At 59.1% G+C, this 57671-nt stretch carries 46 protein-coding genes, 3 tRNA genes and 1 rRNA gene (1 of these 50 running past the window's edge); 14 read left to right on the top strand and 36 right to left on the bottom strand.

The window, feature by feature from the left end; all coding sequences use genetic code 11:
• The 7 genes from astA to HNQ50_RS00215 form a co-directional block, all read right to left on the bottom strand.
• Window positions 1-455: the 5' portion of an arginine N-succinyltransferase gene (gene astA, locus HNQ50_RS00245; RefSeq protein WP_184096368.1), read on the bottom strand. Its footprint begins 577 nt before the window's first position; only the first 455 of its 1032 coding nucleotides appear in the window; the start codon lies at window positions 453-455; its stop codon lies beyond the left edge, outside the window.
• Window positions 456-796: 341 nt separating this feature from the next.
• Window positions 797-1780, bottom strand: coding sequence for a GlxA family transcriptional regulator (locus tag HNQ50_RS00240; protein ID WP_184096366.1), 984 nt, complete (start codon window positions 1778-1780; stop codon window positions 797-799).
• A gap of 15 nt (window positions 1781-1795) precedes the next feature.
• Complete coding sequence (locus tag HNQ50_RS00235; RefSeq protein WP_184096364.1) at window positions 1796-2557, bottom strand: ABC transporter ATP-binding protein; 762 nt, start codon at window positions 2555-2557, stop codon at window positions 1796-1798.
• Between the two features lie 68 nt (window positions 2558-2625).
• A complete protein-coding gene (locus tag HNQ50_RS00230; RefSeq protein ID WP_308419112.1) occupies window positions 2626-3345 on the bottom strand; it encodes an ABC transporter permease in 720 nt (239 codons plus the stop codon).
• Window positions 3342-4028, bottom strand: a complete 687-nt coding sequence (locus HNQ50_RS00225) for an ABC transporter permease (protein ID WP_184096362.1) — start codon at window positions 4026-4028, stop codon at window positions 3342-3344. The genes HNQ50_RS00230 and HNQ50_RS00225 overlap by 4 nt, the downstream gene beginning before the upstream one ends.
• Window positions 4029-4160: 132 nt before the next feature.
• Window positions 4161-5402 (bottom strand): NAD(P)/FAD-dependent oxidoreductase, encoded by a 1242-nt coding sequence (locus HNQ50_RS00220; protein ID WP_184096360.1) that lies wholly within the window; start codon window positions 5400-5402, stop codon window positions 4161-4163.
• A 211-nt stretch (window positions 5403-5613) separates the two neighbouring features.
• Entirely contained in the window at window positions 5614-6390 is a 777-nt protein-coding gene (locus HNQ50_RS00215) for an ABC transporter substrate-binding protein (protein WP_184096358.1), read from the bottom strand.
• Window positions 6391-7185: 795 nt separating this feature from the next.
• On the opposite strand from HNQ50_RS00215, the gene HNQ50_RS00210 reads away from it, so the two are divergent.
• The 4 genes from HNQ50_RS00210 (at window position 7186) to HNQ50_RS00195 (ending at window position 14427) form a co-directional block, all read left to right on the top strand.
• On the top strand, window positions 7186-8346 hold the full coding sequence (locus tag HNQ50_RS00210; protein WP_184096356.1) for a succinylglutamate desuccinylase/aspartoacylase family protein: 1161 nt from the start codon (window positions 7186-7188) through the stop codon (window positions 8344-8346).
• A gap of 135 nt (window positions 8347-8481) precedes the next feature.
• Window positions 8482-9438 carry an ornithine cyclodeaminase family protein gene (locus tag HNQ50_RS00205; protein WP_184096354.1) on the top strand — a complete coding sequence of 319 codons (957 nt, stop codon included), beginning with the start codon at window positions 8482-8484 and terminating at the stop codon, window positions 9436-9438.
• 72 nt (window positions 9439-9510) lie between these two features.
• Window positions 9511-10152, top strand: coding sequence for a helix-turn-helix transcriptional regulator (locus HNQ50_RS00200; protein WP_184096352.1), 642 nt, complete (start codon window positions 9511-9513; stop codon window positions 10150-10152).
• Window positions 10153-11373: 1221 nt separating this feature from the next.
• Window positions 11374-14427, top strand: coding sequence for an NAD-glutamate dehydrogenase domain-containing protein (locus HNQ50_RS00195; protein WP_184096349.1), 3054 nt, complete (start codon window positions 11374-11376; stop codon window positions 14425-14427).
• 206 nt (window positions 14428-14633) lie between these two features.
• Here HNQ50_RS00195 and dgoD read toward each other — a convergent pair whose 3' ends face one another.
• The 9 genes from dgoD to HNQ50_RS00150 form a co-directional block, all read right to left on the bottom strand.
• Entirely contained in the window at window positions 14634-15782 is a 1149-nt protein-coding gene (gene dgoD / locus HNQ50_RS00190; protein ID WP_184096347.1) for a galactonate dehydratase, read from the bottom strand.
• Window positions 15779-16396, bottom strand: coding sequence for a 2-dehydro-3-deoxy-6-phosphogalactonate aldolase (locus HNQ50_RS00185; protein ID WP_184096345.1), 618 nt, complete (start codon window positions 16394-16396; stop codon window positions 15779-15781). The genes dgoD and HNQ50_RS00185 overlap by 4 nt, the downstream gene beginning before the upstream one ends.
• Before the next feature lie 8 nt (window positions 16397-16404).
• On the bottom strand, window positions 16405-17175 hold the full coding sequence (locus tag HNQ50_RS00180) for an SDR family oxidoreductase (protein ID WP_184096342.1): 771 nt from the start codon (window positions 17173-17175) through the stop codon (window positions 16405-16407).
• A 596-nt stretch (window positions 17176-17771) separates the two neighbouring features.
• Complete coding sequence (locus tag HNQ50_RS00175; protein WP_184096340.1) at window positions 17772-18662, bottom strand: SMP-30/gluconolactonase/LRE family protein; 891 nt, start codon at window positions 18660-18662, stop codon at window positions 17772-17774.
• Window positions 18663-18678: 16 nt separating this feature from the next.
• Window positions 18679-19446 carry an SDR family NAD(P)-dependent oxidoreductase gene (locus HNQ50_RS00170; protein ID WP_184096338.1) on the bottom strand — a complete coding sequence of 256 codons (768 nt, stop codon included), beginning with the start codon at window positions 19444-19446 and terminating at the stop codon, window positions 18679-18681.
• Window positions 19447-19476: 30 nt separating this feature from the next.
• Window positions 19477-20508: an L-arabinose ABC transporter permease AraH gene (araH, locus tag HNQ50_RS00165; protein WP_221302921.1), complete on the bottom strand. Its 1032-nt coding sequence runs from the start codon at window positions 20506-20508 to the stop codon at window positions 19477-19479.
• A gap of 13 nt (window positions 20509-20521) precedes the next feature.
• Complete coding sequence (gene araG, locus HNQ50_RS00160; RefSeq protein ID WP_246428518.1) at window positions 20522-22039, bottom strand: L-arabinose ABC transporter ATP-binding protein AraG; 1518 nt, start codon at window positions 22037-22039, stop codon at window positions 20522-20524.
• Window positions 22040-22309: 270 nt separating this feature from the next.
• Window positions 22310-23302 (bottom strand): arabinose ABC transporter substrate-binding protein, encoded by a 993-nt coding sequence (locus HNQ50_RS00155; protein WP_184096334.1) that lies wholly within the window; start codon window positions 23300-23302, stop codon window positions 22310-22312.
• A gap of 245 nt (window positions 23303-23547) precedes the next feature.
• The gene (locus HNQ50_RS00150; protein ID WP_184096332.1) at window positions 23548-24546 is read right to left on the bottom strand and encodes a 2-dehydro-3-deoxygalactonokinase; all 999 of its coding nucleotides are present in this window, start codon (window positions 24544-24546) and stop codon (window positions 23548-23550) included.
• A gap of 106 nt (window positions 24547-24652) precedes the next feature.
• Here HNQ50_RS00150 and gcvA point away from each other — a divergent pair, with 106 nt between their 5' ends.
• Window positions 24653-25543, top strand: coding sequence for a transcriptional regulator GcvA (gene gcvA, locus HNQ50_RS00145; RefSeq protein ID WP_184096330.1), 891 nt, complete (start codon window positions 24653-24655; stop codon window positions 25541-25543).
• A gap of 474 nt (window positions 25544-26017) precedes the next feature.
• Here the strand turns inward: gcvA and HNQ50_RS00140 are convergent.
• The 6 genes from HNQ50_RS00140 to HNQ50_RS00115 form a co-directional block, all read right to left on the bottom strand.
• Window positions 26018-26093 (bottom strand) — tRNA-Glu (locus HNQ50_RS00140).
• 33 nt (window positions 26094-26126) lie between these two features.
• Window positions 26127-26203: transfer RNA gene (locus HNQ50_RS00135), tRNA-Arg, on the bottom strand.
• An 81-nt stretch (window positions 26204-26284) separates the two neighbouring features.
• Window positions 26285-26378 (bottom strand) — tRNA-Ser (locus HNQ50_RS00130).
• A gap of 145 nt (window positions 26379-26523) precedes the next feature.
• On the bottom strand, window positions 26524-27750 hold the full coding sequence (locus HNQ50_RS00125; protein ID WP_184096328.1) for an aspartate kinase: 1227 nt from the start codon (window positions 27748-27750) through the stop codon (window positions 26524-26526).
• A gap of 173 nt (window positions 27751-27923) precedes the next feature.
• On the bottom strand, window positions 27924-28994 hold the full coding sequence (gene alr / locus HNQ50_RS00120; protein WP_184096326.1) for an alanine racemase: 1071 nt from the start codon (window positions 28992-28994) through the stop codon (window positions 27924-27926).
• A gap of 107 nt (window positions 28995-29101) precedes the next feature.
• Window positions 29102-29749, bottom strand: a complete 648-nt coding sequence (locus HNQ50_RS00115) for a DedA family protein (RefSeq protein WP_184096323.1) — start codon at window positions 29747-29749, stop codon at window positions 29102-29104.
• 409 nt (window positions 29750-30158) lie between these two features.
• Here HNQ50_RS00115 and lplT point away from each other — a divergent pair, with 409 nt between their 5' ends.
• The 6 genes from lplT (at window position 30159) to HNQ50_RS00085 (ending at window position 36934) form a co-directional block, all read left to right on the top strand.
• Window positions 30159-31451 carry a lysophospholipid transporter LplT gene (gene lplT / locus HNQ50_RS00110; RefSeq protein ID WP_184096321.1) on the top strand — a complete coding sequence of 431 codons (1293 nt, stop codon included), beginning with the start codon at window positions 30159-30161 and terminating at the stop codon, window positions 31449-31451.
• Between the two features lie 363 nt (window positions 31452-31814).
• Window positions 31815-32447, top strand: coding sequence for a TetR/AcrR family transcriptional regulator (locus tag HNQ50_RS00105; protein ID WP_184096319.1), 633 nt, complete (start codon window positions 31815-31817; stop codon window positions 32445-32447).
• Between the two features lie 2 nt (window positions 32448-32449).
• The gene (locus tag HNQ50_RS00100; RefSeq protein WP_184096317.1) at window positions 32450-33409 is read left to right on the top strand and encodes an HlyD family secretion protein; all 960 of its coding nucleotides are present in this window, start codon (window positions 32450-32452) and stop codon (window positions 33407-33409) included.
• The gene (locus tag HNQ50_RS00095; RefSeq protein WP_184096314.1) at window positions 33402-34355 is read left to right on the top strand and encodes an ABC transporter ATP-binding protein; all 954 of its coding nucleotides are present in this window, start codon (window positions 33402-33404) and stop codon (window positions 34353-34355) included. Before HNQ50_RS00100 ends, HNQ50_RS00095 begins: the two co-directional genes overlap by 8 nt.
• Window positions 34352-35494, top strand: a complete 1143-nt coding sequence (locus HNQ50_RS00090; RefSeq protein WP_184096312.1) for an ABC transporter permease — start codon at window positions 34352-34354, stop codon at window positions 35492-35494. Before HNQ50_RS00095 ends, HNQ50_RS00090 begins: the two co-directional genes overlap by 4 nt.
• A gap of 3 nt (window positions 35495-35497) precedes the next feature.
• A complete protein-coding gene (locus HNQ50_RS00085; protein ID WP_184096310.1) occupies window positions 35498-36934 on the top strand; it encodes an efflux transporter outer membrane subunit in 1437 nt (478 codons plus the stop codon).
• Between the two features lie 20 nt (window positions 36935-36954).
• On the opposite strand, the gene HNQ50_RS00080 is transcribed toward HNQ50_RS00085, so the two are convergent.
• The 6 genes from HNQ50_RS00080 to HNQ50_RS00055 all read right to left on the bottom strand — a co-directional run bounded on the left by HNQ50_RS00080 (window position 36955) and on the right by HNQ50_RS00055 (window position 42616).
• Window positions 36955-38703, bottom strand: a complete 1749-nt coding sequence (locus HNQ50_RS00080; protein ID WP_184096308.1) for a response regulator — start codon at window positions 38701-38703, stop codon at window positions 36955-36957.
• A 7-nt stretch (window positions 38704-38710) separates the two neighbouring features.
• On the bottom strand, window positions 38711-39505 hold the full coding sequence (gene motD / locus HNQ50_RS00075; protein ID WP_184096306.1) for a flagellar motor protein MotD: 795 nt from the start codon (window positions 39503-39505) through the stop codon (window positions 38711-38713).
• Between the two features lie 33 nt (window positions 39506-39538).
• On the bottom strand, window positions 39539-40480 hold the full coding sequence (locus HNQ50_RS00070) for a S49 family peptidase (protein WP_184096304.1): 942 nt from the start codon (window positions 40478-40480) through the stop codon (window positions 39539-39541).
• 62 nt (window positions 40481-40542) lie between these two features.
• Window positions 40543-40941 (bottom strand): Rieske (2Fe-2S) protein, encoded by a 399-nt coding sequence (locus HNQ50_RS00065; RefSeq protein ID WP_184096302.1) that lies wholly within the window; start codon window positions 40939-40941, stop codon window positions 40543-40545.
• Window positions 40920-41576, bottom strand: coding sequence for an HAD-IA family hydrolase (locus HNQ50_RS00060; protein ID WP_184096299.1), 657 nt, complete (start codon window positions 41574-41576; stop codon window positions 40920-40922). Before HNQ50_RS00060 ends, HNQ50_RS00065 begins: the two co-directional genes overlap by 22 nt.
• A 44-nt stretch (window positions 41577-41620) precedes the next feature.
• On the bottom strand, window positions 41621-42616 hold the full coding sequence (locus HNQ50_RS00055; protein ID WP_184096297.1) for an RluA family pseudouridine synthase: 996 nt from the start codon (window positions 42614-42616) through the stop codon (window positions 41621-41623).
• A 692-nt stretch (window positions 42617-43308) separates the two neighbouring features.
• Between HNQ50_RS00055 and HNQ50_RS00050 the strand changes: the two genes are divergently transcribed.
• The 3 genes from HNQ50_RS00050 to HNQ50_RS00040 all read left to right on the top strand — a co-directional run bounded on the left by HNQ50_RS00050 (window position 43309) and on the right by HNQ50_RS00040 (window position 48668).
• Entirely contained in the window at window positions 43309-46440 is a 3132-nt protein-coding gene (locus tag HNQ50_RS00050; protein ID WP_184096295.1) for an Rne/Rng family ribonuclease, read from the top strand.
• 487 nt (window positions 46441-46927) lie between these two features.
• Window positions 46928-47683 carry a basic amino acid ABC transporter substrate-binding protein gene (locus HNQ50_RS00045; RefSeq protein ID WP_184096293.1) on the top strand — a complete coding sequence of 252 codons (756 nt, stop codon included), beginning with the start codon at window positions 46928-46930 and terminating at the stop codon, window positions 47681-47683.
• A 181-nt stretch (window positions 47684-47864) separates the two neighbouring features.
• Complete coding sequence (locus tag HNQ50_RS00040) at window positions 47865-48668, top strand: amino acid ABC transporter permease (RefSeq protein WP_184096291.1); 804 nt, start codon at window positions 47865-47867, stop codon at window positions 48666-48668.
• 668 nt (window positions 48669-49336) lie between these two features.
• Here HNQ50_RS00040 and mltG read toward each other — a convergent pair.
• The 8 genes from mltG to rrf form a co-directional block, all read right to left on the bottom strand.
• A complete protein-coding gene (gene mltG / locus HNQ50_RS00035; protein WP_184096289.1) occupies window positions 49337-50413 on the bottom strand; it encodes an endolytic transglycosylase MltG in 1077 nt (358 codons plus the stop codon).
• Window positions 50373-52340 (bottom strand): DNA repair helicase YoaA, encoded by a 1968-nt coding sequence (yoaA, locus tag HNQ50_RS00030; protein WP_184096287.1) that lies wholly within the window; start codon window positions 52338-52340, stop codon window positions 50373-50375. Before yoaA ends, mltG begins: the two co-directional genes overlap by 41 nt.
• 290 nt (window positions 52341-52630) lie before the next feature.
• Window positions 52631-53389 (bottom strand): SDR family NAD(P)-dependent oxidoreductase, encoded by a 759-nt coding sequence (locus HNQ50_RS00025; RefSeq protein WP_184096285.1) that lies wholly within the window; start codon window positions 53387-53389, stop codon window positions 52631-52633.
• A 13-nt stretch (window positions 53390-53402) separates the two neighbouring features.
• Complete coding sequence (gene hpnE, locus HNQ50_RS00020) at window positions 53403-54698, bottom strand: hydroxysqualene dehydroxylase HpnE (RefSeq protein WP_184096283.1); 1296 nt, start codon at window positions 54696-54698, stop codon at window positions 53403-53405.
• 12 nt (window positions 54699-54710) lie between these two features.
• Complete coding sequence (gene hpnD / locus HNQ50_RS00015; protein ID WP_184096281.1) at window positions 54711-55547, bottom strand: presqualene diphosphate synthase HpnD; 837 nt, start codon at window positions 55545-55547, stop codon at window positions 54711-54713.
• Window positions 55548-55646: 99 nt separating this feature from the next.
• Entirely contained in the window at window positions 55647-56294 is a 648-nt protein-coding gene (locus HNQ50_RS00010; RefSeq protein WP_184096279.1) for a DUF4136 domain-containing protein, read from the bottom strand.
• Between the two features lie 42 nt (window positions 56295-56336).
• Complete coding sequence (aroC, locus tag HNQ50_RS00005; RefSeq protein WP_184096277.1) at window positions 56337-57440, bottom strand: chorismate synthase; 1104 nt, start codon at window positions 57438-57440, stop codon at window positions 56337-56339.
• A 140-nt stretch (window positions 57441-57580) separates the two neighbouring features.
• Window positions 57581-57671 (bottom strand): 5S ribosomal RNA (gene rrf / locus HNQ50_RS22580); the annotation flags it as partial.

The following is a 57671-nucleotide window of genomic DNA, read 5'->3' as shown; positions in this document are numbered from 1 at the left end:
TGCTGCGCCACAAACAACAGGCGCGCGCGGGACAACAGCCGGGTGGTGGTGGTGCCGGCCAGTGCCGGATCAATGTAATAACCCGTCAGCCGGCTTTTGCCGGTGAGCTGGTGCGAAATGGTCAGGGCGTGCACCTTGCGGTTGACCTTGAGTTCACGCGAAGCATGGATCAGTGCGTCGTTCCTGAAGGCATAGAATGGCTCGCTGTACCCGGCCGAAGCCACGATGCTGGCCGTGCCATACAGGCGGCCGGTGTCGGTCTCTTCCAGCACAAAGAGGTAGAACTCTTCACCGGGGGTGACGACATCGGCGCGAAAGGAGTCTTGCGATAACGCCAGACGCTTTTCCAGCGCGGCACGGTCCGGTGGCAGGGAGTGAAGCAGCGGACGGGCCGCACGCGCCATCACTTCAAGCTGATCCAGGTCTGAGAGGCGTCCAGGTCTTACCAGAAGCATGGGGGCCATCCATTTGAGAAAACGGCATGCGCACGAATTGCGCACCCTGTCATTCTAGAAATTGCGCGGTGCGGCATCTTGCCGATTCACGACGCAAAGTTGCGTTTTGTGTGTGGACGAGGGAAAAGGCAAACAACGGCGTGCGCTGGATAACCGAGCCCCGCATCCCACTATTTCGTCATTCCTGCGCAGGCAGGAATCCAGTACGCCCACCGCAGGTGGGCTTTGCTGGCAAGAACACAAAGGTCAGCGCCTGCGGCGCACGTATTTACAACTGGATTCCGGCTCAAGGCCGGAATGACGAGCCTGGGTATGCCAGCCGCCCCCTCACACCTCACACCTCACACCTCACGCCCCGCCTGATAGTTGCGCCGGTCTTCCCGTGGTGTCACGCCAAAATGGTCGCGGTACACATTGGAAAAATGCGCCGCCGAGGTAAACCCGCAGGCCAGCCCGATCTGCAACACGGATTTACTGGATCGCTGCAACTGCGCGCGCGCTTTTTCCAGGCGCAACGCCAGGTAATAGCGTGAGGGCATGGCGTCCAGATGCTGCCGGAAAATGCGCTCCAGTTGCCGGCGCGACACCCCGACCAGTTGCGCAATATCATCCGTGGTCAGCGGCTCTTCAATGTTCGATTCCATCAGCCGCAGCGCATCGGCCAGTTTGGGGTGGCGTTCGCCCGGGCCGGTCACAAAGGGGATGCGCTGGCGATCACTGATCGTACGCAGCGGCCCGCTGATCAGGTGCGTTGCCACGCGCTCGGCCAGTTCTGCGCCACAATCCTGGGCCAGCATGGCCAGCAGTGCATCCACCGTGGCCAGGGCGCCGGCACACGTCAGCCGGTTACGGTCCAGTTCAAAGACATTCTGGGTAGGAATGACGCGCTCGAATTGTTCACTGAACGCGCTGAATATCTGCCAGTTAATGCTGGCACGGTAACCATCCAGCAAGCCGGCTTGCGCCAGCCAGCTTGTGCCAGCGCCTATGCCGGCGATGCGCCGGTAATGGTGAGCGGCGCGGGACAAGGCGCTGACCAGCAAGGGAGAACCGCCAAAGGGCTGGAATTCGTCAGCGAGCACCAGCAAGGTGTCGCGCCCCATAGCATCGGTAAACGCGCCATCGACCGGAATATCGACGCCGCTGGTGGTCCGCAACGGCCGACCATCAGGGGTAAAGGTTTGCCACTGGTACAACAGCCGGCCTTCCTGCTCGTTGGCTTCACGCAGCGTGTCGAGCACGCCCGCCAGCGTCAGCAGGGAGCACGGCGCCAGCAGCAGCAGGGCCACCCGCAAGGTGGAAGGTGCGGACGGCACGTTCACCATGACCCCGTTGCCGGTTTACTTCAAACTGCCAGAGAGGAACTGCCGCAGGCGTTCGCTGCGCGGCGCACCAAATACCTGATCCGGTGCACCCTCTTCTTCTGTACGGCCCTGATGCAAGAACATGACGTGGTTGGAGATATTGCGGGCAAAGCCCATCTCATGGGTGACCACAACCATGGTGCGGCCTTCTTCGGCCAGCTTTTGCATGACCTTCAAGACTTCACCGACCAGTTCCGGATCCAGCGCGGAGGTGGGCTCATCAAACAGCAAGACATCCGGGTGCATGGCCAGCGCGCGGGCAATGGCTACGCGTTGTTGCTGCCCGCCGGACATATGCGCCGGGTACTTGGCCTCTACTTGCGGTGCCAGACCTACCTTTTCCAGATAGTGGCGGGCACGTTCTTCCGCCTCGGCGCGCGACAGGCCCAGCACATGCATCGGCGCTTCGATGATGTTCTCAATCACCGTCAGGTGTGACCAGAGGTTGAAGTTCTGGAACACCATGGCCAGCCTGGTGCGAATCTTTTGCAGCTGTTTGGCGTCTTGCACCTTGAGCGCGCCATTTTTGTCCGGCACGGTGAGGACTTCGGTCCCGCCCACAATGATCTTGCCGGCGTTGGGTTGCTCCAGGAAGTTGATACAGCGCAGGAACGTACTTTTACCCGAGCCCGATGAGCCAATAATGCTGATCACATCACCGGCTTTGGCTTGAAGCGACACGCCCTTGAGCACTTCATGATCGCCATAGCGTTTGTAGATATCCTGAACGCTCAACATACGTGTTCTCCGTGCGGGCCGTGGCCCTGGGTATTCTTTGAATTCGTGAAAATGAGAGAAGTCATGGTTTAACGCCCAGCCGGAGCCTGGAAAGCCAGCCATTTACGCTCAGCAATCCGGAACAGGTAAACCAGCACAAACGACACCACCAGATACAGCACCGCGGCAATGCCAAACGCGGTGAACGGCTGATAGGTCGCGGCATTGACGTCCCGCGCCACCTTGAGCAGGTCAGGCACCGTGGCGGCAAAGGCAATACTGGTGGCGTGCAACATCAGGATCACTTCATTGCTGTACATCGGCAGTGCGCGACGCAAGGCCGAGGGCAGAATAATGCGGCGGTACAGGGTGAACCAGGACATGCCAAAGGCGCGGGCGGCTTCGACTTCGCCATACGGAATATTGCGGATCGCGCCGACGAAAATCTCGGTCGTGTACGCACAGGTATTCAGGGCAAAGGCCAGCACGGCGCAGTTGAAACCATTGCAGAAAAACATCCCCAGCAATTCGGTTTTCTGCACAAAGGTAATGCCGTAAATGCCGGAATAAATCAGCAGCAATTGCACATACAGCGGCGTGCCACGGAACACATAGCTGTAGAGACGGACCGGAATCGACAAGGCCTTGTACTGCGAGACCCGAGCGGTAGCCAGCACCAGCGCCATGGCAAAGCCAATCGCCAGCGAGAGCACCAGCAACCATAGCGTCATCGCCAGGCCCGACATCTGCGAGCCATCGTTATACAAATAGGCTTGCCAGTAAGTTTGCAGGGTTTCGATCACCGTCACAGTTGCGCCCCCCGCACGCCCACGGCGTAACGCTTGTTCAGCTTGTTGAGCACCAGATTGGAAAGCGAGGTCAGCACCAGATAAATGGCCCCCAGCCAGAGCATGAAATAGAACATGTTAAAGGTGCCCTTACCGGCATCCGTGGCGGCTTTGACCAGGTCAGACAGTCCGATAATGGACACCAACGCCGTCGCTTTCAGAATCACCTGCCAGTTGTTGGCAAGGCCCGGCAAGGCAAAGCGCATCATCTGCGGAAACAGAATGCGCCGAAACACCTGGCCGCCCGTCATGCCAAAGGCGTGGCCTGCTTCCAGTTGACCGCGCGGCACGGAAATGAACGCCCCACGGAAAGTTTCGGTGAAATACGCGCCGTAGATAAAACCAATCGTCAGCACCCCCGCCAGAAACGGGTTGATGTCGATCTGATCCCAATGCAGCGCATCCGTCACCTGGTTAAGACCAATCTGGATGCTGTAGAAAATCAGCAGCATCAACACCAGATCCGGCACCCCGCGAATCAGCGTGGTATACGCCGTGGCAACGAGGCGCAACGGCGTGGAGCGCGACAGCTTGGCCGACGCGCCGGCCAGGCCAATCACCACGGCCACCAACAAAGAGAGCAGCGCCAGCTGTATGGTTTGCCATACCCCGGTCAGCAGCACGCCACCATATCCATAAAACATTGATTGTCTCCAGTTGGAGCGGTTAACCAAACCGGCCTGGCCGCATTGCGCTGACTGACCAGCCAGGTTGGGTTAACCGCCCCCCTATCCTTTTGCTTTTCTATCTAAATTAACCAATTAACCAACACCCGTTCAGGCAAACCGCGCCGGGCTGTAGGGCTGCGGATTGGTCAACGGGGTCTCACCGGTCATCATCTGCGCCATCAGCCGACCGCATACCGGCCCCAGCGTCAGGCCGTGGTGGTTGTGCCCAAAGGCAAACCACAAGCCTTCGTGCCGTGGTGCCGGGCCCATCACCGGACGCATATCCGGGGTGCATGGGCGGTGGCCCATCCATGGCTGCGGGTCGATTCGCGGGCCAAACTCAACGATTTCACGGGCTTTGCTTTCGGACTGATCCAGTTGTACCGGATTGGGTGCGGCCCCTTTGGCAGCAAGCTCCACCCCGGTGGTCAGACGCAGGCCACCCCGCATCGGCGTCAGCACATAGCCTTCTTCCAGATCCACCACCGGGATCACCAGCGGCGTCGCGCCCATGCGGTAATGCATGTGATAACCACGTTTGCCCAACAGCGGCATGTGGTAACCGTATCGTTCGGTCAGTTCGGTCGACCACGGCCCCAGCGCCACCACCGCACGCATGGCGCTCATGACGCCGCGCTCGGTCTGGACTTGCCAGGACAAGCCTTCGCGCACCAGCGTCAGCGCGTCGCCTTTGACCAGGGTGCCGCCTTCACGCACAAACAAATCAGCATAGCCGGCCACCAGCGCGCCCGGATCACTGACCGTTTTGGGGTCCAGCCAATGCAGCGCACCCACAAACCCGGCGCTCAGTGCGGGTTCCAGCGCACGGAGCTGTTCACCCGTCAGTATCTGCATTTTCAGGCCATGTTGCGCGGCCAGTTGGCTTGCTTTGGCCGCTTCTTGTACAAACAGGGCCGGCGTACGGTAGGCCTCCAGCCAGCCCGCATCGCGCACCAGATGTTGCACGCCGGCGCGTTCGATCAGGGCGTCGTGCTCGGCCACACTGCGTTCAATCAGCGGCAGCAGGTCTGCGGCGGCTTTGGCCAGCCGGTTCGGGCGTGATTCCCGCCAGTAACGCAGCAGCCAGGGCGCCATGGCTGGCAAGGCGGTGGGCTGGTAACGCAAGCTGGACGAATGATTGCGTGCGTACTGCAAGACGGTACGCAAATCCTGCGGAAAACCATAAGGCACCACCGCAGAGCGCTCGATCAGCCCGGCATTGCCAAAGCTGGTTTCCTCACCCGGCCCGCGCCGGTCGACCAGTGCGACATGAAGTCCCCGGTCTTGCAGATGAATGGCCGTGCAGACGCCAACAATACCGGCGCCCAGAACGATGACGTCTGCGTGCATGGATCAACCCGAAAGAAAAATCAGAAACAGTGTCCGGCAAATGGTCTCTTCACGTCAGACCACCTGCCAGACCTGGTGTTGCCGGAACAGGACGAACCGGCAACACCCCAAGCGGGTTTGGAACCGCTAACCCAACCCGGTAAAACGCTACTGCCCGCCAGTACACCTTGTACGGCAAGGACGCATAACGCGGTCGTTGGGTTAGTGGTACTTACTTGGCGATAATGTCGCGCTTGAAGTACTTCATGGACAGCTTGCTGAACGAGCCGTCCTTCTTCAGCGAGTCGATCGCAGCTTGCACCCTGGCACGCTGCGGATCGCCCTTGCGCATGCCCAGACCGGTGCCTTCGCCCAGGGTTTCCGGGTCAGACAGCGGTGCGCCAGCGTAGTCAAAATCCTTGCCGGCCGGCTTGCTCAAAAAACCATCCATGGCGGTTTGCGACTCTTGCACGGCGGCGTCGATGCGGCCGGCGACGAGGTCAGCGTAAACCTGATCCTGGTCCTGGTAAGACGTGACCTTGACACCGGCAGTGGCCCAGTGCTTCTTCAGGTAGTCTTCTTGCGAGGAGCCTTGCAGCACGCCAACGGTCTTGCCTTTCAGGCTGGCAGTGGTCGGCATCAGGCTGGAACCACGCTTGGCCACCATCTGGATCGGCACAATGTAAACGGGGCTGGTGAAATCAATGGCCTGCTTGCGCTTGGCGGTGATGTTCATGGCCGAGTTGATGGCGTCGAACTTGCGGGCTTGCAGCGCCGGGATCAAACCATCAAAGCTGTTTTCCACGTAAACGCATTTGACCTTCATGCGCTCACAGATCATGTTACCAATGTCCACGTCAAAGCCTTGCAGCTTGCCGTCGCCCGATTTGCTTTCAAACGGGGGATAAGTGGCTTCCAGACCCATCTTGAACGTATCCTGGGCGTGCGCGGCACCCATCACACAGACAAGGGCAGAAGCACCCGCGCAAAAAGCCATCTTCCAGTTCATGTTTTCCTCCAGACCACAAGTTGATGCATATCGCTTTGCAAGCACGCCTTCCCTTACCCAAAAGGGCTTTGGCGCGCACACACGCGTTATACGATGCCGGGCTGCATGAATTCTGACAATTCGGGCTTCCACCACTTTTGCGACATTTTTTGCAGTGCAACAGCGGGAAAATTACCGATATCAAAACAATGTCATACCGGTGCTTCGCAAGGTCGTACCCCTTCAACGTGCCGCGCTTGGTGTTTATACGTGTATGCAGTGCGCGACCATTGCGGTGGTTTTTCTGTTTTGTTCTGGTGATGCGGGCTGCTTGTCCTGAAGCTGCCGGTCGCGTTGGCCTGGTCTTTATGGGAGAACCAGGGCCGATGTGCAACCGGTTCCCAGCATGCCCATCCCCCGGCGGTCGATCTTGCGTGTTCACGACAAAAACTGTCGCAACTGAACCGCCGCGTTTTCTTTTTACAGCGGCCCCTGCCCGCACGCCAGGCTGATGCACCGCAGCAAGGCCCGCCCTCTGCAAGCCGCGTGCAGCCTTTGTTTTTGCTTTTTAAAAACAACCCTGTAAGCGCAGAAATTTCACATATGCTGAAAGCGTAGCCTGCCGTTTACCGCGCCAGGTTACGGACGGCACTGCCATTGTAAGAAATATACTTTACATCCATAATGGATTTTAAATCTACAAACGGCATCACCCGTCTGGCTGCAGAGCACCGTGGCCAATACAGGCGAAGTCTTGACATGCAAGACTTCAGGACTGGTGCGCAAGTGGCACTGTAACGGTATTGAGGAATCCTCATGACATACCTGAAACAAGACATTTCGCTGCCTGGCATGGGGCCTGGCATCGCGCCCCGCTTGGTCACGCATACCTTTGGCAACCCGCACTCCGGCAAGAGCGCTTACATCCAGGCTGGCTTGCACGGGGACGAACACCCGGGCCTGCTGGTCATCCAGCATTTGCTGGTGCTGTTGAAATCACTGGATCAGCAAGGTGCCATTGCCGGCTGTGTCACGCTGGTGCCCTATGCCAACCCCATTGGTATGGCGCAACGCGTCTTTGGCCCGATTGTCGGCCGTTTCGATTTTGAAAATGGCGAGAACTTCAACCGCAATTACCCAACGCTCTCTGATGCGGTGCGGGAGCAAGTGGCCAGTGGTAAAGGGGCCGGCATGACCGCGCGGGACTGGAAGGCGTTTTTCCAGGCGCAACTGGACGCCCAGCAACCGCCACGCCACGTCACCGGGGCCATGAAGCTGGAGCTGTCGCGCCTGGCGATGGCCCATGATGTGGTGCTGGACCTGCACTGTGATACGGATGCCATTGCGCATCTGTATGCATCACGCCTGCAAAGTGCGCGTGCCTGCAAACTGGCCAATCAGATTGGCGCACCGGTGGTGCTGGTCGAAGAACCGGAAAGCGGTGGCTATTCTGGCGGCAACTCGTTTGACCAGATGCATGCCAACGCCTGGTCTGCCCTTGTGGAGGCCGGTTTGTTCACGCCAGAAACCGCGGGTTTTGCCGCCACGGTAGAACTGCGCGGCCAGATCGATATCAGCGATGAACTGGCGCAGAACGACGCCGAAGCCATTCTGGATTTTCTGGCACAAGAAGGGGTACTGAGCCAGGAGGCCGCCACCGGCAAGCCGCGCCCGCATGGTGCCGCACAGGTTTACCCGCTGGAAGCCGCATCACATATCCCTTGTCCCTGCTCAGGCGTGGTGGTTTACCTGAAAGAACCCGGCCAGCAGGTGCTCAAGGGCGAAGTGATCGCAGAGATCGTCACCCTGGATGGCGACCAGTTCAACGAGCGCGTGCCCATTGTCAGCGACGTGGACGGCGTACTGGTGGTGCGGCAATTGCATCGCCTTGTCCGCAACGGCCAGCGCGCCGCATTTGTAGCGGGCCACGCCCTGCAACCGGGGCATCGTTCCAGCAAGCTGGCCCTGGATTTCTGATCTTCGCTTCACCTTGAACCGGCCAGTTGCGGACGGCGTCCGCGCCATCCGCAACTGGCCCTTGCAACCCGTTTTATTGTGGTTGCCCCTGTTTGCCAACCACGCTGTCGTCAACGTTTTACCAAAGGTTTTCCCATGATTGCCACGCCTGCCCCCTTGATTGCCGATGCCGCCGCCATCCGTGCACTGTTGCCCCGCCTTGATGTCCGCCACGTGCTGCAAGACACCTTCCACGCCCTGGGCAATGAGCGGGCCGTGCAACCGGCACAATCGCTGACCTTGTTCCCGCAGGACACCGGCGACTTCATCACCTATCAAGGCGTGCTGGCCCATGCAGGTGTGTTTGGCGCCAAACTCTCGCCCTATATTGTCACACCAGGCAAACCCGTCATCACCGCCTGGACCATGCTGATGTCCATGCAAACCGGCCAGCCGCTGTTATTGTGCGATGCCGGCCTGCTGACCACCGAGCGCACGGCCGGCACCACCGCCCTGGCCGTCGACTACCTGGCCGCGCCCTCCGCCAGCCGCCTTGCCATCATCGGCAGCGGGGCCGTGGCACAGGCGCATTTGCGCCACGCCGCCAAACTGCGGAGCTGGAGTCACATCAGCGTGTACTCGCCCAAGCTGGCCGAGCGCCCGGAACAACAAGCCGCATGGCGCGCGCTGGATAGCCGGGTGGAGATTGCCGCCAGTACAGAACAATGCGTGCATGATGCCGATGTGATCATGCTATGTACCTCATCAGGCACACCGGTGCTGGACCCGGCCGATCTGACGCGCCCGGCGCTGATGACCTCCATCAGCACCAACGTCGTGCGCGCGCATGAAATCCCGCCCGCCGCCCTGCCTGGCATGGCCGTGTATTGCGATTACAAACGCACCACGCCAGCCAGTGCCGGTGAAATGGTGGTGGCCGCAGATCGTTATGGCTGGTCTGCCAGCAACGTGGTGGGTGATCTGGCTGACCTGGCCAACCATCGCTGCGCCCTGCCCGACTACAAAAAGCATGCCTTCTTCCGCTCTATTGGCCTGGGGCTGGAAGACATTGCCATTGCGCATGCGCTTTATCAGGTGTTGCAAGCCGGATAGTCATTTTGTCGCCATGTGCCATAGCGTTTATGGCATGTTACGCGGCGATCACCGACCCACGCAGGACCGTGCATGACCCAGAAAAAGAATGCGACCGGCAAAACCTTGTTGCTGGAGCGCTACCGCCACGTGGCAGACGGCATTGCCACGCTGTTTTTCCCGTACGCGGAGGTGGTCATCCATCACCTGGAAGACCAGCGGATCGTGCATTTAGCCAACAATCTTTCCAAACGGCAGATCGGTGACGACTCTGCCCTGGAAGAACTGCGCCATGGCGACGCCGACCGCATCATGGGCCCCTACGAAAAACTCAACTGGGACGGCCGGCGCATGCGCTCGGTCAGTACGGTGCTGTTTGACGATCACCAGAACGCCATTGGCGTGATGTGCATCAATTTCAACATTGCCGTGTTTGACGACATGCAAGCCGCGCTCAGCCTGTTCATCAAGGGCGCAGGCGTCATTGCGCAACCAGCCGCACTGTTCAAGGATGACTGGCAGGAACGCATTAATACCTTCATGCACGGCTGGCTGGCCGAGCGGCAACTGTCGCTCAACACACTGGCGCGCCATCACCGGCAGGCGCTGGTTGAGGCGCTGTATGAAGAAGGCGCTTTCCAGCGCAAAAGTGCGGCGGATTACGTGGCCAATGTGCTGGGGATGGGGCGGGCGACGGTGTACAAGCATGTGAAGAAGTTGAAGGAAGGGGAGTGAGGCTTTGTTGGCAAGAACCACGGAGTAGCCCGGATGGAGCCGGAGGCGGGAATCCGGGGTGGCTGTGCTGGTTCATATTGTTGTGGGGTGTTAGCGCCTGACGGCGCGGGTTTGAAAGGCTTTTGATACCCGGGGTGCCGGGCCCACGTCACTTTCTTTGCTTCGCCACCTCGGCGGCCCCAAAGAAAGTAACCAAAGAAAGGCGACCCCAGCCTGGCGGCCCTCCGGGCTTCCCTCAGTCAGTCGGGAGCCTAAGGTCTCCCTCTCTTCTTCGGCGCTTGGCTTTGACGGGGGAAGAAAGTCAAAAGCAACTTCAACACCAACAGCAACAGCCACAGCCACAGCCACAGCCACAGCCACAGCCACAGCCACAGCCACAGCCAATTCAACGCGCATCCCACAGACTCGTCATTCCGGCCTTGAGCCGGAATCCAGTTCTAAATACTTGCGCCGCAGGCGCTGATACCGGTTTGTAGCCGTGAGGTGAATCCGGAGCGTGCCCGTACCCCCACAGTGACACTTGCTCTTACCAGATGGAAGTTGCAGCGGGGTAGCGACCATAAGCAGCCCGTTGGGCTGCGGACTGGATTCCGGCTCAGGGCCGGAATGACGAAGTGGTGGGCTTGGTGAACCGTTCTTGCGAGCAGACGGTTTGTGGGATTGGAGTTGTTTTTGTTTTGGTTTTGGTTTTGGTTTTGGTTTTGGTTTTGGTTTTGGTTTTTGATGTTGCCGTTGCTTTTGACGTACCTCCCCTCCGGCAGCGCCGAGCATCGCAGCGAAGTCCGGTGTTTCGGCGCAAGGGTGTTTGAGGGCTTTAGCCCGAGTTCCCTGGAGCCAGCCGGACTTTGCGAGAAGCGCAGGGAACCCGAAGGGCGCTGTCGCAGGGGTCGCCTTTCTTTGGTTACTTTCTTTGGCGAAGCAAAGAAAAGTAACGTGCTCCGGCCACCGCCGGTATCAAAACACCCGCGCCGTCAGGCGCTAACACGCAAACAGTGCAAAGGTGGATTGTCGCGGACGCTCCAAATCCACCCTACAGCAAAAACATTGCCACCTCTGCATCCAGGCCTGGATTCCCCCCAAAACCCAGGGAAACCCCCATTACCACCTTCCCGTACACCCCATGCAAACGTCGTAACCACACCAACAACCTGTCGCTTTTGCACAAGCACCGCCCCTTTTGCCCACTGACAATGACCACACCTTTGTCACTGGTCAAAAACCATGCTGCAATCCAGCCTCACGCCAATTACCCATCCGCTTGAAGTCTCGCTGGTCCACACAGACGCCGGTCACGGCATCACCCTTGCGCAACACCCCGCTATCCCCTCCCTGTCCGCTCTGCTGCCCGCCCTGCACAACATGGGCTTGCAGGTAGAGCGTGAAGAACCCCAAGAGCGTGCCGGCCGGCAAACCCGGCGCTCGACGTTGTGGCTGGACGATGCGTGCACCGCTCAGCTTGCCTCCCTGACCGATACCCCACGCCTTGCCGACTTCCTGCGCCGGCTGTTCAGCGGCCAGGCTGAAGACGGCCGCCTGAACGGCCTGGCCGTGGTGGCCGGGCTCAACGCGCACGAGATCATGTTGGTCCGCGCTTATGCCAGTTATCTGCGTCAGGCTGGCTGGCACATGAGCTTGCGCTATATGGCCGATTGCCTGCGTCGCCAGCCGGCCACCGTGCGTGCATGGCTCGGCTATCACCATGCACGGCTGGACCCGTTGATGAGCCGCAACAAGGCAGCGGCAGCCGAACTGGAACGCGTCGCCCATACGCAATTGCAGCGCCAGATCGCGGCACTGCAAGATGCGGATGCGGCTGATCTGCTGGAAAAACTGCGCCAACTGGTTGCCGCCACCATGCGCAGCAGTTATTTCCTGCACAGCACGCACGATGACCTGCCCGCATATCTGGCCATCAAACTGGACACGCAGTTGCTGGATTTCCTGCCCAAGCCACGGCCATTTCGCGAAATCTATGTCTTTTCTGAACGCTTTGAAGGCGTGCATCTGCGCGGTGGCGCGGTATCCCGTGGCGGATTGCGCTGGTCAGACCGGCGCGAGGATTACCGGACCGAGGTGCTGGGTCTGGTCAAAGCCCAACTCGTCAAAAACGCCGTGATTGTCCCCACCGGGGCCAAAGGGGGTTTTGTCTGCAAATTGCTGCCGTTTGAGGCCAGCCGCGAAGCCACCCAGGCCGAAGGCGTGGCGTGTTATCAGTTGTTTATCAATGCCTTGCTGGATTTGACCGACAACCTGGTCGAAGGCGTCATTGTGCCCCCCGCCCAGGTGGTCCGGCATGATGCGGACGACCCGTACCTGGTGGTCGCCGCCGACAAGGGCACCGCCAGTTTTTCTGATCTGGCCAATGCGATCTCGGTCGCGCGTGGTTTCTGGCTGGGTGATGCCTTTGCCTCGGGCGGTTCCAATGGTTACGACCACAAGAAAATGGGGATCACCGCCAAAGGTGCATGGGAAACCGCCCGGCTGCGTTTTACCGAACTGGGCATAGACTGGACGCAAGAGCACTTCACCGCAATCGGCATTGGCGATATGAGCGGTGACGTGTTCGGCAATGGCATGCTGCTGATGCCGCACTTGCAACTGCTTGGTGCGTTTGATCACCGCCACATTTTCATTGATCCCACACCCGATACCGCCGCCGCATTGGCCGAGCGTCAGCGCCTGTTTGCGCTGCCACGCTCATCCTGGGCGGATTACAATCCGGCGCTGATTTCTGCCGGCGGTGGCGTCTATGCGCGTACCGAACGCCAGATCACGGTGTCCGACGTGGTCCGCCAGTGGCTGGGTCTGGACCAGAACACGGTCACGCCCGATGTGCTGATCCGCGCCATGCTGGCTGCGCCTGTCACCGTGCTCTACAACGGCGGCATCGGCACCTATGTCAAAGCCGCGCAAGAAACGCACGAACAAGTGCGTGATCGCGCCAATGACCGCATCCGGCTGGATGCGCCGGCCGTCCGCGCCCGCATGGTGGTGGAAGGCGGCAACCTGGGCATGACGCAAGCCGCACGCGTGGCGCTGGCCACACAAGGTGTGCGGGTCATGACCGATGCGGTGGATAACTCGGCCGGTGTGGATTGTTCTGACCACGAGGTCAATCTGAAAATCCTGTTGCGCCAGGCCGCCCTGCCCGCTGCCGCAACCAGCACGCTGCTGACCGGGATGACCGGTGCGGTAGAACGCGCCGTACTGGCGACCAACCGCGCGCAAGCCCGCCGCATTCTGCGTCACCGTCATCAACCCGGCTTGCTGGCGGACCCATGCGCCTTGTTGCTGCAACTGGAACACGCCACCGGGCTGGATCGTGCGCTGGAACAACTGCCGGCCGACGTTGTGATCCAGCAACGCGAACAAGGCATGCTGTATGAGCCGGAACTGGCCGTACTGCTGGCGCACAGCAAAATGGCGATCAAATCGGCGGTACTGGCTGGCACCCATGCAATCCCAATCCAGCCGTGGCACGCCTATTTGCTGACACGGTATTTTCCGCAACCGGTACGCACACTGAACCTGACCGCACATGCGCTCAAGCACGAGATCATTGCCACACGCCTCGCCAATGAACTGGTCGACCGCGCCGGTATTGGCTTTGCGCATGATCTGGTGCGTCGTCGCGGCTGGCCGCTGCTGCGCGTGACCGAGGCCTTCGCTTTTGCCTGGGCCGCGCTGGATATGGATACATGGTTACAACGCCATGACGCGCTGATCACCACACTGCCCGCCGCAACCCGCCATGCCATCGACACCGCGCTGGAACAGGGACTGGCCGACGCGGTGAACGCGGTGCTGGCCAGCCCGGCAGTGTCGAGTCCGGCCAGTTGGGCCGTGTTTGCCGATCAATTGGGTGAGTTCACCGAAGCCCCCGCCATCACGCCGACCTTGTTACCGGAGGAAATCAACCGCCGCGTACGCCGCTTTGTGCGTTTGTCTGCCGCCACACCGCTGATCGCCCACGGCCATCATGCGGCAACGGTCCTGAGCGCGCTGGAACAGGTATCGCATGCCACCGGCCTGGCGACCATCACCCCCAAACTGGATACTGCCGCACAAACCGTGATTGCCCGGATTGAATTGCTGTTGACCTCGGCGTTACTGGCACAACGTGGCAGCCAGGTTCAGGACGTCGTTTCCAGGCTGGGCTTGACCGAGGCTCTGGCGCTCGTCTCTGGCAGCGCCAGCGCAGAACACCTTGCTGCCGCCGTAGCGCAACTGGATGAAGCGCGCTTTCAGCACGAATTGGGGTTGCACGTGGTCTGATCGGAACTTGTAGAGTGGATTCGGAACCTGCCCCTTGGTGGGTACCCCCACAAAGCCGGTGTGCGCTGTCGCTGCCGGTTGCAGTGGGGTAGTGACAAGCCACCGGTGCGAGGGTGGATTGCTCCGCGAATCCACCCTGCGACTGGACATCAGCCCAATCAAAAACGCCGGCGCAATGCCGGCGTTTTTTCACCCCCAACCAAAGCTCACCATTCCGCCACGCTGCCATCCGCATGGCGCCACAGCGGGTTACGCCAGTCCGGCGCGTTCTTGCTGCGCTCAATAATCAACTCTTCGTTCAGTTCTACGCCGAGCCCCGGTTTGGTGAATGGCTTGATGTGGCCGCTTTCCAGCGCAAAGTCTTCCTTGTTGAGCACGTAGTCCAGCACTTCCCCGCCCTTGTTGTAGTGGATACCCATACTTTGCTCCTGGATAAACGCGTTCCAGGAGACAAAATCCACATGCAGGCAGGAGGCCAGCGCAATCGGGCCCAGCGGGCAATGCGGGGCAAGCGCCACGTCGTAGCTTTCGGCCATGGCGGCAATCTTCATGCATTCGGTAATGCCGCCAGCGTGGGAGAGATCCGGCTGCAAGATCGCCAGGCCACCCGCCGCCAGCACGTTTTTGAATTCGAAGCGGGAGAACATGCGCTCGCCCGCAGCAATGGGGATATGGGTCTGGGCCGCCAGGCGCGGGTAGTGCTCGGCTTGCTCGGCCAGCACCGGCTCCTCAATGAACAACGGGCGGTAAGGTTCCAGTTCCTTGATCAACACCTTGGCCATCGGCGCGGTCACGCGGCCGTGGAAATCCAGGCCAAACTCAATGGTATTGCCAAACGCCTCGCGGATTTCCGCCACTTTGTTCACGGCGGTATCAATGGCCCGGCTGCTGTCGATCACGGCCAGTTCTTCGCAGCCATTCATCTTGAAGGTATCAAACCCCACCGCCACGCGCTCTTTGATATCCCTGATGATATCGGCCGGCCGATCGCCCCCCACCCAGCTATAGGTCTTGACCTTGTCCCGCACCAGGCCACCCAGCAATTGATACACCGGTACACCCAGTGCCTTGCCTTTGATGTCCCACAGCGCCTGATCGATACCGGCAATGGCACTCATCAAAATGCCGCCACCCCGGTAGAAACCGGCGCGGTACATCACCTGCCACAAATCGTTGATGCGCGCCGGGTCTTGCCCGATCAGGTATTCAGACAATTCATGCACGGCCGCTTCGACGGTGCGCGCCTTGCCTTCCAGCACGGGTTCGCCCCAGCCAACAATGCCTTCATCGGTTTCAATTTTCAGGAACATCCAGCGCGGCGGTACACGCCAGGTGCTGATTTTGGTGATTTTCATGCTGTTGCGTCCTTATAGGCCTGCACGAAGGCATGCGCCTGGGTCTGCGTGCGCGAGACCGGCTGGCCCGGTTTGTAAAGATCACTACCCAAGCCAGCGCCGATGCAGCCTGCGGCCAGCCAACTGGCCAGATTGGTCGGTGTTACCCCTCCTACCGCCATGACGGGCGTGGTTTTGGGCAGAACCGCCTTGATGGCCTTGATATAGTCCGGGCCAAAACTGGCGGCCGGGAACACCTTGAGCGCCTGCGCACCCGCAGCCAGCGCGGCAAACGCTTCAGTCGGGGTGGCGACGCCGCAAGCCACATACTGGCCCAGCGCCACGGCGCGGGTGATCACGGCTTGATCTGTATTCGGGGTGACAATCAATTTGCCGCCCAGATCGGCCAGGGTGGCGACATCTTGTGGGTTCAACACCGTGCCGCCGCCAATGAGTGCGCGGTCGCCAAAGGCATTGACCGCATCGCCAATACTGATCTGCCAGTCGGGCGAGTTCAGCGGAATTTCAATGGCGTCGAAACCGGCTTCGATCAGCGCCATGATGTGCTGGTTGGATTCCGCCGGCGTAATGCCGCGCAGGATGGCAATGAGCGGAAGTTTTGTGGGCCAGGTCATGGGTGTGGTCACTCGTGGTAAAGCTGCGAACGGCCGCCATCAATCAGGATGTCGGTGGCATTGATAAAACGCGCTTCATCCGTCGCCAGAAACAGCGCGGTATAGGCGACCTCTTCTGGCTCGCCAATGCGTTTGCAGGGCAATAGATCTGCCTGGCGCTGACGGGCCGCGACCGGGTCGGGCTGGCTGTTGAAATACGTTTGCGCAATGGGGGTCATGATCAGGCCGGGGGAAATCGAATTGACCCGCACGCCTTGCGCCGCGTACTGAATACCCAAGGCGCGCGTCAGGCCAATCAGCCCATGCTTGGCGACCGGATACGGAAACGCGCCGGGAATGATCTTGTGGCCATGAACGGAAGCAATGTTGACAATACTGCCGGCCCCCGCTGCCAGCATGTGTGGCAATACCGCCTGGCAGCAGTGCCAGACCCCTTTCAGGTCGACGGCAAAGCAGCGTTCCCACTCTTCATCGGTGAGTTTGAGCGGGTCGTTGAATACGTTGATGCCAGCGTTGTTGACCAGTACATCGACCCGGCCAAAGCGGGCAATCGTGGCGTCGATCATGGCGTTCACGCCGGCGTGATCGGCCACGTCTGCGGCGAATACCATGGCGTTTTGCGGGCCGATTTCCTGCACCAACGCTGCGGCACGGTCATCGTCTGTACGCACATTGATGACGACTTTGGCACCTTCCCGGGCGAACAGGCGCGCGGTGGCGGCGCCGATACCTTGTGCGGCGCCGGTGATGATGGCGACTTTGTTGTCTAGTCTATGCATGCAGTTTTCTACCAACGAAACAGGGTGTTAGCGCCTTCGGCGCGGGGGTTTATGGGGAAGAAAGTCAAAAACAACCCCAATAACAACAGCCAAATCGTCTGAATGCGGTTTTTGTAGGGTGGATTCGGAACGGAGTGACAATCCACCGCAGGCAGCCCGTTGGGCTGCGGACTGGATTCCCGCTTCCGCGGGAATGACGAAGTGGTGGGCACATCCAACCATCCTTGCGCACAGACGGTTTGCAGGGTTGGAGTGGCTTTGGCTTTGGCTTTGGCTTTGGCTTTGGCTTTGGCTTTGGTTTCTGATGTTGCCGTTGCTTTTGACGTTGAAGTTGCTTTTGACCTGCCTCCCCTCCGGCAGTGCCGAGCATCGCAGTGAGGGGCGGGGTTTCGGCGCAAGGGTGTTTGAGGCCGAAGGCCGAGTTCCCTGGAGCCAGCCGGCCCTCACGAGAAGCACAGGGAACCCGCAGGGCACTGTCGCAGGGGTCGCCTTTCTTTGGTTACTTTCTTTGGCGAAACAAAGAAAGTAACGTGCTCCGGCCACCGCCGGTATCAAAACCACCGCGCCGTAGGGCGCTAAACAACGCTGTCTCAACATCACACCGCACCCAGCCAGCGGTTTTCAGGCAACCCCCGCACATCCCCCATCGGCACCGCCAGGATAGAACCCGCCAGCGGCTCTGCGGCAATCGCAGCAGCGCCGAGGTCTTCCCGCGCGGTAGAGATATACAAAATGTTCAAAGCCGGCCCGCCAAAAGCCACACAACTCGGTTGGGATACCGGCAGCGGGATCACGCGATCCACGCTGCCATCAGGCCGGTAACGCACCACACGCTGGCCGTACCATTCGGCGTTCCACAAATAGCCTTCGGCATCTACGCACGAGCCATCCGGGTGGATGCGGGCATTGCCTGGATCGGCAAACAAACGGGTGTTGCTGATGTGGCCGGTGTCGGCGTCATAACTGCTTTGCATCAGCACATGCAGGCGGGAGTCGCACCAGTACATGGTGCTGCCGTCCGGGCTGAAACACAGGCTGTTGGGGATGGCGATCTGCGGTAAATCCAGCTTCTGCAATCGGCCGTGCACATCAAAGCGATACCAACTGCCCAAAGCATTGCGGCCGCGTTCGTTCTGTGTGCCAAAGACCAGGTTACCGGCACGGTCACAGCGGCCATCGTTGGTGCGCGTTTCCAGAATGTGTGGCTCAACCGTGGCCATACGTTTGAGCGTACCAGTCGTGGTGTTGAACTGCGCCAGCCCGCCTTCCAGCGCCAGCAAGACCACGTCGTGACGCTGGGTCAGCGCAAAACAGCCGATGCGTTGCGGCAGTATCCAGTAGCGCTCTTCACCGCTGGAAGGGTCCAGCCGCCACAGTTCGCGGGCGTTGATATTGGTCCACCAGAGATGGCCGGTGGCGTCGTCATATTGCACGCCTTCGGCCAACTGGAACTGGCCTTCACAGGCGACATGAATGGTCTCGGTCATGACTGATGCGGCTCGCTCAGGTCCAGCCACCATCAATCACAAAGCTTTGAGCGGTGATCATGGCGCTGTCGTCTGCGCCCATGAACAGCGCCAGCGAAGCCACGTGCTCCGGCATAACCCGGCCGGGCAGACACTGGGCGCGATCAATCTCGCGCTCGGCTTCGTCATCCACCCACATGCGCAGTTGTTTATCTGTCATGGTCCAGCCAGGCACCAGTACATTGGCGCGGATGTTGTGCGGGCCCAGTTCCCGCGCCAAAGAGCGCGTCAGACCGTGGATGGCCGCTTTGCAGGTGGCGTAGGCCGGGTAGTCTGGCGCTTTGATCATCCAGCTGGTGGAACCCAGGTTGATGATGGATCCGCCACCGGCTTGTTTCATATCGTCCACCACCGCCTGCGCCGCAAAAAACTGGTGGCGCAGGTTGGTGTGCATGGCGTTGTCCCAGAACTCTGGCGTGACCTCTTCCACCCGCCGCCGCTGGTCGTTGGCGGCGTTGTTGATCAGCACGGTGATCGGGCCATGCGCGTTACGGGCACGGGCGATTGCGGCCTTGAGGGCTTCGACATCGGTGACATCGCACTGTATGAACAAGGGTTCAAACGGGCAGCGGCCAGCCAATCCGGCCACCAGAGAGGCGCCGGCATCGACATTACGGCCAATAAACGCCACCCGCGCGCCCTGATGGGCAAAAGCTTCTACCAGCGTGCGACCGATCCCGCTGGTACCGCCACTGACAAAGACACTCTTGCCTGCAAGACTTGGATACGTGGCCAGCTGATTCATGATGGCGTCCCCTTGCCGTCTCGCTCAGGCTCAGGCCTGACCGCGGTTCTTCAGTTGGTCGATCAGCACGGCAAAATACAAAATGCCAGCGCGGACCAGATACTGATAGAACGCATCAATGTTCTGCAGGTTCATGGCGTTCTGCACCATGCCCATGATCAGCACGCCCACGATCACACCGCTGATGCTGGCACGGCCACCGGCCAGCGATACGCCACCCAGTACGCATGCAGCAATTACATCCAGCTCAAAGCCCTGACCGGAATTCGGTTGGCCCGAGGTAATGCGGGAAGCCAGGATCACGCCCGCCAGTGCGGCAACCACGCCTTGCACCAGAAAGATATAGATACGGGTGCGGTCCACATTCACGCCGGCCAGGCGCGCGGCATCCGGGTTGCCGCCAATGGCCAGGGTGTTGCGGCCATACACGGTCTTGTTGAGCATGACGCCAAAGATCACAAAGCAGGCAATGCAGAACCAGATCGGAATCGGCAGGCCAAACAGGTCGTTGTTGCCGATATTGAAGAACGCTTCGTTGGAGATCCCGACCGCTTGACCGTCTGAAGCAATAAACGCCAGACCGCGCACCGCGCCCATGGTCACCAGGGTGGTAATCAGCGCGTTGATGCGGAACTTGGCAATGGTGGCGCCATTGAACAGGCCAATGGCCGCGCCCGCCAGCAAGCTGACGCCAATGCCCAGCGTAATGCTGCCAGTCCGGTTGATGATCATGGCGCACAACACGCCAGCAAAAGCGATGGTGGAACCCACCGAAAGATCAAAATCACGCGAGGCCAGACAGAACATCATGGTGCAGGCCACCATGCCAATCTGCGACACCGACAGCGCCAGGCCAATCATGTTGCGCCAGCTGAAAAAATACTGGACGGTGAACGACAGCACGACAAACAGCGCCAGGAAAATAAGAATGATGCTGTACTCACTGGCGAACTTGAGCAGCTTTTGCTGGTTCATGGTTTTGCTTCCCTGTTGCGGGGCAGCCGGCGTCAACGCGGGGCCGGTTGCCGGAATGGGTTGTTCGTTGAGACGGGTATTGGACATGTTGGTGTATCCCTTACTGAACCGTGGCAGGGGCCGGGGCAGAACTCACCGGCAGCGCCAGCGACAGCACTTTCTGTTCATTGGCTTCTGCGCGGGTTAATTCGCCGGTAATCCGGCCCTGGCACATCACCGCAATGCGGTCTGACACGCCCAGCACCTCTGGCAGTTCGCTGGAAACCATCACAATGGCGACGCCCTTCTCTGCCAACTGGTACAGCACCTGGTAGATTTCATTTTTGGCCCCCACGTCGATCCCGCGGGTGGGCTCATCAATGATCAACACCTTGAGGTTCTGCTCGGCCAGCCAGCGCGCCAGAATGGCTTTTTGCTGGTTACCGCCAGACAGAAAGCGGATTTCCTGATGCCGGTGCGGCGTTTTGATGCGCAAGAGCTTGATGTAGCCTTCGGCCGTGGCGGCTTCGGCTTTATCGTTCACAAAAAAGCCCCAGCGCCGGTAATGGCGGCGGCAACTGATATTGATGTTTTCCGACACCGAACGGCCACCGATGATGCCCTGCTCCTTGCGGTCTTCCGGACAGAACACAAGGCCGGCGCGAATGGCGGCATGGATGCTGTCAATGCTGCCGCGCACGTCAGCCAGCTTCACTTCGCCACCGTTGCGTTTGTCTGCGCCGTAAATCAGCCGCATCAACTCGCTACGGCCGGCGCCGACCAGACCGAAGAAACCCAGGATTTCGCCCCGACGCACGCTGAAACTGGCCGGTTGTGGCACGCGTGCGCCCTGAATACCTTTGACTTCAAAACACGGTTCGCCCAGTTCACGCGGGCGATAGTCAAAGATGTCGCTGATTTCGCGGCCCACCATTTTGCTGACCAGCTGGTCACGTGTGACTTCGGCCAGCACGTTGTATTCGGCCACTTTGCGGCCATCCCGGAAGATGGTGCAGCCATCGCACAACTCGAAAATCTCATCGAGCCGGTGCGAGATATAAATCAGCACCTTGCCTTGCGAGCGCAGGTCTTTGACCAGCTTGAACAGGATTTCGGTCTCCCGGTGGGAAAGCGAACTGGTGGGTTCATCCAGCGCAATCACGGCAGCATCACGCAGCACCGCTTTGCAGATTTCCACCATCTGGCGCTGGCCAATGGACAGATCACGCAGCTTGGCTTGCGGGTCGATATCGACCCCCAGGCGCGCCAGGTTTTCCCGCGTCCAGCGGATGGCTTCGCGTTTATCGACAAAGCCCATGCGCGTGGGCAAATGCCCCAGCAAGAGGTTCTCCATGACGGAGAGTTCCGGCACGTATTGCAGTTCCTGGTGGATGATGGCAATGCCTGCGGCAATGGCGTCACGGCTGTTGTGAAACGCCTGCAATTTGCCATCCACAAACACCTGGCCTTCTTCCGGGATGTACTCGCCACCCAGGATTTTCAGGAGCGTGGATTTACCCGCCCCGTTTTCGCCCAGCAAGCCGTGCACCTTCCCTTTTTCCAGCGCAAAGCTGATGTCCTGCAGCGCTTTCACGCCGGGGAAGGACTTGCTGATCGATCTGAATTCAAGATATGACAAGGGATTTCTCCGCCTCAAACCACAATCCGTTGCAACCCGGCTGGCACGCCAGGCGTTGCTTTGGCAGAGATCGCCAGCGCTGCCTGACGCCGCCCAGGTTGGCGTTCAAGCAGGCACTGGCGAATCTGCGTTTTACCCGTCAAACAAACCTGGCCTGTAGCCCGGATGGAGCAGAGCGGGAATCCGGGGTTGCGCCGTATGCAAGAACATGCAGGCATTGCCACCCCGGATTCCCGCCTGCGGCTTCATCCGGGCTACAAGTTGGCGTGCTTATTCCAGACCCATTTCCTTGCGCACTTCGGTCGAGTTGTCCCGCGTCATCAACATACCGGTGGTCAGGGTCAGCGCTGGCGGAGCCTTGCCGTCCTTGATCCAGTTGTACATGTTCAGGCTGGTTTCATAGCCATGACGCTTCGGGCTGATCAGCACGGTGCCAAAGAAGCCGGTCTTTTCGGCCTTTTTGAATTCGTTCAGGGCAGACTGGCTGCCGCCGATCCCGATACCGATCATGCTGTCGGCCTTGGCGCCCTGACCTTCTGCGGCACGCACAGCGCCCAGCACGGCTTCATCGTTCAGGCCAAAGGCCAGCCAGTGCTTGTAGTTGGGGTGCTGGGTGATCGCCACGTTGGCAGCGTTGAACGCAGCTTCGGTGTCGGTCTTGGCTTGCGGTGCATTGATGATGTTGGCCTTGGGGAAGCCGCCAGCAGTCAGCGCAGCGATCGCGCCATCAGTACGGTCCTTGGCGGTCGGCAGTTGATCGTAAGAGATGCGGATCGCACCAACTTCATTGAGGTTCCAGCCGCGCTTTTTCATTTCGGCAATCATGGCGGTGCCCACTTGCTCGCCAATCTTGTAGGCCGAAATACCCATGTGCGGCACGGATTCCAGCGGCTTGCCAGAGCCATCGACAAAGCGGTCATCCACGCTCATGACCTTGAGGTCATATTGCTTGGCACGGGCGACAATGGCTGGCCCGAGTTTGACGTCCGGTGCGCAGATGATGAAACCCTGTGCATGTTGTGCGCCCAGGTTATCAATGGCGGACAGCACTTTGTCGCCGCTCGGCACACCAATTTTTACGAGGGTGAAACCCTTTTCCTTGGCGGCCTGTTCGGCAAACTTCCATTCATCCTGGAACCACGGTTCTTCAGCCTGTTTCACCAGAAAACCGATCTTGACTTGATCTGCGGCGTGCAATGCCGGTGCGATCAGCGCTGCTGCCAAACCCAGTGCGCCGCAGATCTTTTTGAGTTGCTGCTTCATCTTGGTCGAACCTCCATCAGTCCCGTTGCCGGGGTTGGTTATCAGATTGCCGCTGTGCGGCGATCCGTTGTCGGCAAGCGTTGTACGCCTGCTATTGCCGCATCACCTGGCAGAGCCATGCAGCTATTTTTCTTGCCCCAGGACCGTAGGGTGGATTCGGAGCGTTAGCGACAATCCACCTGCGCAATGGTGGATTGTCACTTCGTTCCGAATCCACCCTGCGTCGCCGCTTGTTCGAATTTCCTTCAGCCCACCAAGCCCCGGGCGCGCGCCACCTCAATGACGCCAAAACCGGCCAGATTGGCTTGCTGTTCTTCACTGGTCACCAGAATGCGGCCGGAGAAAAAATCGTCATGCTTGACCAGCAGCGCCAGCGCTTCGCGCAGCATGGCTTTGCCAGTCACTACAAACTGGGTGCCGGGGGTCATGCCAATGGCGCTGGAGTTTTTCAGGGTCAAGAGGTCAGCGCCCAGCACCGCGCCCAACAGGAAGTTGGCACGGGCATTGCGCTCGTAAATGGTGAACTGATCGAGAATACGTACCGTAAAACAGGCACGCCCCAAGCCAATCTTGCCGGCAGAGCGTGCGCCCGCCAACAGCATTTCGGTGTCGATTTCGGTGGCAAAATCGCTATCGAGCGATCCGGCCAGAATGGTGTTGTGGGTGATCACATGCAGCAACTCACCCGCCAGGGTGGTCACGCAGCCGGTAATGCGGCCTTCATCATCCACATGCACAAACTTGGAGTGCGAACCCGGCAACACCATGACGGTGGGTTTGTCGATACCAAGGCGAGCAATCAACGCCATGGTTTCGACCTCTTCACCGCGCATCATGTCCATCGCCTCACAATTGTGCAGGCCAATGTTATCGACACGGTTGCGTACGCCAGGCACAAACCAGATGGGTTTGTCGCACACCTCAGGGATGGTGGCCTCACGCATGGCGGCGGCCAGTTCCGCCCGGCCCGCCGGAGCCAGCACGTGGGGGATTTCATACAAGCCCACGTTGGAAGTGATCATGCCGGAAGCCAGCACCAGATCAACCGCCTCAAGTCCGGCGTTAGCCTTATCCAGTGCGGCGGCGATGGTTTCGCGCACGCCATTCTGCAAGGTCACCGCGCTACCGGTAATCGCAGTATCGCGCACGCCCACCTGACGGGCCGCCTGGCAGACTGCCTCGTTATTGCGCCACAGGGTGACGCGCGTGTTCGTGGTACCGGTATCGATAGTGAGGATGTTCATACTGGTGCAGGGTCCGTTCTTGTTGCACCTATTTGAATCTTTCGTAGCCTGACTATGCAAACTACATTTTTAATGACTATCATCAAAAAAAATTTGATGAGTCATCATGCCACGTCGTTTACCCCCGCTTAATGCATTGCGTATGTTTGAGGTTGCCGCCCGCTTGATGAGCTTTACGCAAGCAGCGGGCGAATTGCATGTCACCAACGCCGCGGTCAGTCACCAGATGAAACAACTGGAGGCATTTCTGGGCGTGCCGCTGTTTGAACGGCGCAACAACCAGCTCACCCTCACCAGCGCCGGAGAAGCTTATCTGCCGCGGGTTCGCGAGGCTTTTCGCGCCTTGCAGCAAGCCACCGACATGTTGCTGGATGACAAGACCATCACCCTCAAGGTGGCCGTGCCAGCCACCTTTGGCACCAAGTGGCTGGTGCCGCGCCTGTATCGTTTTCTCAACCTGCATCCGGATATCCGGGTGGAGGTCAACACCGACCATGAGCGGGATTACCTGCACAACGACATCACCATTGACTACCGCCAGGTCCACTCGCCCGACCTGATTGTTGAACGTTTCACGTCAAGTACGGTGTTCCCGGTATGTAGTCCGGCTTTGCAAGCTACGTTGCACACCCCTGCAGACCTGTCAAAACACACCCTGCTGCATGAGCGCAGCCCGCAACGGCATACGCATTTACCCAACTGGCAACAGTGGCTGGAAGAGACAGGTTTAACAGGGATTGATGCCACACGCGGGCCAGCATTTTCAGACTCGCAAATGACTTTGCAATGCGCCATTGACGGCCAGGGTGTCGCACTGGGGCAACGCATCCTGGTGGAATACGACATTGCCGCCGGACGGCTGATCAAGCCGCTGCCTACCGAAGTCTCGCTACGTGTGCCCTACTACCTGATCTTCTCGCATACGGCGCCAGAGAACCCCGGGTTTGCGGCGTTCAGAGCGTGGTTGATTGCGGAGGCCATGCGCAGCGAGGATTGAGCTTGCCCAAATAAAGGGGGTGATGAGCTTGCTACTGTCCTGCCATTTGCCTACGAATAGCCGGAAATAAGTGCATTTTTCAATGGCTTATGGATAAATGCCGCGATCTCGGGCATTTGCCCGCCCCATCCGATCCGTTTGAAAGACTGGCATGCCTGCAAGGACATACATATACAAACGTCGCATCATTACCTGCCTGCCTGGCACGATCGTCACCGGGTTTATCTGCCCGTTTGTGATCACCGAAACCAGCGCAGAGTGGTCTGGCAAGCCGCCCCTGCGATTTCCATCGCTGCAGGTATGCCAGACCTCCGAAGAGGCGGTAAAGCACGCGCACGAGTATGCCAAGGCGTGGATCGACGCGAATTCGTTGTGAATTCGTAGCGAATCAGGAAGAAGCGCAGAAAAGAGAGGCACAACAGACGGCAGAAACAAAAAAAGACCGCGTGTGCGATCTTGTTCAGTGGTGCCAGATGGCGTCCCCACGGGGATTCGAACCCCGGTTATCGCCGTGAAAGGGCGGTGTCCTAGGCCTCTAGACGATGGGGACGAGGCTCGCTATTCGCGATGGACTTGTGTGAGATGGTGCGCCCGGAGCGATTCGAACGCCCGACCCTCTGGTTCGTAGCCAGATACTCTATCCAACTGAGCTACGGGCGCACTGTCACAACACATTTACTGCTTACTGCACTTTATTGCATTCTGCCAGGCAGACTGCATTAAATAAAACTGCAGTACCGCTGGCGGAGACGGAGGGATTCGAACCCTCGATACAGGTTTAAGCCCGTATGCTTCCTTAGCAGGGAAGTGATTTCAGCCACTCATCCACGTCTCCGTCAAGGGAAGCGGGATAATACCCTGCGCCCTTGGGGGCGTCAAGAAAACTGCAGGCTTAAAATCAACATTTTTCGCTAATACCCTGCCCTGCAACAATAAAAAACGGCAGCGCCAGGCTGCCGTTCTTATCGACACCCGCCAGATCAGAGAACCTGATCCAGACCAAATGCCTTGTGCAGCACGCGTACGGCCAGTTCCAGATACTTTTCATCCACGATCACCGAAATCTTGATTTCAGAGGTGGAGATCATCTGGATGTTGATGCCTTCTTCGGCCAGGGTGCGGAACATGGTGGACGCTACGCCCACGTGACTACGCATGCCCACGCCGACGATGGAGATCTTGCAGATCTTGTCGTCGCCAGAGATGCTGCGGGCGGCAATGTGATCCTGCACGCTTTCCAGTACCTTGATCGTGCGCGGCAGATCGTTCTTGGGTACGGTGAAAGAGAAGTCGGTCGTGCCTTCCTGGCCGACGTTCTGGATGATCATGTCCACATCGATGTTGGCGTCAGCCACCGGGCCCAGAATCTGATAGGCGATGCCAGGTTTGTCCGGCACACCAGTCACGTTGATACGGGCTTCGTCACGGTTGAAAGCGATACCGGAAACGACGGGTTTTTCCATGTTGGAGTCTTCCTCGAAAGTAATCAGCGTGCCCTCGCCATCTTCCTGGAACGAGGACAGCACGCGCAATTTCACGTTGTACTTGCCGGCAAACTCAACCGAGCGAATCTGCAGCACCTTGGAGCCCAGGCTGGCCATTTCCAGCATTTCTTCAAAGGTGATGGTCTTGAGTTTGCGTGCTTCAGGTACAACCCGCGGGTCGGTGGTATATACGCCATCGACATCGGTATAAATCTGGCATTCATCGGCATGCAAGGCTGCGGCCAGCGCCACGCCGGTGGTATCGGAACCACCACGACCCAGCGTGGTGATATTGCCTTCGGCGTCCACGCCCTGGAAACCCGCCACGATCACAACGCGGCCAGCATTCAGGTCGGCACGCATGTTTTCGTCGTCGATCGACTGGATGCGGGCTTTGGTAAAGGCGCTATCGGTCAGGATTTTGACCTGACCGCCAGTGTACGAGCGCGCATCAATGCCGGCGTCCTTGAGGGCCATGGCCAGGAGGCCAATGGTGACCTGCTCACCGGTAGAGATAATCACGTCCAGTTCACGCGGATCAGGATTGACCTGCATTTCTTTGGCGAGCGCGATCAGGCGGTTGGTTTCACCGCTCATTGCGGACAAAACAATCACCAGATCATGGCCTTGCGCCTTGAACCGGGCGACGCGTTTGGCCACATTCTTGATACGCTCCGGCGTGCCCACGGAGGTGCCGCCGTATTTCTGGACAATCAATGCCATATGCAACCTGCTGGTTGAGAAACGGAAAAATCCGGAATTAAAACCGCCGGCATTGCGGCCAGCGGCGGGTGATCAAGCGAAGCATTCTATATAAGAAAGCGGCGCTTTTCGAGCCTGTTGGCAGCGTCTGGCTGCCATTTGCCACAAAAAAGGGCAATACCGGCTAGCCCTGGTCAACCCTCATGAACCGGCACACGCGGTGCAACAGCACACATCAGCTCATAGCCAATGGTCCCCGCGGCGCGCGCCACCTCGTCAATCGGCACCTCACTACCCCACAGTTCAACCGGGCTGCCAATCTGCGCCTGCGGCAGATCGGTAATATCAATGGTCAGCATATCCATCGACACCCGCCCGATCACGCGTGTGCGCTGCCCTGCCACATTGACGGGCGTGCCAGCTGGCGCGTGGCGCGGATACCCGTCAGCATAGCCGCAAGCGACCACCCCGATACGCATGGGCCGGTCAGCGGTAAAAGTGGCACCATAACCCACTGTATCGCCGGCTTGCAGGTGCTGTACGGCAATCAGTTGCGATTGCAGGGTCATGGCCGCCTGCAGCCCAAGCTCTTTGGCACTGCGATCATCGAACGGGGAAGCCCCATACAGCACAATGCCAGGCCGTACCCAGTCCGTGCGGGTTTGCGGATAGGCGAAGGTGGCTGCGGAATTGGCCAGCGAAATGGGCAGTTTCAGCCCTTCTGTCGCGTGCTGGAAACGGGTGAACTGTTTTTCTATGCCCTTGGCCGGCTCATCGGCGGTGGCAAAGTGCGCCATCAAGGTTACGCTGGCGACATTGGACAGACTACCCAGCTTTGCGGCCAGGTCGCGGGCTTGTTCTGCCGGGAAACCCAGCCGGTTCATGCCGGTATTGAGCTTGAGGAAAATGTTGAGCGGTTGCGGCAGGGTGACTTGTTCCAGCCACGCCAGGTGTCCAGGCTCGTGCACAGCCACAGAGAAATTCTGGCGTGCGGCCTCTATCAGTTCGGACTGGCTAAAGACGCCTTCAAGCAGCAGCACGGGCTGTTGCATACCCCAGCGCCGCAGCGCCAGCGCGCCTTCAATCTCCAGAATGCCAAAGCCATCGGCGTGGGCCAGCGCTCTGGCAGCGCGTTCAAGACCATGCCCGTAGGCGTTGGCTTTGACCACGGCAAATGCGCGGCTAGCCGGAGCGGTCTGTTTGACCTGGTTGTAGTTGTGGGTGATTGCCTTGCTGTGAACGATAGCCTTGATAGGGCGAGTCATGTCGGGAACCGGATGGTTAGTCACTGGGCAAGGAGAGCCTGACAAAACCCGCTGAAGCGCTCACCCACAACGGTGAGAGGTGACCAGCAGGGTTTTGCAAGTCGCTCCTATTCTTCGCGCAGCACCTTGCTCGTCAACGCTTTGCAGTGACTCTGGTGGCGCTTGTGTCTGATGTACCAGATCAGCGTCAAAGTCGCCAGTGCGGCCAACACCAACCACATGCCCGTCTGACCCTGTTTGATGGCGTGCTCCAGCCACTGGCGCTGGAATGCGCCGTAGTAGCCCAGATACACCCAGACCGGCACGCTGATGAGTGCGGCAAGGCCATCGGCCAGTAAAAAACGCCAGAACGGAATGCAGCGGGACATGCCCGCCGTGAGGTAGATCGGAGTACGCAGGCCCGGCAAGAAGCGCGCTACAAACAAGACGCGGTTACCGTAGCGGCGGAATTTGTCCTGTACGGCGGCGTAGCGTTCGGGCGTAAGCACATGGGCCACCCAGCGCCATTTGAGCGCCCGCGTGCCAAAATGCCGACCAATGAAAAACATGATGGAATCGCCCACCAGCACGCCGGCCATCCCCACGCCAAACATGGTGTGAACGTCTGCAAACCCGAGCCCGGAGATGATGCCGCCGGCCACAAGCGTGATGTCTTCCGGGATCGGCACGCCGAAACCGCAGACCAGCAGGACACCGAAAACGGCCACGTAGCCGTAATCAGTAAAGACAGGAAGAAGATATTGCAGAATATCCATGCGTATTGACCGAACCCAGGTTTTGACCAGCAACCCAAACCTTGAAAGCACCCCGCCAGTGTGGCCGCGAGGAGCGACGTATACTCCGTTGACTACCATGTCGCTTGTGGTGGTTGTATGCCGGACCCTTAGTTCGAGCAGGGGTTAATCCCCTTATCGTAATGGACCACACTATATCATGCGATATTCAGGAGTACTGATAGATGCCGTTACGTTTGTCAGGTTCAGATTGCCTGGCGCGCAGAAGGTTTCCGTTTTGTATCCCGCCTGTCGTGGCAATATGTCGGCGCGAACTAACTAAACATGATATAAAACCGCGCAGCATGCTGATCTTTTGCCGCCGGTTGATGAGGCTGGCAGCGGCATATCATCACGCTCAACATCAAATACAACAGGTTTCGTTCCGGGCATGAATCGCGGTTTTTTCATCATCCTGGGTGCACAATTTCTTTCTGCGCTCGCTGACAATGCGCTTTTCATTGCAGCCCTGACCCTTTTACGTGAACAAAGCGCGCCTGAGTGGCATTTGTCCATGCTGCTCTGGAGCTTCACGGTTTCTTATGTGGTCCTGGCGCCGTTTGCCGGCTCTTTTGCAGATTCCATGCACAAAGGCCGCGCCATGATGATCTGCAACGGCATCAAACTGATTGGCTGCGCCTGCATGCTGACCGGCGTGCCGCCCATCATCGCCTATGCCATCGTCGGCTTTGGCGCCGCGGCTTACTCTCCCGCCAAATATGGCCTGATCACCGAATACCTGCCGCACGAACAACTGGTTGAAGCCAATGGCTGGCTGGAAGGCGCCACGGTGGGTGCCATCATCTTTGGCACCGTGCTGGGCGGCATTCTGGTGGGCACGCGGGCCAGCGACTTTTACGACACGCTGGTACTCAGCCAGTGGCTCTCTCCCGCGCAATTTGCCATGTGCGCCATCATTGCGCTGTATCTGGCGGCGGGCTGGCTCAATTTGTATATCCCCAAGCTCAAGGTGCATCTCAAGCCCTTGCATCTGGACCCGTTATTCCTGATCCGTGAGTTCTGGTGGTGCGTGCGCCGCTTGTGGAAAGACCCGCAAGGCCAGTTATCACTGGCGGTGACCACCTTGTTCTGGGGCGCGGGGGCCACCATGCGTTTGGTGGTGCTCAACTGGGCGGTGATCTGGTTGAACTACAGCATGGAACAGGCCACCCGTCTGGTGGCCGTGGTGGCATTCGGCACCGCCTTCGGCGCCATTCTGGCTGGCCGCTTTGTACCCTTGCGCCGGGCGTTCGCCGTGCTGCCGGCCGGTATTTTGATGGGTCTGGCCGTCATGGGGATGTTGCTGGTGCATAGCGCTCAGGTCGCCGCTGTGCTGATGTTCCTGGTGGGCGCTTTGTCCGGCTGGTTTGTCGTACCGCTGAACGCCATGCTGCAGCACCGCGGGCATATGTTGATGGGTGCGGGGCACTCTATTGCCGTGCAGAACTTCAATGAGAATATCGGCATCCTGGTGATGGTCGGTGCGCACGCGCTGCTGGTTCGATATCTGTCGACGCCGTTGTCCACCCATGCCACCGAACTGGTGCAGGATCAGTTTTCTGCCAGTGGCATGCCCCCCATGTACACCATCATTATCGGCTTTGGTCTTGTGGTGGCGCTGGTCATGACCTGGCTTACATTGCGGTACACACGCGGCCAACGTGCCGGCAAGATGCACGACTAAGGGGGCTCCGGTTGCTCGATTGTGCGGTCCTTTCATCATGACCTTGCACATATCCCCCTCGTCATTCCGGCGCACGCCGGAATCCGGAAAGCCTGCCACATGGGCTTATCCCCCGCAAACCACTGACCACCCGTTTTCGGTGCCTGCGGCACACCTGTTTACACCTGGATTCCGGCTCAAGGCCGGAATGACGAGTCCGGGGTATGCATCCTTCCCCCTCCTCACTCCTCACTCCTCACTCCTCACTCCTCACTCCTCACTCCTCACTCCTCACTCCTCACTCCTCACTCCTCACTCCTCACTCCTCACTCCTCACTCACATTTCATCTTGAATTAATTAATTCATTAATTAAGCTGGAATGTATGAGCCAAACCAAGCCCCGCGGTCGTCCTGCCGCCATGGACCAGAACGCACGCTCCATTTTGCTGGATGCGGCCACCAACCTGTTTGCCCATCAAGGCGTTGCCGCCACCACGCTGGCGCAGGTTGCCCGCGCGGCGGACGTGACCCCCGCCATGGTGCATTACTACTTCAAGAACCGCGACCAGCTGCTGGATGCCGTGGTGGATGAGCGTGTTTTCCAGTTTGTAGAACTGGTCTGGACCCCACCCGCGCCAGGCGCCGATATCGCCACCGTCATGGCGGGCATGGCCGAGCGCATCATTCGCGGCGTGGAGTCCATGCCCTGGCTACCCTTGCTATGGGTGCGCGAAGTATTAAGCGAAGGCGGCATGCTGCGCGAACGCATGATGCAGCGATTGCCGTTTGACCGGGTACAGCAACTGGCCGCGCTGATTGGCGATGGTCAGCGCAACGGCACGGTCAACCCGGATCTGGAACCGCGGTTGCTGTTCATTACCGTGCTGGCCATGAGTCTGATGCCACTGGCCACCGCCAGCATCTGGCGTACGCGGCCCGGCATGCAGGATATCGACAACACTGTTTTGATCCGCCACGTCACCGCAATCCTGCGGCACGGCCTGGCGCGGGAGTAACCATGCGTCATTTGCCTTTACTCGTCCTTAGCCCCGTACTGACCTTGTTGCTGACCGCATGCGGCGAGCCTGCCAGCAACGCCTGGCAAGGTTATGTTGAAGGTGAGTACGTTTATGTCGCCACCTCCCAGGCGGGCCGGCTGGATCAGCTATCCGTGCAACGCGGGCAACAGGTTCGGGAGGGGCAACCGCTATTTGCACTGGAAGCCCAGAACGAGGCCGCCGCGCAACGCCAGGCGCAACAGCAATTGCGGGCGGCACTGGCCCAACTGGCCGATATGCGTAGCGGTAAACGCCCGCCGGAAATCAGCGTGACGCGGGCGCAACTGGCCGCCGCGCAGATCACTGCCCACAACGCCCAGACCCAGCTGGACCGGGATGAAATCCAGTTTGCCGCCGGCGGCGTATCCCGCCAGCAACTGGACGACTCGCGTACCAGCGCGCAATCGGCGGCGGCTCAGGTAACCCAACTGAAAAACCAGTTGCAGGTCGATGCCCTGCCCGGCCGCGAACAGCAGATCAACGCCCAGGCCGCCCAGGTCGCCGCCGCCCGGGCGACGCTGGAACAAGCCAGCTGGAAGCTGGATCAGAAAACCGTGGATGCCACACGCAGCGGCCTGGTGTTTGACACCTTGTACCAACCCGGAGAGTGGGTCGCGGCCGGCAACCCGGTGGTGCGCATGCTGCCGCCAGAGAACATCAAGGTGCGCTTTTTTGTGCCGGAAGCTGAAGTCGGCCATCTGAAAACCGGCCAGGCGGTCACCATTCATTGCGATGGCTGCGAGGCGGATATCGCGGCCCGCATCACGTTTATATCCAGCGAGGTGGAATACACGCCGCCGGTGATTTACAGCAACGAAAACCGCAACAAACTGGTGTTCCTGATCGAAGCCCATCCCAACGCCAAAAAAGCGCCCGCGCTCCATCCGGGCCAACCGGTTGAGGTGCGTCTCAATGACTGATGCACCAGCCGACGCCGGCCCGGTCATTGATGTGCACGGGTTGAACAAGCATTTTGGCGATAAACACGTGGTCAAGGACCTGGACATGCAGGTCCAGCGCGGCGAAATCTATGGCTTTCTGGGGCCGAACGGCAGCGGCAAAACCACGTCGATCCGCATGATGTGTGGGCTACTCACGCCAGATTCCGGCACCGGCACCTGCCTGGGCTTCGATATCCGCAAGCAAAGTGCCGAGATCAAACGCCATGTGGGCTATATGACCCAGAAATTCTCATACTGGGATGACCTGACCATCCGCGAGAATCTGGACTTCATCGCCCGCATGTATGAAATGAAAGACCGCAAACAGAAGGTTGACCAGGCGCTGGAAAGCCTGGGTCTGGCATCCCGCGCCAAACAGCTGACCGGGTCGCTCTCTGGCGGCTGGAAACAACGCCTGGCGCTGGCCGCCTGCATGCTGCACGAACCCCGGTTGCTGCTGCTGGATGAACCCACCGCCGGTGTCGACCCCACGGCACGGCGGGATTTCTGGGAAGAACTGCATCGGCTGGCCGCCCAGGGCATCAGCGTGCTGGTCAGCACGCACTATATGGACGAAGCCGAGCGTTGCCACAAGCTGGCCTACATTGCCTACGGCAGCCTGCTGGCGCAAGGCACGGCGCAAGAGATCATCGATAGCCAGCAATTGACCACCTGGTCGTTGCGTGGCGACAACCTGGTGCAATTGGGGAGCGACTTGCGCCAGCAACCGGGCGTGGATCAAACCGTGGCCTTTGGCAATGCACTGCATATCAGCGGCAAAGATGCCGACGCGCTGGAACGCACCCTCAAGCAAGTGGCCGCTGAACGCCATCTGCAGCTGGAACCTGCCGAAACCAGTCTGGAAGACGTCTTCATCTACATGATGAAGCAATCCACCGACAACTTTGCGGAAGCCGGAGCATGAGTCGCCCACACCCGTTTTCCATTGCCCGCTGGTGGAGCATCGTGCTCAAAGAGTTTTTGCAGCTCAAGCGCGACCGCGTCACGTTCGGCATGATTGTCGGCGTGCCCATCATGCAGATGCTGCTGTTTGGCTTTGCCATCAATACCGACCCGCATCACATGCCCACGGCAGTGATTGCCCAGGATAACAGCGAGTTCACGCGCAGCTTTGTGGCGGCGCTGCGTAACTCGGATTATTTCCGGATTGTGGACTCATTGCCGGATGAACAATCCGGCCGCGCCGCACTGGCGCAGGGCAAGGTCTTGTTTGTGCTCAATATTCCGCCCGACTTCACCCGCAAACTGGTACGCGGGGAAAAACCCTCATTGCTGATTGAGGCCGATGCCACCGACCCCACCGCGATGTCTGCCGCGCTGGCCGCCGTACCGCAATTGGTGCAATCGGTGGCAGATAAGGATCTCAAAGGCGCGCTAGCGCATTTCAATGGCAGCGCCGCACCGTTTGACGTCAACGTACACCGGCTCTACAACCCCGAAGGCATCACCCAGTACAACGTTGTGCCGGGCCTGATGGGCGTGGTGCTCTCCATGACGCTGGTGATGATGACCGGTCTTGCCATGACCCGCGAACGCGAACGCGGCACTATGGAAAACCTGCTGGCGACGCCGGTCCGGCCCATCGAAGTCATCACCGGCAAGATCGTGCCCTACGTGGTGATCGGGCTGATCCAGGCCACGATTATTTTGCTGGGCGCGCGGCTGGTGTTCCACGTACCGATGGTGGGCAGCCTGATTGCGGTGTATTGCGCGGCGTTGTTGTTTATTGCCGCCAGCCTGATGGTGGGCATCACGCTCTCTTCACTGGCGCAAAACCAGTTGCAGGCCATGCAACTGACCGTATTTTATTTCCTGCCCAATATCTTGCTCAGCGGCTTCATGTTTCCTTTTCAGGGCATGCCCCTGTGGGCGCAATACATTGGCAATGTGCTGCCGCTGACGTATTTCAACCGCTTGATCCGTGGCATCTTGCTCAAGGGCAATGGCTGGCTTGATCTGTGGCCCAGCCTCTGGCCGCTGATGATTTTCACCACGGTGGTCATGCTGATTGCCATCAAGTTCTACCGCAACACGCTGGATTGAATCATGCCCCCACTCCTGCCCCGACTATGTCTTGTGACTTTGGCCAGCGCGCTAGGCGCGTGTGCGGTTGGCCCGGATTTTCACACGCCTGCGCCACCTGCCAGCCAGGATTGGGTTGCCACACCTGCCACCAGCACGCCCGCCGCAGAGGGCACCAGCCAGCAGTTGATCAGCACCGATGCCGCGCCGGCGTACTGGTGGCGGCAATTTGGCTCCAGCCAGATCAACGACTGGGTGGATCAGGCACTGGCGCATAATCAGACGCTGGCCCAGGCCGAAGCCCATCTGCGCCAGGCGCAAGAGCAGCTCAATGCCGAAACGGGGGCCACGCAATACCCGCAACTTGATCTGAAAGTGGGTGCGCAGCGACAGAAGATTGATCTGGCGGCATTTGGCATTACCAACGTACCCAGCCCGCCGCCCTTCAATTTGTACAACGTCTCGTTGAACGTGGCGTATACCTTCGACCTGTTTGGAGCCAATCGCCGGCAACTGGAAGCACTCGGCGCCACGGTGGATTACCAGGCCTTTGAGTTGCAAGCTGCCCGCCTGAGTGTGGCCGGCAATGTGGTGACGGCGGCCATTCGGCTGGCGGCGGTGCGCACGCAAATTGAAACCACCCAACAACTTTTAGCCACGCAAGAACGCCAGTTGCAGATCATGCAACAACGCCTGCATGCGGGTGGCGTGGCGCAACTGGACATCCACAACCAGCAAAGCCTGATTGCCCAAACCCGCGCCAGTATTCCGCCGCTGCAAAAACAGGCCGGGCAGATGGAGCATCAGTTGGCGGTCTATCTGGGCGCGCCACCGTCTCAATTGGCCGCAGCGGATATCGACCTCTCTACCCTCACCCTGCCCGCCAGCCTGCCGCTGACGGTGCCATCCAGCATGGCGCGGCAGCGGCCGGATATCCGGGCGGCAGAAGCCCTGTTACATCAGGCCTCCGCGCAAGTGGGTGTCGCGACAGCCAATCTGTATCCGCAACTCACCCTTTCGGGCAGCATCGGCTCAGAGCGCACCGGCTCGCACGATCTGACCAATGGGCTGAATGTGTGGAATATCGGGCTGGGTTTGATGCAGCCGTTGTTTCATGGTGGCGAGTTACAAGCCAGAAAACGCGGCGCTGAAGCGGCCTGGCAAGGGGCAACGGCGGCTTACCAGCAAACGGTGCTGACGGGCCTGCAACAAGTAGCCGATGCGCTGACTGCGCTAGACACGGATGCCAGCACGCTAGCGGCGCGCAATCAGGTCAAAACACAGAACGACGCCATCTTGCGCACCACGCAAGCGCGTTATTCGGCCGGAGGTGTAAGCATGCTGCAATTGCTCGACAGCCAGCGCCAGCAACAGCAAAGCGCCCTGGACGAGATCGGGGCACGGGCAGACCGGCTGGCCGATTCTGCGGCATTGATGCAGGCATTGGGAGGCGGGGCGTAATGCGGTGAGAAGCGGCGTGCTTACAAGCGCCCGATCAGCGCAGCCAGCTCGACCTGGCGTACCGGTTTTTCCAGGAAATCATCCATCCCCGCGACCATGCATGCCTCGCGGTCTGCTTCAGAGGTATTGGCGCTCAGAGCAACGATGCGCAAGGGGCGCGCGCCGGTTTCCCGCTCCAGTTGCCGGATATGCCAGGCAGCCGTCAGCCCATCCATGACCGGCATTTGTACGTCCATCAACACCAGGTCAAACGCCTGCTGGATCACCAGTTCCAGCGCGGCATCGCCATCGTGCGCCACGGTCACCTGATGGCCCATCTTCTCCAGAAAACGCCGCGCGACCAGGCAGTTGACGGCATTGTCATCCACCACCAGCACCTGCATTGCATGTGCCGGCAGCGGGATGGACTCTGCTGCGACAGGCGTCGCGCTCACCTTCAATTGCGCCGTAAACGCAAACACGCTGCCACCACCCGGATTGTCTTCTACCCACAACTGGCCGCCCATCAAACCAACCAGTCTCCGGGAAATGGTCAGCCCCAGACCGCTGCCGCCAAATTGCTGGGCGATACGGTTATCGGCCTGGGTGTACGGCAAGAAAATGGCTTCACGCCGGTCTGCCGGCACGCCGGGGCCGGTATCGCTCACCGCGCAGGTCATCACCACCTGATCGTCATGGCGCTGGTGCACGGTCAGGCTGACGGCGACTTGCCCCTGGCGGGTGAATTTGAGCGCGTTGCCCGTCAGATTGACCAGCACCTGCTTGAGCCGGGTGACATCCCCCACCAGCGCGGGCGGTACGTCCTCTCCCAGATGGCTAGCCAGTTGCAGGCCCTGCAATTGGGCCTGCGGCAGGAACATGCGTTGCAGATCATCCAGCAGTTGTTGCGGGGAGAACGGCGCGGGCACCAGCTCCAGCCGGCCCGCCTCGATCCGGGAGTAATCCAGCACGCCGTTGATTTGCGCCAGCAAGGCATCGGTCGAGGAGCGGATGATTTCCACCTGCTCGCGCTGCGAGCCCGGCAACGGCTGGCTGGCCAGCAATTGCGCCATGCCCAGAATGCCGTTCATGGGCGTCCGGATTTCGTGGCTGATGGCGGCGAGGAATTCATCCTTGGCGCGCGCACTGCGTTCCAGGTCTTGCGTGGCAATTTTCAGATCCGCCAGCAGCCGCGCTTTTTCCTGATCCAGCCCGATGGTTTCAATCAAGACGTGATGGTATTCGCTGGCACTGCGCAACAAGGTGAAGATGAAGACCAGCAGCAACACTGCAAACATGGCGCCAAAACGCCCCGGGTTGATCATGGCAAAGATCAGCATGGGCAGGGTCAGCAGTGCGACGTAGGTACGCAAGGCCCAGCGGGAGGGGGCCAGGATCGGCAAGGAGCCTGCGGCCATGCCGCTCAACAGCAGGGCGATGAAAAAGCGCGCCGTCTCCGAGACATGCATGCCGAAATACAAACAACCCGAACCCCAGCCGGCGCCACTGAGCAACACCCCAAAGTAGTAACGGTAACGCCACTTGAGCACCTGATTGGGCCTGGGTTTGGCCAGCCGGAAACGTTCTGCCAACCACAAACGCCCCAGCAGGATCAGCGCCATGCACGTCCACCAGACCAGCAACACCGGGCGGATCACATCCCCGCGCAAAGCAAAGGCCAGGCAACTGGCGTTGATCAAGCTGGTGACCTGGGCCAACCGGGCATTGCGAAACAGAATCTGCGTGGTACGCCATACCACATGCGGATCACGCAGAAACACAGAAGCCATGGCAGCCTCAGTGCTGCGGCTGCGGCTGGGACGCCGTCAGCACGGACACATCATCACGATTGTTCGCCAGGATGTTGATGGTCACGCGCCGATTACGGGCGCGGCCTTCCGGGCTATCGTTGGGCTCGACCGGGCGATACTCGCCATAGCCCATGGCCACCATGCGCTCCGGGGCAATGCCGGTATCGGCAAACAAGCGCACGACCGAGGCTGCGCGGGCGGCAGAGAGCTCCCAGTTGGAGGGGTATTGCGGCGACTTGATGGGCTGGTTATCCGTATTGCCTTGCACTTCAATCAGATTATCCGTGCTGGTCAGGCGCTGCGCCACGGCGCGCAAGGCGGCGGCCGAGTTGGTTTGCAGCTCCGCCTTGGCGGTGTCAAACAGCACGCTATCACTGATCTCCACGGCAATGCCGCGGGCCGATTGTGTCACCCGCACTTTACCTTGCTGGATCAACGGGCCCAGTGCCGCACGCAGATCGTCGGCCATGCCGCTCATGCGGCGCGTCTGCTCGACCAGTTTGGTGTTTTCTGGCGAACTGGTCGGCGCACTTTGCGGGTGCGAGACGATCGGGGCAATCACCTGCTTGCCCGCCGGCGCAGCGCCGATTGCGGGTTTGGCATCGTTATTCTGAAAGGCATTGACCAGCGAATCAGACAGCACGCGGTACTTGCCTTCGTTCACGGAGGAGATGGCATACATCACCACAAAAAACGCAAACAGCAGCGTGATGAAGTCAGCGTATGAAACCAGCCAGCGTTCATGGTTCTCATGCTCCTCCTCGCGCTTTTTGCGTGCCATCGCCCCGCCCTCGTTCTGGATCAGTCAAACAAATCAGTGAATGCTCAGCTTGAGCTGGCTGGCCAGTTGCGTTGCCGCGGTCACGCCAATACGCCGTGCAAAACGGTCAAAATAACCAGGCTGCGGGGTAAAGTCGACTACATCCGGGGCTTTGACTACATCCCGCGCCACACTGTCGACCGAACCCAGGCCATCCACAAGGCCCAGCTTGATACCAGTGGTCCCCGTCCAGATCAGACCGGAGAACAAATCCGGATTATCCAGCGCCAGCTTCTTGCCACGGCCGGCCTTCACGGTATCGATGAATTGCTGGTGGATTTCATCGAGCATGGCTTGCGCCTTGCCCTTTTGGGCGGCGTTCAGCGGCGAATACGGATCAAGGAAGCCCTTGTTGGCGCCCGCTGTCAGCAAACGGCGCTCTACGCCCAGTTTTTCCATGGTGCCGGTAAAGCCAAATCCATCCATCAACACGCCGATCGAGCCCACCATCGAGGCTTTGTCGGCATAAATCCTGTCAGCGGCCACGGCCGCGTAATAGCAGCCAGAGGCGCAGATATCACCAATCACCACATACAAGGGAATGGCCGGATATTTTTGCTTAAGGCGCAACAGTTCGTCATGCAACTGGCCCGCCTGGACCGGGCTACCACCCGGACTATTGAAGTTCAACAGCACCGCTTTGGTGTTTTTGTCCTCATAGGCGGCATTGACACCGTCAAGCACGTTTTCGATATTGGCTTCGCCATCGGCGGAGATTTCGCCCGTCATGCTGACCATGGCGGTATGCGGGCCAGTGGAGACGCTCTCCAGTTCCTTGCCGCCAAACCAGCCCATGCCCAGGCCGATAATCAACAGCACAATGCCAAAACCCAGCAGGCGGAAAAAGATATTCCAGCGGCGGGCGCGGCGTTGCTCTTTCAGGCCGGCCTGCAGCAGGTCAGTCAGGACCTGGCGCTCCCAGGGTTGTTGTTCCATGATGTGGCTTCTCTTTGTCGATGCGGGTTTCTGTGTTTTTGCGTGTTTTTTGCGCCGACCGGTTAATCCGGCCAGCCGTCTTGCCCGGTTGCTGGCGAGAGCCAGTATATCTTGCCCGCACGCTCTGCAACCGGCACGGATTCCAGCCGCCGCCCCGGGCAGGGGCCGCCCAGGCACAGGCCGCTCTCTGGCGCATAGTAGGCACCGTGCGTGGCGCAAACAAGAAAGTTGTGGCTTAGATCAAAAAAATCGCCAGGCTGGTAATCCAGTTCGATGGGGATATGCGCGCAGGAATTCAGATACGCATACACCTTGCCGCCAAAACGCACGGCAAACGCTTCGCGCTCCTCGCCATACCAATCCACCCGGAAACGCTGGCCCAGACCGCGCTCAGTCAGCGCGCCGCTGTCGCAGATTTCCTGGCCATCCGCATCGGTACTTACGCTTTGTTGAGTATCCATGCTGCCAGATCACCAAATTGGTCAAAGTGGTTCAGCGGTTTCTCCGCCCGCAAGGCGGCCGCAGGGTGGGCACCGCAACCCAGAGAAATCGTGGCTGTACCGGCGTTCTGGCCCATTTGCAGATCATGCGTGGTATCGCCAATCATGATGGCGCGCCTGGGAACGACCCCGGTGAAGTCCAGAATGTATTCCAGCATGGCCGGATGCGGTTTGGAAAACGCTTCATCTGCTGTGCGGGTCACTTCAAACAAATCGCCCAGGCCCGTTGCCCCCAGCGCACGATTCAGGCCTACCCGGGATTTTCCGGTCGCCACTGCCAGCATGTAACCAGCCTCGCGAAACCGGGGTAGCGCCTCGACCACCCCCTCAAACAGCACCAGATGGGCATCTTGCTGCAGGTAATGTTGTTTGTAGGCGTCCACAATCCGCGCCACGGCGGCGTCATCGGCCTCTGGCGCCAGATATTGCATGGCCTCTTTCAAGCCATAGCCAATGACATAGGCCGCTTTTTCGTATTCCGGCACCGGCAGGCCCGCATCGGCAAACGCCAACTGGATCGAGCGGGCGATGGTCCCGGTGGAGTCCATCAAGGTACCGTCCCAATCGAACACCAGTAAATCAAAATCCTGACGCATGAAAACCCTGCCTGATCTGTTGAACGATTAAATCTGTTGCGGAATCAATCTCGTGTGGCTTTGGGCTTGGCGGCGGAGCTGGCCGTTTTGCGCGGCGCTGTGCTGGCTTCAACAAACTGCGCCAGTTCAGTGGGCAACGGCGCTTCGATCTTCAACTCTTCGCCGGAAATGGGGTGCGCGAGGGTCAACTGCCAGGCATGCAGAAACATGCGTTTGAGCCCTTCTTTGGGCAGTTGCTTGTTGAGCGGGAAATCACCGTATTTTTCATCGCCCAGAATCGGAAACCCGGCGGAGGCCAGATGCACCCGAATCTGGTGGGTACGGCCGGTTTTGAGTTCACACTCCACCAGCGAATAATGCTCACCCACACGGCGGCGATACACCACGGTGTGCGCCTCCTGCCCGTCCTGCGTCACCTTCACCCGGCGCTCCCCTTCCGGCGTGTGGTACTTGAAGAGCTTGAAGCGCAGATGGCGTTTGTCGTCCGGCCAAACCCCCAACACCATCGCCAGATAGCGCTTATCAATATTGTGGTTGTCGCGCAGCATATCGTGCAGCTTGACCAGCGCACTGCGCTTTTTGGCCACCATCAGGATACCGGAGGTCTCCCGGTCCAGCCGGTGAACCAGCTCCAGAAATTTGGCCTCCGGGCGCTGGGCACGCAAGAGTTCAATCACGCCAAAGTTCACGCCTGAACCGCCATGCACCGCCAGACCGGCAGGTTTGTTGATGGCCAGGAGTGCGTCATCTTCAAACAAGATGGGCAGATCAATGCGCTGGGCAGCCGCCTGAGCCGGCGCAATGTCCGGCGCATCGGCCACGCGTACGGGGGGCACACGCACAATATCACCCGTTTCCAGACGATAGGTGACGTCGACGCGGCCTTTGTTCACGCGCACCTCGCCACCACGAATAATCTTGTAAACGCGGCTTTTCGGCACACCTTTGAGCTCGCGCAACAAAAAATTATCAAGGCGCTGTCCAGCTTGCTCTGAGGTTATTTCGATAAAGTTGACAGACGCTTTGCTAGTCTGAGACATATTGACTTATACTCTGTGACACGTTGCAGCATGACATTGATGTGACACTCGCCGGCCCTTTTGCCCGCGAACATCGCTGCAACATTGTTCCCGTTCTTTGATCGACGCCCTGCATACGCTGGCGATCGCCTTCCCGCCGTACATTCATCGTACCGTTTCCTGTGCCGACACTGGTCGGAAAACACGAAATGCCGCGCGGGAATCGCCTGACGTGCACGTTTGGTCAAAGGTTTTGGGAAGCGGTTAATGCTCGCTCACCGCAATTGAATGCAGCTGATTCACCGCTTTGACGGCTCAGGCCGGCGCAGCTAGTGATGACACGGGCAAAAAGACGGAGTGTACAGCTTACGACTCCGGATTTCGAGCTAACCCTGTCATTGACGCGCAGCTTTGAGGTCTGATCGCGGGTTCAAGCAGCGACAGAAACGCACGTTTATAGAACCACGCACTCACAAGGTTATTAACCGCAAGCTCCACCAAAGCTTGCGCTATACCCGACACCCGGTTTTTTCCGGCGCCCGCCAGAAGCGGACGCTAGACGTAATGGAGATTGCACACGCCCTGACCGGTTCCGCTCTTTGACCGCCCTGCCCCCGCCTTACAACCGGTGGCCACGGGGATGGTGTCGACGAACTGTGGGCGTTGTTGCCCCGGGTTTCCGCCGTGCGAGTGCGTGCGGGAGCCACACGAATATGAAACGCATGCTGTTCAATGCAACGCAGGCCGAGGAGCTGCGCGTTGCGATTGTCGACGGCCAGAAGCTGATCGATCTGGATATCGAAACGGTCGGCAAGGAACAACGCAAATCCAACATCTACAAGGGTGTCATTACCCGCATCGAGCCCAGCCTCGAAGCGTGCTTTGTAGATTACGGCTGCGACCGCCACGGTTTTCTCCCCTTCAAGGAAATTGCCCGCTCTTACTATGCCGACGGTAGTGAAGGTGGCCGGGTTCGACCCGGTGACGCACTGCGCGAAGGCCAGGAGCTGATCGTCCAGGTTGAAAAGGACGAGCGCGGCAACAAGGGCGCTGCCCTGACCACCTATATCAGTCTGGCCGGCCGCTATCTGGTGCTGATGCCGAACAACCCGCGTGGCGGTGGCGTTTCGCGCCGCATCGAGGGTGACGAGCGCCAGGAACTGCGCGCGGTACTCGACCAGCTGGAAACCCCGCAGGGCATGAGCCTGATCGCGCGGACTGCCGCCATTGGCCGCAGCGCCGAAGAACTGCAGTGGGATCTGAACTACCTCTTGCAACTGTGGCGTGCCATTGAAGGCGCCGCAGGTGGCAGTGGCGCATTCCTGATCTATCAGGAATCCAGCCTTGTCATCCGCGCCATCCGCGATTACTTCCAGCCGGATATTGGCGAGTTGCTGATCGACAAGGTCGACATCTACGAGCAAGCCCGCCAGTTCATGAGCCACGTCATGCCGGGCAACGTGAACCGCGTGAAGCTGTATCAAGATGACGTGCCGCTGTTCTCCCGCTTCCAGATTGAACACCAGATCGAAACCGCGTTTGCGCGGGAAGTGACGCTGCCGTCCGGCGGCGCCATCGTGATCGACAAGACCGAAGCGCTTTACTCCATCGACGTGAACTCGGCCCGCGCCACCAAAGGCTCGGACATTGAGGAAACCGCTGCCCGCACCAACCTGGAAGCGGCCGATGAAATCGCCCGCCAACTGCGTCTGCGCGACGTGGGCGGCCTGATCGTCATCGACTTCATTGACATGGAGAACCCCAAGAACCAGCGCGAGGTGGAAAACCGCCTGCGCGAGGCACTGCATTTTGACCGTGCCCGCGTGCAGACCGGCAAGATCAGCCGCTTTGGTTTGATGGAACTCTCCCGCCAGCGCCTGCAACCGTCGCTGGAAGAAACCACCCACATTGCCTGCCCGCGCTGCCACGGCACGGGCTTTATCCGCGGCACCGAATCCTCGGCCCTGAACATCCTGCGCATCATCCAGGAAGAGGCCATGAAGGAAAACACCGGCGCCATCCATGCGCAGGTGCCGGTCGATGTCGCCACCTTCCTGTTGAACGAAAAGCGGACAGAACTCTTTACGCTGGAATCGCGCCTGAAAGTCAGTGTGGTGCTGATCCCCAACATCAACCTGGAAACGCCAAACTACAGCGTGGTGCGTCTGCGTCATGACGACCTGAACCACACTGAAGAGGCCCTGCCGTCTTACCGCATGGTGGAAACCCCGCCAGAAGAAGGCTACCAGCCAGGCCAGGCCCGTGAAGAAATGGCCAAGCGCCAGGAAGCCGCTGTAAAGGGGATCACCCCGGCACAACCGGCCCCGGTCTCCGCCCCGCGCGAACCGGCCGCCGCTGCGGCAACCGCCACCGGCCCGAGCCTGTGGTCGCGCATTGTCAAATTCTTCAGCGGCGAACCGGCCAAGGTAGAACCGGCACCGCAACCCGCCAAGCGCCAGGGTCAAGGCCAGGGCGGTCAGCGTGGCGGCCGCAACGAACGCAATGACAACCGTCAGGGCGGCCGTCGTGATCGCAATGGCGAGCGGAGCGAACGTGGTGGTCAACCGCGTGCTGAACGCGAAGATCGCAACACCACCGATCGCCAGCAGAATGGCGAACGTCGTGGTGGCGGCGCCAGCAGCAAGCCGCGTATCGAAGAAGACATGAACGCCCGCGCCGCCCGCCAGGAGCAACGCAACGAGCGTAGCCGTGGTGAACGCGGTGAACGCCAGCAGGCCGAGCGTGCAGAGCGCAACGAGCAGCAGGCGCAGGAACCGCGTCAGCCGCGCGCACCGCGCCAGGAACGTGAACGCCAACCCAAGCCGGCCGTGGTCGCTGCGGAAGAAAAAGAAGTGATCCAGCAGGTTGCCGCACCGGTTGAAGGTGTGGCCGGCGAACAAGCCGCAGCCCCGGAAGCAGGTGAAGGTCGTAGCCGTCGTCGTCGTGGTCGTCGCGATCGTCGTGACCGCAACGAGAACGAAGCAGTCAACACAGAAGCCACTGCAGACGCTGGTGTGGAAACACCGGCCGTTGCAGAAGCCGTTGTTGCTCCGGCACAACCGGCCAGCGCAGAACAAAGCGATTGGGCTGCTGCCATCAGCGCTGCGACGGTCAACGCCGTTGCTGCCCCGACAGCGGCCGAGCCGGTCGTTGTTGCGGCTGAACCTGTCGCAGAACCGGTAGCTCCGGCACCTGTTGCAGCACCTGGCCCGGTTGCGCCCGCCCCGGTTGCGGTTGTTGCTCCGGTCGTGGAAGCGACACCCGTTCAAGCGGCAACCGGCACCATCGTGACGATGCTGGCCAGCAAGGCTGTAGCAGAGACCGTAACAGCCCCGGTCACACCGGCCGTGGTTGCAGCACCAGAAGTCGCCGCACCGGTAGAAGCTGCCCCTGCGATTGCAGAAATCGTGACGCCGCCCGTCACCGTGGCCGAAGTGGTTGCCGCGGCACCGGCACTGCAACCTGGCCTCTTTGACGAAGCACAGCCAGCCAAGGCTGCGCCTGCGCCCGTCATCGCTGCGCCAGTACTGGATGTCGCTACGCCGGAAGAAGTAGGTCTGGTTCTGGTGGCAACCCGTCAGGATCTGCCAGAAACACCGGCAGCGGATGCCCCGGCTGCACCGACCCGTCGTCGTCGCCGTGACAGCAAGCCTCGTCAAGACAGCGCGGATGCCGCCGCTGAATCGCTGCAGCAAGTAGAAACCGCCGCAGCCCCGACGGCCAGCACCGCTGAAACTGCCGCCCCGGCCGAAGAAGTCCGCACCCGCCGTAGCGCGGCGGCAGATGCCCCGGCCAGCGCACACAGCGAAACCCCGCTGGTGCAGGTGGAAACGCGTAACGACTAAGTGGACTTGTCCGCTGCACCTGAAAGCCGCCCTTGATGGGCGGCTTTTTATTTGGGCACATCCCTGGCATGCCCACACGCAACTGCACCATTGCGGCCCATTTTGGCGTTGCCCATGGCAAGACCGTTCGCTTGCCCATGCCCAGGAGCCGACTTGCCGGCATACAACACGCCCGGTTCAGCCGTATGGCGGCGGGTGTTCGTGGATTCATACGCCAACACCAGGGAAAAGAATTACGGCAAACGCGCCACACTGATCGTTCGGAGCCTGCGTGCTGGTCAAAATATTGCTTTAATCAAGCCCATTGGTGCTGCGCTGACTTGATTGCCGTCAAGGGATAATCCTGATTGCGGCACAGTCCTGGCGCCAATACGCTCCCTATCCGAAGCGTGCAAAGCGGGCGGTGTCGTGGTGACAAGATCACCGGCCGGCCCGCCTGATAATAGTGACTGGAAACAAAACCAACCCGTCCCAGGAGTACTTCGCCATGCAGAACAAGTTCGGCAAACTGTTTGCTGCCCTCACCGCCTCCGTGATTCTGGCCACCCCGGTATTTGCTGCCGGCAAAACCTACCAGGTGGCGACTGACGCCTCCTACGCTCCGTTTGAATCGATGAACGACAAGAAAGAAGTGGTCGGCTTCGATGTAGACGTACTCAAAGCCGTCGCGGCCAAGGGCGGTTTCGACGTGAAGTTCATCAACACCCCATGGGAAGGTATTTTCGCCACCCTCTCTACCGGTGATCGCGACATCGTCAGCTCGGCCGTGACCATTACCGACGAGCGCAAGCAAAGCATGGATTTCTCCGAGCCGTACTTTGAAGCCAAGCAGATGATTGCCGTATCAGGCTCCAGCAAGGTCACCAGATTTACTGACCTGAAGAACCTGAAAGTGGCCGTGCAAACCGGCACGACTGGCGATGAAGTCGTGCAAAAACTGCAAGGCAAAACCAGCCCGAACATCAAGCGCTTTGAATCGACCCCGCTGGCCATTCAGGAACTGTTGTCTGGCGGCGTGGATGCCGTGGTGGCCGACAATGGTGTCGTGATCAACTACGTTGCCAACAACAAAGGCGCCAAACTCAAGGTGGTGGATGACAGCAGCTTTGCCAAAGAGTATTACGGCTACGCCGTGAAAAAGGGCAACAAGGACCTGCTGACCAAGATCAACGCGGGCATCAAGGCCATCAAGGCTGACGGCACCTACGACAAGATCTACAAAAAGTATTTCGGCAACAAATAAGCTCGCCTGAGCCAGCTTGTAATCGCATGAAAAGAAGCGCAACGGCATGCCGTTTGCGCTTCTTTTCATGCATAGCCTTGTTTTGCTTCAATCACGATATTTGCAGTTCAAACCATGCAATCCCTGTATACCCTGAACGTTTTTCCTTTCAACACAGCAGCCTGAACCGGATACGAGACATATGGATTTCAATCAATTCTGGGACCAGGCACAACACACGGTACCGCCTTTAAATCACGTCAATCTGCAGATGATCTGGGAATACCGCCAGATGTTCGTTGACGGCGCCAAAATGACGGTGGTGATCACGATCATCGCGGTATTCTTCGGCACGCTGATCGGCCTCTTCAGCGGCATGGCACGGCTTTCCAGCAACGTCACGCACGGCCCCTGGAAATGGCCATTACGGCTGTTTGCCCGTTGGCCAGCCACGGTTTACATCACCTTTTTTCGCGGCACACCATTGTTTGTGCAGATTCTGCTCATCCATTTTGCGGTCATGCCCTTGCTGGTCCACCCGGACGATGGTTTGCTGATCAGCGGCGATCTGGCCGTCACCCTGCGCCAGGACTATGGGGCCTTCATGTCTGGCCTGGTGGCACTGACCCTTAATGCCGGCGCCTACATTACCGAGATTTTCCGTGCTGGCATCCAGTCCATTGCGCGCGGTCAGACCGAGGCTTCGCGCTCGCTGGGCATGAGCTACTGGCAAACCATGCGCCATGTTGTGATTCCGCAGGCATTTCGTCGCATGCTGCCACCATTGGGCAACGAAGCCATCATGTTGCTCAAGGACAGCTCCCTGGTCTCCGTCATCGGCTTGACCGAACTGGCTTATGCGGCCCGCACAGTATCTGGCGTCTATTCGCGCTTCTGGGAGCCCTACATCACCATCTCGCTGGTGTATCTGGCGTTGACCATGGTGATGGCGGCCGGTGTCAGCAAGCTGGAGCGCCATTTCCACACCAAGGGTGGCATCCAGTAACCCAAAGCCCGACCCACGCAAGAAAGCCCGCAACTGCGGGCTTTTTTATTTATGTATGGGCAAGACATGATCGCCGGCGGTGATCGATAAAAAAAAGCCACAACCTGCTACAGGTTGTGGCTCTGAATTCCCGATTCGGCCGTGCCAAGCCAGAACCGGTAGGACAGGAAACAGTCAAAACGTCATCAAGGCAAACCGGTAGTCCAACTACCTTCTCACCCGGATTCAAACAGGTTTGGCTACCGATTTTTGATCAGAAACCAGACCATGCGATCTGTAGCCAGAAATAAACAGCTACACATCAGAACCGAAAAAAATCGATCGTTTGTTTGCGATCGAGATCTATTGAATGCTGCAAGCTTATCACTGTTTTACTTGATTCAGGCAATATCTACGCTGATTTTTCATGATCGGGCAGGACCACGAAGCCAGCATTACCGCCACTCTTAAACACTTCGATACGGGTTTTCCAGTATCAGTGCGCCCAAAGAATCAATAAATAGCGAGTTGTTGCAACGCAAAACATGACCGAGATTTTTGCCTGGCCGACATGAAAAGGCAAGCGATTTTTGGTAGTTTTAAAATATGAACTACGAAATTGTCTGAAAACAACAACGCCGCTGCCAGAATGGCTGCGGCGTTGTGTTGTGTGCGGTAACGCGACTGGTTTACTGTGCTGCCGACGCCGCCGCCGGCTTGCCGGTCGGCGCCAGAATGTACTTGCGAACCGCCGCATTATGATCGGCCAGACTCTCGGAAAACTGCGAACTGCCATCCCCCCGGGAGACAAAGTACAGCGCCCGCGTATTGGCCGGTTGCACCGCGGCCAGCAAAGACGCTTCGCCCGGATTGGCAATGGGCGTGGGCGGCAAACCGGCCCGGGTGTAGGTGTTCCAGGGCGTATCGGTTTCCAGATCAACCTTGTGCAATGCACCGGTATAACTCTCACCCATCCCGTAGATCACGCTGGGATCGGTCTGCAGGCGCATGCCGGTTTTAAGGCGATTGAGAAATACCCCGGCGACCAGCGGCCGGTCTGGCGCATGGCCAGTTTCTTTCTCCACCAGTGACGCCATGATCAGCACGTCATATGGGGTCTTGAGCAACAGATCAGGCGCGCGTTTATTCCAGGCAGCATCCAGCTTCTTTTGCATGCGTTCGTGCGCCCGTACCAACAACTTGAGGTCTGTGCTGCCACGATCAATGTGATAGGTGTCCGGAAAGAACTGCCCTTCCGGACTGGAAGCATCAATTTTAAGCGTCGCCAGCAATTGCGCGTCGGTCATGGCTTGTGTGTCGTGCCGCAAATCCGGGCTGTTGTTGAGCGCCGTACGCAAGCTGCGCCAGTTTGCCCCTTCAATCAGCGTGAACGAGATCATGGCGGTATCGCCATCCGTCAATTTACGGATCAGGTCGATCAAGCTGGTTGGCGTACTGAGCGTGTAGCTGCCGGCTTTGAGCTTGCGCTCGGCGCCGGTCAAGCGCGCCAGAATGCGAAAGGTCAGCGGCGACTGGATCACGCCTTGCGCCTCTAGCTGTTCAGCGACCTTGCGCGTGCTGCCAGGCTCCAGCTCAAAATCAAGCGGCGTAGTTTGCTGTTGGGGCACGACAATGGCGTTATAGGCGCCAATGCCGCCCAGAATGAGGATGATCAGCAAGGTCAGCAACAGCAAGCCGGTAAAACGGCCAGAGGGCGACGCGGTATTAGCTGGTTTGTTCTGGCGACTGGTCTTGCTGCGGGGCATGGTTGCGTTTGGCTTCAAAGAATCGTTTTACGGTATCGGGTTCGCGCGTACGGTACATCGGCGGCAAGCTTTTCCACAACAGTTTGCCATACGGTTTATCGACTAACCGCGTGTCGCAGATCATCAGAATACCGGTGTCGGTTTCGTCACGGATCAGACGCCCAGCCCCTTGTTTGAGGGCAATGGCCGCATGCGGTATCTGGTACTCCACAAAGGCGCTGCGCCCTTCCTTGTTCATTTGCTCAATACGGGCGGCCAGTACCGGGTCATCCGGTGGCGAGAACGGCAGCTTGTCGATCACCACCAGCGACAACTGCTCACCCTTGACGTCAATCCCTTCCCAGAAGGTCTGACTGGCAACCAGAATCGCGTTGGGCGAGCGGCGGAACTGATCCAGCAATTCGGTCCGCGAGCCCTGCCCTTGCAAGAGCAGCGGCCATTCCAGCTTTTCATCTTTTAGCCGCTGCGCCACCAGTTCATGCGCTTCGCGCATGGCACGCAGCGAAGTAAACAACAAGAAAGCGTGGCCGTGTGTGAGCTTGAGCAAGGGCCAGGCTTGATCGACCACCTTGCTGGTAAACCCGGGCGAGTTGGCATCTGGCATATTGGGCGGCACGTACAGCACCGCCTGCTTTTTGTAATCGAACGGACTATCCCAGGTGCCGGTTTGCGCATCCCACAAGCCCAGTTCGTGCTGGTAGTGGGTGAACTTGCCGTTGACCGCCAACGTGGCCGAAGCAAAAATCCAGGCGCGTGGATTGCTCTTGAGTTGCTTCTGGAACACCCGGGCAATGTTCAGCGGCGTGGCGTGCAACATGAAGCCATGAGAGAGGATGTCGATCCAGTGGACTGCCTCTTCGTCATCTCCCTTTTGCCAGTTTTCCAGCGTCTCGCGCAATTCGTGCGCGCGCCGGGCTGCGTTTTCCAGCGATTCGGCCCGCTCGGCTTGTGCGGCTAACAGGCTTTGCAAGGTGGTCAGGCAGGTCAGCATGTCGGCGAGTGCCTCGGCAAAGCCGGGCAACTCACTCACCTGATGGAGCGGAAACCGCGCCGGTTCGGGCTTGAATACCAGCCGGAAGTCCCGCACGGATTTTTCCAGCGCCTCGGCGGCCTGCGGCAGTTTGACGAAGTCTTTGGCAATCACCAGACCTTCGCTGCGCGCATCGCGGGCAATCTCGATCAACTGACCGCTGGTGACGGTCTCGCCAAAGAACAGACTGGCGACGTCCGGCAACTGGTGGGCTTCATCGAAAATCACGGTGTTACAGGCCGGCAGCAGTTCGCCCGCGCCTTCATCACGCAGCCAGACATCGGCAAAAAACAGGTGGTGGTTCACCACGACCACATCGGCCTCTTGCGCTTCTTTGCGGGCCTTGAGCACAAAACAGTCTTTGTAATTGGGGCAGTCGCTACCCAGACAGTTATCCCGCGTGGACGTCACATGAGGCCAGATGGGGGCATCTTCCGGCACACCGGTGCAACCGGCCTTGTCACCCGATTGCGTGATCTTGGCGTAGCGCTCGACCTTGTGCAGGTCGGCAATGTCTTCCTTGCGCAGAAAACGCCCTTCGTGGCGGGCGCGCTCAAGGTGGTAATGGCAAACATAGTTGGCGCGCCCCTTGAGCAGGGCCACGGTCACCGGCACGCGCAACACGTCACGCACCAGCGGGATATCTCGCTGGAACAACTGATCTTGCAGCGTTTTGGTTCCGGTCGAGACGATGACTTTGCCACCACCCAGAATAGCCGGCACCAGATATGCAAAGGTCTTGCCGGTGCCGGTACCGGCCTCGGCGATCAGTTGGCCTTTTTCATCGATAGCCGCTTTGACTGCCTGTGCCATTTCCAGCTGCGCCTGACGTAGCTTGTAGCCAGGAAAAGCTTTGGCAAACGGGCCTTCGGTGGAAAAAAGGTGTTCCAGGTCCATGAGATCTGCGCGTGGGTTAACGCATGATTTTACCAGTGTGTGCAGGCGGACGGAGAACGGTAGCGATCAAAAAGCGGGCGACAGACAAAAAAAAGCCCCGTGAGTAACGGGGCCGATCAGCCAAATAAGAAGGAGACGCTATGTGGGGTGCTCACCCCAACCGGCTGGAGCAGCCGGCACTGCCTTGGCAATGAATGTCAAGTAGTCTGGAAGTAATACTAGCAGATTGTTGCACCAAGGCAACACTGTAAATATTTACACTTGGCGCACTGGCCGCGATATCCCCGCGATCAGGTTTCACTCGCATCAAAACGTAGTACCTGGCCACTGCGGCCACGGCTTTGCGGGCCCAACCAATACAGAATCGCCGGCACGATATCGGCAATCTGCGGCAAGGTAGACCAGGCTTCTGCAGGATGTGTTTTGGTGCGGAACGGCGAGTGGATGGGCCCCGGCACCAGCAGATTGATCCGCAGGTTTTCTTGTTTGTCCCATTCGTCCGCAGCAATCGTCACCCACGTATGCTGGGCCGCTTTGGAGACCGCATAACCGCCCCAAAAGGCCTTGGGCTCCAGGCCATGATGTTCGCCCAATACCAGCACCGCTGCGTCTGGCGACTCGGCAAGCAAGGGCATCAAGGCACGGGTCATGGCAAAGGGTGCGGCCACATTCACCCGAAATTGCTCCATCCATTCATCCAGCTTCTGGTTCGCCAGTGGGGAGAGGTGCGCAAAGCCGTTGGCTGCATGCAAAATGCCATCCAGCCGGCCAAACTCTTTGCTCAACACCATACCCAGTTGCGCCAGTTCGGTTTCCCCTGCCTTGGCCAGATCCATGGGTACGGCCGCCGGGCGTGGCCCACCGGCGGCTTCAATGGCGTCATACACTTTGGCCAGTTTTTTCTCATTGCGCCCCATCAGCACTACCGTGGCGCCTGCGCCAGCCAGCGCCAGAGCCGCGGCCTGGCCAATGCCTTGCCCGGCACCGGTGACCAGAATGACCCGGTCTTTGAACGCATCTGCAGCTGGTTGCGTGGTTTTCCAGTCCATATTGCCGTTCCTTTCAGTTCAGTGCCTTCAGCAGTGCATCGGCCGCTTGCTGGCCACTTCTGACCGCGCCTTCCAGCGTGGCCGGATAATCCAGCGCGGTATAGTCGCCCGCCAGCCAGAGCGTTTCAAATGCGGTGGCATTCTGCGGCCGCACCATATCTGGCGTGCAGGCAAATGTGGCCCGCTTCTCGTTAATCACCCGATGCGAGATCGGCTCACCCCAACCGAACGTGGCGCTCAGCTCTTGCGCCACCCGCGCAGCCAGCTCCGCCTGGGGCCAGCTACTGTGCACGCCTTTGGCGGAGAGCACCACTGCAATCAACCCAGCCTCAGCGTGGGTTTGTCCCCGATCAAAAACCCACTGGCATAATCCACCAGAGCACCCCAGCATGGGCTGGGGCAAGCCGATTTCTGCGGGATATTGATAATAGAGCGTCACAATCGGCTGGAATTCCCAGGACTGGATTTGCTGCACCACATCCGCCAGAACCGGTTTGCCGGTGTCATCCTGCAACATGTCCAACCGGTGCGGCGGCAATGCCACGATGACGCCGTCAAAACGCGCAGCCAGATCATTAATCAACCATTGGCCCTGATCTTGCCGCAATCGCGTGACAGAAACACCGGTCTCGATACGGCCGCCGCGCGCCGTGACGAACTCGCCTGCGGGCTCCGGAAACAAAGCAGAAAAATCAATTTTGGGAAATAACAAATCAGAAGCCGCCCTGCCCCCGCCCAGCGAGTCTCGCAATACGTTCAGCAAAATCTGAGCGGATGCAGTTTCGATGGGGGTATTGAGCGCAGCCACGGTCAACGGTTGCCAGAAACGCGCGACCAGATCGCCCGGCTGCCGGTGTTGTGCCAGCCATTGCGCCACGGTCAGATCGACTTGAAGCCGCCAACCCGCTAGCTGGCTAATCAACATCAAGCGAATCAACGCCAGCCGCGCCGACCAGGACAAGCCCCTGGCCGTTAGCAGCCCCCCCAGCAGATGCAACGGCGCGGGTAGAAACGGGCAGCGCAAATGAAAATCAGGCTGAACATTCAGGTTCAGGGGGGTACGCAAGAAAGCGTCCTTGAGCTCGACACCCACTTCCTGCATCAAGCCAAGGAGTGTGGTGTACGCCCCAATCAGCAGATGCTGACCGTTGTCGAGGCGCCGTCCATCAATGGCAATACGCCGCGCCCGCCCACCGAGTACCGGGCCGGCTTCATATACACAAACGCGGACGCCCTGCCGCGCCAGTGCAACGGCGGCAGCCATACCGGCATAGCCCCCCCCAATCACCGCAACCGAACGCGCATTCATGGCCAAAGAGGTTTAGCCCCACCACCAGGTACGCCAGGCCAGCCACAGCTTGCGTATCGGTGTCAGACTCAGACGCTGGTTGAGTACTTTGGTCACGCCATCCCGCTTGATTTCTTCCAGCGTGGCCCGGTAGATGGCCGCCATCACCAGACCAGTACGCTGCGTCTTGCGGTCCGCTGCCGGCAACTCGGCAATGGCCTGCTGGTAGTAGTGCTGCGCGCGCTCAATCTGGAAATCCATCAGCGCACGGAATTCTTCGGTCTCGCGGAAATTGAGAATGTCCGCAGCGGGCACATTGAAACGCTGCAGCTCATCCACCGGTAGATAGATACGGCCACGACGGGCATCTTCACCCACATCACGGATGATATTGGTCAACTGGAATGCCAGGCCCAGATCGTGCGCGTATTTGAGGGTCTTGCGGTCGGTATAGCCAAAAATCTGCGCCGCCATTTGCCCAACGACCGAGGCCACACGATAGCAATACAGTTGCAGGTCTTTGAATGAGGCATAACGCGCGCCATCCAGATCCATCTCCATACCGTCGATGATTTCCAGAAACAGTTCACGCGCCAGATCGTATTTCTTGATCGCAGGCAACAAGGCGCGAGTTACCGGATGCTGTGGATTACCGGCATACAGGTTGTCGATCTCGGCCCGCCACCAGCTCAGCGTAGTCCGGGCGACACCTTCGTCGTGGGTTTCATCAACGACATCATCCACCTCGCGGCAGAAGGCATAGAGCGCAGTAATGGCACGGCGCTTTTCCAGCGGCAGGAAGCGGAAGCTGTAATAAAAGCTGGAACCGCTTTTCGCGGCTTTGTCTTCGCAATACTGATCAGGCGTCACAGAGTGGTGTCCGGCAAAAGTTCGCGCAATTGTAGCGAAAAGCGCCTCTTCCTGCTGGAACCAATGCGCCGCTCTGGCGCAATCTGATGTGTGAGCGCCTCAGTGCGGTACGGGCAGCAACAACCGCACAGTGCTGGTGGTACCGGAAAAACCCGGAAAGCTCTGGAACAACGCGCGCGTCAACCAGGGCAAGGCTGTATCGATGTCCTGAGTATCCGAACGATTCAGCGCCTTGCCTTCGTAGAGCTTGGCAAAGCGCCCTTGCTCCAGTAACTGGCGATCAGAGATATCGACCGTCAGGAAGCGGGTGTAGACCGTGGACTGGATTGATTGCGTACCAACCACCCCGGTCTGCGGGTAATAAGCCGGTACATAGACACGGCCAGTCGGCGTGCTGTACCAGTTATAAAACACACCATAACCCACAGGCCCCCAGACAGGCTCCTGGGTCACAACAATCTGGCCGTTATCCACACCGTAGTTCAGCGACACCAGCCAATCCGCCCGTTGCGGGTTGTCTGCCTGCACCAGACCGGCGTTGGCCAGCTCCTGCGCGACCTGCTGTTCTGCCGTGTGATCCAGCAGGCTTTGCGACTGGGGAGCCTGCCGGGTGAAGGCAAACTGCTTGCCCGCCACCGAACTGGCCAGCGTGTGGCGTACCGTCACCTGGGCAACGAACTCCGGCGGCGGAGTTGCACAACCTGCCAACCACCCTGTCACCAGACACAGCAACAAAATCCGTTTCATGCAGTTTGCCTCAAGCGAGCCGGAACAGAATACGCCAATAAATCAGCCGCCGATCGCTCCCGGAATACGCGGCGTATCCACTTTAACGTCTGCGCACTGGGCGCGATGACGCAAAGCGTGATCAATCAATACCAAAGCCAGCATGGCCTCCGCAATCGGGGTTGCCCGAATACCCACACAGGGGTCATGCCGGCCTGTGGTCGCCATCATGACCGGGTTCCCGGCCTTGTCGATGGAGCGGCGTTCCTGGGCAATGCTGGAAGTCGGTTTGACCGCCATATTGACGACAATATCCTGACCGGTGGATATCCCGCCCAATACACCACCGGCGTGATTACTGGCAAAGCCGTCCGGCGTCAGTTCGTCACAATGTTCAGAACCGCGTTGGGCGACACTGGCAAAACCGGCACCCACTTCAACACCCTTGACGGCATTGATACCCATCATGGCATAGGCGATATCCGCATCCAGACGGTCATAGACCGGCTCTCCCAGACCTACCGGCACCCCTTCTGCAACGACGGTGATCTTTGCACCAACCGAGTCACGTTCGCTGCGAATCTGGTCCATATAGGCTTCCAGTTGCGGCACGATCTCGTTATTAGGGGCAAAAAAGGCGTTTTCACCCACCTGATCCCAACTCTGAAACGGGATTTCAATCTCGCCCAGCTGGCTCATGTAGCCGCGAATCTGAATGCCAAACTTTTCCTTCAACCATTTTTTGGCAATAGCACCTGCGGCCACACGCACGGCCGTTTCTCGCGCAGAAGAACGACCGCCACCACGATAATCGCGGATACCGTATTTGTGCCAGTAGGTGTAGTCAGCGTGGCCAGGGCGGAAGGTTTCGGCGATCTTGCCGTAGTCCTGGCTGCGTTGATCCTGGTTGCGGATCAACAATGCAATCGGCGTACCCGTCGTTTTGCCTTCAAACACACCGGAAAGAATTTCGACGGTATCAGGCTCTTTACGCTGGGTAACATGGCGGGAAGTGCCCGGCTTGCGGCGATCCAGTTCAGCCTGGATATCGGCCTCGGTCAATTCCAGCCCGGGTGGGCAGCCGTCAACCACACAGCCAATTGCCGGACCGTGGGATTCACCAAAAGAACTGACACTGAAAAGAAGACCAAAAGAATTGCCAGACATCGTCACTCCCGATTCTCTCAGTCAGCAGCGCTGACCAGATTTTGCACAAGAGGAAGAGTTTAACATGCCGGCGTACTGCATTGCGGGAGCGCACAAAGCAAAACGCCCGTACAGTTGTCTGTACGGGCGTTCTAATGGGTGTCTGGCAATGTCCTACTTTCACACGGGTAATCCGCACTATCATCGGCGCTAAGTCGTTTCACGGTCCTGTTCGGGATGGGAAGGCGTGGG

The organism is Silvimonas terrae (assembly GCF_014202765.1).
Classification (GTDB): domain Bacteria; phylum Pseudomonadota; class Gammaproteobacteria; order Burkholderiales; family Chitinibacteraceae; genus Silvimonas; species Silvimonas terrae.
This window is presented reverse-complemented; position numbering and strand designations above follow the sequence as displayed.

What these genes read in the sequence shown, in the direction of transcription:
- HNQ50_RS00240 (WP_184096366.1), bottom strand. Translation starts at nt 1,780, where the DNA reads ATGGTGAACGTGCCGTCCGCACCTTCCACCTTGCGGGTGGCCCTGCTG.
- HNQ50_RS00235 (WP_184096364.1), bottom strand. Translation starts at nt 2,557, where the DNA reads ATGTTGAGCGTTCAGGATATCTACAAACGCTATGGCGATCATGAAGTG.
- HNQ50_RS00225 (WP_184096362.1), bottom strand. Translation starts at nt 4,028, where the DNA reads ATGTTTTATGGATATGGTGGCGTGCTGCTGACCGGGGTATGGCAAACC.
- HNQ50_RS00220 (WP_184096360.1), bottom strand. Translation starts at nt 5,402, where the DNA reads ATGCACGCAGACGTCATCGTTCTGGGCGCCGGTATTGTTGGCGTCTGC.
- HNQ50_RS00215 (WP_184096358.1), bottom strand. Translation starts at nt 6,390, where the DNA reads ATGAACTGGAAGATGGCTTTTTGCGCGGGTGCTTCTGCCCTTGTCTGT.
- HNQ50_RS00210 (WP_184096356.1), top strand. Translation starts at nt 7,186, where the DNA reads ATGACATACCTGAAACAAGACATTTCGCTGCCTGGCATGGGGCCTGGC.
- HNQ50_RS00205 (WP_184096354.1), top strand. Translation starts at nt 8,482, where the DNA reads ATGATTGCCACGCCTGCCCCCTTGATTGCCGATGCCGCCGCCATCCGT.
- HNQ50_RS00200 (WP_184096352.1), top strand. Translation starts at nt 9,511, where the DNA reads ATGACCCAGAAAAAGAATGCGACCGGCAAAACCTTGTTGCTGGAGCGC.
- HNQ50_RS00195 (WP_184096349.1), top strand. Translation starts at nt 11,374, where the DNA reads ATGCTGCAATCCAGCCTCACGCCAATTACCCATCCGCTTGAAGTCTCG.
- dgoD (WP_184096347.1), bottom strand. Translation starts at nt 15,782, where the DNA reads ATGAAAATCACCAAAATCAGCACCTGGCGTGTACCGCCGCGCTGGATG.
- HNQ50_RS00185 (WP_184096345.1), bottom strand. Translation starts at nt 16,396, where the DNA reads ATGACCTGGCCCACAAAACTTCCGCTCATTGCCATCCTGCGCGGCATT.
- HNQ50_RS00180 (WP_184096342.1), bottom strand. Translation starts at nt 17,175, where the DNA reads ATGCATAGACTAGACAACAAAGTCGCCATCATCACCGGCGCCGCACAA.
- HNQ50_RS00175 (WP_184096340.1), bottom strand. Translation starts at nt 18,662, where the DNA reads ATGACCGAGACCATTCATGTCGCCTGTGAAGGCCAGTTCCAGTTGGCC.
- HNQ50_RS00170 (WP_184096338.1), bottom strand. Translation starts at nt 19,446, where the DNA reads ATGAATCAGCTGGCCACGTATCCAAGTCTTGCAGGCAAGAGTGTCTTT.
- araH (WP_221302921.1), bottom strand. Translation starts at nt 20,508, where the DNA reads ATGTCCAATACCCGTCTCAACGAACAACCCATTCCGGCAACCGGCCCC.
- HNQ50_RS00155 (WP_184096334.1), bottom strand. Translation starts at nt 23,302, where the DNA reads ATGAAGCAGCAACTCAAAAAGATCTGCGGCGCACTGGGTTTGGCAGCA.
- HNQ50_RS00150 (WP_184096332.1), bottom strand. Translation starts at nt 24,546, where the DNA reads ATGAACATCCTCACTATCGATACCGGTACCACGAACACGCGCGTCACC.
- gcvA (WP_184096330.1), top strand. Translation starts at nt 24,653, where the DNA reads ATGCCACGTCGTTTACCCCCGCTTAATGCATTGCGTATGTTTGAGGTT.
- HNQ50_RS00125 (WP_184096328.1), bottom strand. Translation starts at nt 27,750, where the DNA reads ATGGCATTGATTGTCCAGAAATACGGCGGCACCTCCGTGGGCACGCCG.
- alr (WP_184096326.1), bottom strand. Translation starts at nt 28,994, where the DNA reads ATGACTCGCCCTATCAAGGCTATCGTTCACAGCAAGGCAATCACCCAC.
- HNQ50_RS00115 (WP_184096323.1), bottom strand. Translation starts at nt 29,749, where the DNA reads ATGGATATTCTGCAATATCTTCTTCCTGTCTTTACTGATTACGGCTAC.
- lplT (WP_184096321.1), top strand. Translation starts at nt 30,159, where the DNA reads ATGAATCGCGGTTTTTTCATCATCCTGGGTGCACAATTTCTTTCTGCG.
- HNQ50_RS00105 (WP_184096319.1), top strand. Translation starts at nt 31,815, where the DNA reads ATGAGCCAAACCAAGCCCCGCGGTCGTCCTGCCGCCATGGACCAGAAC.
- HNQ50_RS00100 (WP_184096317.1), top strand. Translation starts at nt 32,450, where the DNA reads ATGCGTCATTTGCCTTTACTCGTCCTTAGCCCCGTACTGACCTTGTTG.
- HNQ50_RS00095 (WP_184096314.1), top strand. Translation starts at nt 33,402, where the DNA reads ATGACTGATGCACCAGCCGACGCCGGCCCGGTCATTGATGTGCACGGG.
- HNQ50_RS00090 (WP_184096312.1), top strand. Translation starts at nt 34,352, where the DNA reads ATGAGTCGCCCACACCCGTTTTCCATTGCCCGCTGGTGGAGCATCGTG.
- HNQ50_RS00085 (WP_184096310.1), top strand. Translation starts at nt 35,498, where the DNA reads ATGCCCCCACTCCTGCCCCGACTATGTCTTGTGACTTTGGCCAGCGCG.
- HNQ50_RS00080 (WP_184096308.1), bottom strand. Translation starts at nt 38,703, where the DNA reads ATGGCTTCTGTGTTTCTGCGTGATCCGCATGTGGTATGGCGTACCACG.
- motD (WP_184096306.1), bottom strand. Translation starts at nt 39,505, where the DNA reads ATGGCACGCAAAAAGCGCGAGGAGGAGCATGAGAACCATGAACGCTGG.
- HNQ50_RS00070 (WP_184096304.1), bottom strand. Translation starts at nt 40,480, where the DNA reads ATGGAACAACAACCCTGGGAGCGCCAGGTCCTGACTGACCTGCTGCAG.
- HNQ50_RS00065 (WP_184096302.1), bottom strand. Translation starts at nt 40,941, where the DNA reads ATGGATACTCAACAAAGCGTAAGTACCGATGCGGATGGCCAGGAAATC.
- HNQ50_RS00060 (WP_184096299.1), bottom strand. Translation starts at nt 41,576, where the DNA reads ATGCGTCAGGATTTTGATTTACTGGTGTTCGATTGGGACGGTACCTTG.
- HNQ50_RS00055 (WP_184096297.1), bottom strand. Translation starts at nt 42,616, where the DNA reads ATGTCTCAGACTAGCAAAGCGTCTGTCAACTTTATCGAAATAACCTCA.
- HNQ50_RS00050 (WP_184096295.1), top strand. Translation starts at nt 43,309, where the DNA reads ATGAAACGCATGCTGTTCAATGCAACGCAGGCCGAGGAGCTGCGCGTT.
- HNQ50_RS00045 (WP_184096293.1), top strand. Translation starts at nt 46,928, where the DNA reads ATGCAGAACAAGTTCGGCAAACTGTTTGCTGCCCTCACCGCCTCCGTG.
- HNQ50_RS00040 (WP_184096291.1), top strand. Translation starts at nt 47,865, where the DNA reads ATGGATTTCAATCAATTCTGGGACCAGGCACAACACACGGTACCGCCT.
- mltG (WP_184096289.1), bottom strand. Translation starts at nt 50,413, where the DNA reads ATGCCCCGCAGCAAGACCAGTCGCCAGAACAAACCAGCTAATACCGCG.
- yoaA (WP_184096287.1), bottom strand. Translation starts at nt 52,340, where the DNA reads ATGGACCTGGAACACCTTTTTTCCACCGAAGGCCCGTTTGCCAAAGCT.
- HNQ50_RS00025 (WP_184096285.1), bottom strand. Translation starts at nt 53,389, where the DNA reads ATGGACTGGAAAACCACGCAACCAGCTGCAGATGCGTTCAAAGACCGG.
- hpnE (WP_184096283.1), bottom strand. Translation starts at nt 54,698, where the DNA reads ATGAATGCGCGTTCGGTTGCGGTGATTGGGGGGGGCTATGCCGGTATG.
- HNQ50_RS00010 (WP_184096279.1), bottom strand. Translation starts at nt 56,294, where the DNA reads ATGAAACGGATTTTGTTGCTGTGTCTGGTGACAGGGTGGTTGGCAGGT.
- aroC (WP_184096277.1), bottom strand. Translation starts at nt 57,440, where the DNA reads ATGTCTGGCAATTCTTTTGGTCTTCTTTTCAGTGTCAGTTCTTTTGGT.